The 51,047-nt window shown below is 32.0% G+C and carries 51 protein-coding genes and 2 other annotated features (1 of these 53 only partly in view); of the genes, 8 read left to right on the top strand and 43 right to left on the bottom strand.

Annotation, left to right across the window (positions count from 1 at the left end; translation table 11 throughout):
• The first annotated feature begins 242 nt into the window (after positions 1-242).
• Positions 243-1,571: a replication-associated recombination protein A gene (locus AC5M21_RS03430; protein WP_117598774.1), complete on the top strand. Its 1,329-nt coding sequence runs from the start codon at positions 243-245 to the stop codon at positions 1,569-1,571.
• A 178-nt stretch (positions 1,572-1,749) separates the two neighbouring features.
• On the opposite strand, the gene AC5M21_RS03425 is transcribed toward AC5M21_RS03430, so the two are convergent.
• A complete protein-coding gene (locus AC5M21_RS03425) occupies positions 1,750-2,181 on the bottom strand; it encodes a cupin domain-containing protein (protein ID WP_054325124.1) in 432 nt (143 codons plus the stop codon).
• A 116-nt stretch (positions 2,182-2,297) separates the two neighbouring features.
• Complete coding sequence (locus AC5M21_RS03420; protein WP_008789545.1) at positions 2,298-4,049, bottom strand: 1-deoxy-D-xylulose-5-phosphate synthase; 1,752 nt, start codon at positions 4,047-4,049, stop codon at positions 2,298-2,300.
• A gap of 117 nt (positions 4,050-4,166) precedes the next feature.
• Between AC5M21_RS03420 and AC5M21_RS03415 the strand changes: the two genes are divergently transcribed.
• On the top strand, positions 4,167-4,586 hold the full coding sequence (locus AC5M21_RS03415; RefSeq protein ID WP_008789544.1) for a MerR family transcriptional regulator: 420 nt from the start codon (positions 4,167-4,169) through the stop codon (positions 4,584-4,586).
• A gap of 340 nt (positions 4,587-4,926) precedes the next feature.
• Here AC5M21_RS03415 and AC5M21_RS03410 read toward each other — a convergent pair whose 3' ends face one another.
• The 20 genes from AC5M21_RS03410 to AC5M21_RS03315 form a co-directional block, all read right to left on the bottom strand.
• Positions 4,927-5,190, bottom strand: a complete 264-nt coding sequence (locus AC5M21_RS03410; RefSeq protein WP_054688550.1) for a hypothetical protein — start codon at positions 5,188-5,190, stop codon at positions 4,927-4,929.
• A 9-nt stretch (positions 5,191-5,199) separates the two neighbouring features.
• Positions 5,200-5,580: an SHOCT-like domain-containing protein gene (locus AC5M21_RS03405; protein ID WP_054325123.1), complete on the bottom strand. Its 381-nt coding sequence runs from the start codon at positions 5,578-5,580 to the stop codon at positions 5,200-5,202.
• A 17-nt stretch (positions 5,581-5,597) separates the two neighbouring features.
• Entirely contained in the window at positions 5,598-5,960 is a 363-nt protein-coding gene (locus tag AC5M21_RS03400; RefSeq protein ID WP_054325122.1) for a DUF2089 domain-containing protein, read from the bottom strand.
• A gap of 184 nt (positions 5,961-6,144) precedes the next feature.
• On the bottom strand, positions 6,145-6,615 hold the full coding sequence (locus tag AC5M21_RS03395; RefSeq protein ID WP_117598773.1) for a cupin domain-containing protein: 471 nt from the start codon (positions 6,613-6,615) through the stop codon (positions 6,145-6,147).
• Positions 6,608-6,913, bottom strand: coding sequence for a hypothetical protein (locus tag AC5M21_RS03390; RefSeq protein ID WP_054325121.1), 306 nt, complete (start codon positions 6,911-6,913; stop codon positions 6,608-6,610). The genes AC5M21_RS03395 and AC5M21_RS03390 overlap by 8 nt, the downstream gene beginning before the upstream one ends.
• 24 nt (positions 6,914-6,937) lie before the next feature.
• Positions 6,938-7,189: a VOC family protein gene (locus tag AC5M21_RS03385; protein ID WP_054689151.1), complete on the bottom strand. Its 252-nt coding sequence runs from the start codon at positions 7,187-7,189 to the stop codon at positions 6,938-6,940.
• Positions 7,190-7,321: 132 nt separating this feature from the next.
• Positions 7,322-7,903, bottom strand: a complete 582-nt coding sequence (locus AC5M21_RS03380) for a DJ-1/PfpI family protein (protein WP_117598772.1) — start codon at positions 7,901-7,903, stop codon at positions 7,322-7,324.
• Between the two features lie 703 nt (positions 7,904-8,606).
• Entirely contained in the window at positions 8,607-8,975 is a 369-nt protein-coding gene (locus tag AC5M21_RS03375) for a VOC family protein (RefSeq protein ID WP_008789535.1), read from the bottom strand.
• Between the two features lie 147 nt (positions 8,976-9,122).
• Complete coding sequence (locus AC5M21_RS03370) at positions 9,123-9,233, bottom strand: hypothetical protein (protein ID WP_367400814.1); 111 nt, start codon at positions 9,231-9,233, stop codon at positions 9,123-9,125.
• A 434-nt stretch (positions 9,234-9,667) separates the two neighbouring features.
• Complete coding sequence (locus AC5M21_RS03365) at positions 9,668-10,102, bottom strand: DUF3788 family protein (RefSeq protein ID WP_117598770.1); 435 nt, start codon at positions 10,100-10,102, stop codon at positions 9,668-9,670.
• A 200-nt stretch (positions 10,103-10,302) separates the two neighbouring features.
• Positions 10,303-11,661, bottom strand: coding sequence for a 23S rRNA (uracil(1939)-C(5))-methyltransferase RlmD (gene rlmD, locus AC5M21_RS03360; protein ID WP_117598769.1), 1,359 nt, complete (start codon positions 11,659-11,661; stop codon positions 10,303-10,305).
• A gap of 32 nt (positions 11,662-11,693) precedes the next feature.
• A complete protein-coding gene (locus tag AC5M21_RS03355) occupies positions 11,694-12,431 on the bottom strand; it encodes a hypothetical protein (protein WP_008789532.1) in 738 nt (245 codons plus the stop codon).
• A gap of 54 nt (positions 12,432-12,485) precedes the next feature.
• The gene (gene gatB, locus AC5M21_RS03350) at positions 12,486-13,919 is read right to left on the bottom strand and encodes an Asp-tRNA(Asn)/Glu-tRNA(Gln) amidotransferase subunit GatB (RefSeq protein ID WP_008789531.1); all 1,434 of its coding nucleotides are present in this window, start codon (positions 13,917-13,919) and stop codon (positions 12,486-12,488) included.
• A gap of 2 nt (positions 13,920-13,921) precedes the next feature.
• Complete coding sequence (gene gatA, locus AC5M21_RS03345) at positions 13,922-15,364, bottom strand: Asp-tRNA(Asn)/Glu-tRNA(Gln) amidotransferase subunit GatA (RefSeq protein WP_008789530.1); 1,443 nt, start codon at positions 15,362-15,364, stop codon at positions 13,922-13,924.
• A complete protein-coding gene (gene gatC / locus AC5M21_RS03340) occupies positions 15,365-15,655 on the bottom strand; it encodes an Asp-tRNA(Asn)/Glu-tRNA(Gln) amidotransferase subunit GatC (RefSeq protein ID WP_008789529.1) in 291 nt (96 codons plus the stop codon).
• Positions 15,656-15,666: 11 nt separating this feature from the next.
• On the bottom strand, positions 15,667-16,743 hold the full coding sequence (locus AC5M21_RS03335; protein WP_493531471.1) for a CamS family sex pheromone protein: 1,077 nt from the start codon (positions 16,741-16,743) through the stop codon (positions 15,667-15,669).
• The gene (ligA, locus tag AC5M21_RS03330) at positions 16,740-18,728 is read right to left on the bottom strand and encodes an NAD-dependent DNA ligase LigA (RefSeq protein WP_008789527.1); all 1,989 of its coding nucleotides are present in this window, start codon (positions 18,726-18,728) and stop codon (positions 16,740-16,742) included. The genes AC5M21_RS03335 and ligA overlap by 4 nt, the downstream gene beginning before the upstream one ends.
• Positions 18,729-18,970: 242 nt before the next feature.
• Positions 18,971-21,118, bottom strand: a complete 2,148-nt coding sequence (locus AC5M21_RS03325) for an ATP-dependent helicase (protein WP_008789526.1) — start codon at positions 21,116-21,118, stop codon at positions 18,971-18,973.
• A 193-nt stretch (positions 21,119-21,311) separates the two neighbouring features.
• Positions 21,312-22,886: a hypothetical protein gene (locus AC5M21_RS03320; RefSeq protein WP_008789525.1), complete on the bottom strand. Its 1,575-nt coding sequence runs from the start codon at positions 22,884-22,886 to the stop codon at positions 21,312-21,314.
• Positions 22,879-23,583 carry an ABC transporter ATP-binding protein gene (locus tag AC5M21_RS03315; RefSeq protein WP_008789524.1) on the bottom strand — a complete coding sequence of 235 codons (705 nt, stop codon included), beginning with the start codon at positions 23,581-23,583 and terminating at the stop codon, positions 22,879-22,881. Before AC5M21_RS03315 ends, AC5M21_RS03320 begins: the two co-directional genes overlap by 8 nt.
• Before the next feature lie 408 nt (positions 23,584-23,991).
• Between AC5M21_RS03315 and AC5M21_RS03310 the strand changes: the two genes are divergently transcribed.
• On the top strand, positions 23,992-24,879 hold the full coding sequence (locus AC5M21_RS03310) for a Ppx/GppA phosphatase family protein (RefSeq protein WP_117598768.1): 888 nt from the start codon (positions 23,992-23,994) through the stop codon (positions 24,877-24,879).
• Between the two features lie 11 nt (positions 24,880-24,890).
• Here AC5M21_RS03310 and AC5M21_RS03305 read toward each other — a convergent pair whose 3' ends face one another.
• The 9 genes from AC5M21_RS03305 to AC5M21_RS03265 all read right to left on the bottom strand — a co-directional run bounded on the left by AC5M21_RS03305 (position 24,891) and on the right by AC5M21_RS03265 (position 33,663).
• Positions 24,891-25,826 carry a bifunctional riboflavin kinase/FAD synthetase gene (locus AC5M21_RS03305; RefSeq protein ID WP_008789522.1) on the bottom strand — a complete coding sequence of 312 codons (936 nt, stop codon included), beginning with the start codon at positions 25,824-25,826 and terminating at the stop codon, positions 24,891-24,893.
• Entirely contained in the window at positions 25,826-26,662 is an 837-nt protein-coding gene (truB, locus tag AC5M21_RS03300) for a tRNA pseudouridine(55) synthase TruB (protein ID WP_008789521.1), read from the bottom strand. Before truB ends, AC5M21_RS03305 begins: the two co-directional genes overlap by 1 nt.
• Before the next feature lie 57 nt (positions 26,663-26,719).
• Entirely contained in the window at positions 26,720-27,352 is a 633-nt protein-coding gene (locus AC5M21_RS03295) for an FKBP-type peptidyl-prolyl cis-trans isomerase (protein ID WP_008789520.1), read from the bottom strand.
• Between the two features lie 9 nt (positions 27,353-27,361).
• Positions 27,362-28,588: a tyrosine--tRNA ligase gene (gene tyrS / locus AC5M21_RS03290; RefSeq protein ID WP_008789519.1), complete on the bottom strand. Its 1,227-nt coding sequence runs from the start codon at positions 28,586-28,588 to the stop codon at positions 27,362-27,364.
• A 34-nt stretch (positions 28,589-28,622) separates the two neighbouring features.
• Positions 28,623-28,820: a binding site (T-box leader), on the bottom strand.
• 48 nt (positions 28,821-28,868) lie between these two features.
• Complete coding sequence (locus AC5M21_RS03285; protein ID WP_008789518.1) at positions 28,869-30,428, bottom strand: ClC family H(+)/Cl(-) exchange transporter; 1,560 nt, start codon at positions 30,426-30,428, stop codon at positions 28,869-28,871.
• Positions 30,429-30,474: 46 nt separating this feature from the next.
• Positions 30,475-31,482: a LacI family DNA-binding transcriptional regulator gene (locus AC5M21_RS03280; RefSeq protein WP_008789517.1), complete on the bottom strand. Its 1,008-nt coding sequence runs from the start codon at positions 31,480-31,482 to the stop codon at positions 30,475-30,477.
• Positions 31,483-31,484: 2 nt separating this feature from the next.
• Positions 31,485-31,967, bottom strand: coding sequence for a YtxH domain-containing protein (locus AC5M21_RS03275; protein WP_008789516.1), 483 nt, complete (start codon positions 31,965-31,967; stop codon positions 31,485-31,487).
• Positions 31,968-31,986: 19 nt separating this feature from the next.
• The gene (locus AC5M21_RS03270; RefSeq protein WP_008789515.1) at positions 31,987-32,289 is read right to left on the bottom strand and encodes a DUF948 domain-containing protein; all 303 of its coding nucleotides are present in this window, start codon (positions 32,287-32,289) and stop codon (positions 31,987-31,989) included.
• Between the two features lie 63 nt (positions 32,290-32,352).
• Positions 32,353-33,663 (bottom strand): UDP-N-acetylmuramate--L-alanine ligase, encoded by a 1,311-nt coding sequence (locus AC5M21_RS03265; RefSeq protein WP_008789514.1) that lies wholly within the window; start codon positions 33,661-33,663, stop codon positions 32,353-32,355.
• A gap of 126 nt (positions 33,664-33,789) precedes the next feature.
• On the opposite strand from AC5M21_RS03265, the gene AC5M21_RS03260 reads away from it, so the two are divergent.
• Entirely contained in the window at positions 33,790-33,924 is a 135-nt protein-coding gene (locus tag AC5M21_RS03260; protein WP_017143715.1) for a hypothetical protein, read from the top strand.
• A 127-nt stretch (positions 33,925-34,051) separates the two neighbouring features.
• On the opposite strand, the gene AC5M21_RS03255 is transcribed toward AC5M21_RS03260, so the two are convergent.
• From AC5M21_RS03255 to gmk, 4 genes are all read right to left on the bottom strand, one after another.
• Positions 34,052-35,134 carry a M24 family metallopeptidase gene (locus AC5M21_RS03255; RefSeq protein WP_008789513.1) on the bottom strand — a complete coding sequence of 361 codons (1,083 nt, stop codon included), beginning with the start codon at positions 35,132-35,134 and terminating at the stop codon, positions 34,052-34,054.
• Entirely contained in the window at positions 35,112-36,878 is a 1,767-nt protein-coding gene (aspS, locus tag AC5M21_RS03250; protein WP_008789512.1) for an aspartate--tRNA ligase, read from the bottom strand. Before aspS ends, AC5M21_RS03255 begins: the two co-directional genes overlap by 23 nt.
• Positions 36,871-38,151, bottom strand: coding sequence for a histidine--tRNA ligase (gene hisS, locus AC5M21_RS03245; protein ID WP_008789511.1), 1,281 nt, complete (start codon positions 38,149-38,151; stop codon positions 36,871-36,873). The genes aspS and hisS overlap by 8 nt, the downstream gene beginning before the upstream one ends.
• Before the next feature lie 38 nt (positions 38,152-38,189).
• Positions 38,190-38,374, bottom strand: a binding site (T-box leader).
• Positions 38,375-38,478: 104 nt separating this feature from the next.
• A complete protein-coding gene (gene gmk, locus AC5M21_RS03240; RefSeq protein ID WP_017143714.1) occupies positions 38,479-39,039 on the bottom strand; it encodes a guanylate kinase in 561 nt (186 codons plus the stop codon).
• A 93-nt stretch (positions 39,040-39,132) separates the two neighbouring features.
• Between gmk and AC5M21_RS03235 the strand changes: the two genes are divergently transcribed.
• Positions 39,133-40,776, top strand: coding sequence for an Rqc2 family fibronectin-binding protein (locus tag AC5M21_RS03235; protein WP_008789509.1), 1,644 nt, complete (start codon positions 39,133-39,135; stop codon positions 40,774-40,776).
• Here the strand turns inward: AC5M21_RS03235 and AC5M21_RS03230 are convergent.
• Complete coding sequence (locus tag AC5M21_RS03230) at positions 40,760-41,155, bottom strand: hypothetical protein (RefSeq protein WP_008789508.1); 396 nt, start codon at positions 41,153-41,155, stop codon at positions 40,760-40,762. The genes AC5M21_RS03235 and AC5M21_RS03230 overlap by 17 nt on opposite strands.
• Before the next feature lie 70 nt (positions 41,156-41,225).
• On the opposite strand from AC5M21_RS03230, the gene pgeF reads away from it, so the two are divergent.
• Positions 41,226-41,984, top strand: coding sequence for a peptidoglycan editing factor PgeF (gene pgeF, locus AC5M21_RS03225; protein WP_008789507.1), 759 nt, complete (start codon positions 41,226-41,228; stop codon positions 41,982-41,984).
• Here the strand turns inward: pgeF and AC5M21_RS03220 are convergent.
• Together AC5M21_RS03220 and AC5M21_RS03215 are read right to left on the bottom strand one after the other, a co-directional pair.
• Positions 41,968-43,467, bottom strand: a complete 1,500-nt coding sequence (locus tag AC5M21_RS03220) for an NAD(P)H-hydrate dehydratase (RefSeq protein WP_117598767.1) — start codon at positions 43,465-43,467, stop codon at positions 41,968-41,970. The genes pgeF and AC5M21_RS03220 overlap by 17 nt on opposite strands.
• Positions 43,468-43,537: 70 nt before the next feature.
• Positions 43,538-44,998: a C40 family peptidase gene (locus tag AC5M21_RS03215; RefSeq protein ID WP_008789505.1), complete on the bottom strand. Its 1,461-nt coding sequence runs from the start codon at positions 44,996-44,998 to the stop codon at positions 43,538-43,540.
• 266 nt (positions 44,999-45,264) lie between these two features.
• Between AC5M21_RS03215 and AC5M21_RS03210 the strand changes: the two genes are divergently transcribed.
• Complete coding sequence (locus AC5M21_RS03210; protein WP_008789504.1) at positions 45,265-45,768, top strand: putative ABC transporter permease; 504 nt, start codon at positions 45,265-45,267, stop codon at positions 45,766-45,768.
• A gap of 95 nt (positions 45,769-45,863) precedes the next feature.
• On the opposite strand, the gene AC5M21_RS03205 is transcribed toward AC5M21_RS03210, so the two are convergent.
• Genes AC5M21_RS03205 through AC5M21_RS03185 form a run of 5 tightly spaced genes read right to left on the bottom strand, consistent with a single transcriptional unit; the run spans position 45,864 to position 50,380 of the window.
• Entirely contained in the window at positions 45,864-46,565 is a 702-nt protein-coding gene (locus AC5M21_RS03205; RefSeq protein ID WP_008789503.1) for an ABC transporter ATP-binding protein, read from the bottom strand.
• A gap of 11 nt (positions 46,566-46,576) precedes the next feature.
• Positions 46,577-47,341, bottom strand: coding sequence for an ABC transporter ATP-binding protein (locus AC5M21_RS03200; protein WP_054689165.1), 765 nt, complete (start codon positions 47,339-47,341; stop codon positions 46,577-46,579).
• Positions 47,341-48,288, bottom strand: a complete 948-nt coding sequence (locus AC5M21_RS03195) for a branched-chain amino acid ABC transporter permease (RefSeq protein WP_054325117.1) — start codon at positions 48,286-48,288, stop codon at positions 47,341-47,343. The genes AC5M21_RS03200 and AC5M21_RS03195 overlap by 1 nt, the downstream gene beginning before the upstream one ends.
• A gap of 9 nt (positions 48,289-48,297) precedes the next feature.
• Complete coding sequence (locus AC5M21_RS03190; protein WP_008789500.1) at positions 48,298-49,170, bottom strand: branched-chain amino acid ABC transporter permease; 873 nt, start codon at positions 49,168-49,170, stop codon at positions 48,298-48,300.
• A 58-nt stretch (positions 49,171-49,228) separates the two neighbouring features.
• On the bottom strand, positions 49,229-50,380 hold the full coding sequence (locus AC5M21_RS03185) for an ABC transporter substrate-binding protein (RefSeq protein ID WP_008789499.1): 1,152 nt from the start codon (positions 50,378-50,380) through the stop codon (positions 49,229-49,231).
• Between the two features lie 365 nt (positions 50,381-50,745).
• On the opposite strand from AC5M21_RS03185, the gene AC5M21_RS03180 reads away from it, so the two are divergent.
• On the top strand, positions 50,746-51,047 hold the 5' end (the start) of the coding sequence (locus AC5M21_RS03180; RefSeq protein ID WP_008789498.1) for a manganese catalase family protein. It continues 373 nt past the right edge of the window; the window shows 302 of its 675 coding nt (coding positions 1-302); its start codon is at positions 50,746-50,748; the stop codon falls past the right edge of the window.

Here is a 51,047-nt window from a genome sequence, read left to right as displayed (position 1 = left end):
AACTTGCTGGTAAAGCCTCAGCATGATAATAATCATTAACGTATATAAGAAAGACTGTTACCAAGACAACAATTCCACCTGCAATGACAATACATATTTTCTTGATTCTTGATTTCACTTTTTTGCTCCTCTTTTATTGAATTATAAAATAAGTATAGCATAAACATCCTAAAACATCACTTAATCAACTTTACTAATTTTTTGAAAATGATAAAATAGAAACAGAAAGTATAGGTGATTATATGGAACAAACATCGCTTTTTCAAAATCAAAGCCAAGAACCTTTAGCCAGTCGTTTGAGACCACAAACATTATCAGATTATGTGGGACAAAAACATCTTATTGGACAAGGAAAAATATTATGGCAGTTAATAGAGCACGACCAAATTTCCTCTATGATTTTTTGGGGTCCACCCGGAGTGGGAAAAACGACATTAGCAAGAATCATTGCCAATTGTACGCAATCTGAATTCATTGACTTTAGTGCCGTCACAAGTGGCATTAAAGATATCAAGGCAGTTATGAAACAAGCACAAGAAAAACAAATGATGGGCATAAGAACAATTGTTTTCGTAGATGAAATTCATCGTTTCAACAAAGCGCAACAAGATGCCTTTCTTCCTTATGTTGAACGTGGAAGCATTATTCTCATAGGCGCAACCACAGAAAATCCTTCTTTTGAAATCAACTCTGCCCTATTATCGCGATGTAAAGTCTTTGTTTTACATGGTCTTGAAATTGAAGATATCTTAGATTTATTAAAGCATGCCTTATCGAGTGAACAGGGATTCGGTAATGAAAACATTGAAATTGAAGAAAATGGTTTATACATGATTGCATCTTTTTCTAATGGTGATGCTAGAATGGCATTAAACACTTTAGAAATGGCTGTTTTGAATGGAGAACAACAAGAAAATAAAATCGTCATTTCTCAAAAAATCATTGAAGAATGTACCAACCGCAAATCCTTTCTCTATGATAAAAAAGGCGAAGAACATTACAATATCATTTCAGCACTACATAAGTCTATGCGTAATAGCGATGTTGATGCTGCTATATATTGGTTAGCCAGAATGTTAGAGGCAGGCGAAGATCCTTTATATATTGCAAGACGTTTGGTAAGATTTGCAAGTGAAGATATTGGGATGGCAGATAGTCGTGCCCTAGAAATTGCTATTGCTGGTTATCAGGCGTGTCATTTTCTTGGCGTTCCTGAATGCAATGTGCATCTTACACATGTTGTTACATATCTTTCATTATCTGTAAAGTCAAATGCATTATATATGGCTTATGAATCTGCAAAAAAAGATGCTTTAGACACTTTAGGTGAACCTGTTCCTTTACAAATTCGCAACGCTCCAACAAAATTAATGAAAGAGCTTCATTATGGTGAAGGATATCAATATGCTCATGATTATGAAGATAAAATTACATCTATGACATGTCTTCCAGACAAGATTGCTGACCATCATTATTATCATCCTACAATGCAAGGCAGCGAAGCTAAAGTTGCTGCTCGTTTACAAACAATTCAAAATTTACGCAATAAACATAAAAACAGAAATGAATAGAATTATCTCCTCATACTCTTAACTATTCTATTATCTACTACAAAAAAACTCTGAGAAGGGAATAAATGAATCAGTTTTCATCTCTTCAAAGAGTTTTTTTATATACAAAGTTTTTCAAAGTATCTCACTGTACAATCTTTCAAATTTCAAAAAATCCTATCACTTTATTTGAAATTATTTAATCCTCCATAGCTTCCATTTTTGTCTGATGAATGGTTCCATGAGGGTGATGGGGAGGAGCATAAACAGTTGATAATTTAAGTGGGCAATTCCCAATGTTTATAATATTATGCCATATTCCAGCTGGAACAAAAACCGCATCACCAACACATAACTCCCATTGTTCATTTAAACAATCCTTTGAATCTCCCATTTGTGCTAAAGCATATCCTTCTTCAACACGAATAAATTGATCAGTATCCTCATGTCTTTCAATTCCTATATCATCACACAGAGGAATACACATTAAAGTCATTTGTAAATTCTGACCTGTCCAAATTGTTGTACGATAATAACTGTTATATTCAGCTGCCCTTATGACATTCGTTGCAAAAGGATATGGTCCAAAATCTGTTGATGTATGACATTGACAATTTTGATAAGAATCCATTTTTCTTTCATCATTCTCCTTTTATAAGTTTGATATCTTTTTAGATACCTATTCTATCTTATGAAAGAAGATCACTTCACAGTTATATAATTTGTACCTATTCTCAGAACAAGCAATTATTTTATCAATGTAAGAATATCCTCAACAATCAGATTTGCATCTAATCGATTTTCAAGCAATAATTCATATGGATCATAACGATCATAAAACTTCTTTTTTAAACCATAATTTTTAACTTTCATATTTGTTGGACCGTAGTATGAAGCTACTTTTTGTCCATATCCACCCTCAATAATTCCATCCTCTAATGTTATAACAAGAGAATGACTCATCTTTAATTCATCTAATAAGTCAATATCTAATCCGTGAATAAAAACAGGATTAATCAATGTTCCATAAATATCATGCTGTTTTAAAAGATCTATCACCTGTTCACCAATGAAAAAGAAATCTCCAACAGCAATAATAGCAATATCTTGACCTTTTTTAACAACTTTAGATCTCAAAATTTTATAATTGGTTGTATCAGCAACTCCTTTTGAAATGACTTCCATATGAGGAACCTTAATGGCAATAGAATGGTCATTTTGTTCAATAGCATAATCTAACATTGCAAAGTATTCTTCTTTATTTGTGGGAGCTAAATAAGTTAAATTTGGAATGTTAGATAATAATGGAATATCAAAGAAACCTATATGTGTTTCATCATTCATACCAAAAACCGATCCCCAGAAAACAAGCAGAACTGCTGGATTGTTGTTAATACATAAATCTTGAGAAATTTGATCATATGTTCTTTGAATAAATGTACTAAAAACACCATATACTGGCTTTCCTCCATTTTTAGCAATTCCTGAAGCGAAAGCAACAGCATGCTCTTCAGCAATACCAACATCAACAAATTGCTGACCAGCAATCTTTCTGTTATTTTCATTCATTCCAATTGCAACTGGTGTTGCTGATGTAATTGCCACAACTCTTGAATCATCTTTCATTTTTTTGAGGAGATATTTGCCAGTGAGATCATTATAATTTTCTTTAGTTTCATTAGATAAATATTCTCCTGTTTCAATATCAAAAGGTCCACCAGCATGAAATTTTTCTTTATTCTTTTCAGCATAATGATACCCTTTTCCCTTGATTGTATGTACATGAATAACAACTGGATAATGACTATCTTTCACTTGACGAAAAATGTTAACCATTGCCTCTACATTGTGTCCATCCTCAACATAATAATAATCAAATCCTAATGCCTTAAATAAATTGTTTTCACTCTTTCCCTTGCTTCTTCTCAATTCTTGTAAATTCCTATAATATCCACCATAATTCTCAGCAATAGACATTTCATTATCATTAATAACAACTATCATATTACTCCCTTGTTCAACGACATTGTTCAACCCTTCATAAGCTTCTCCTCCACTTAATGAGCCATCACCAATAACTGCAATAATATTTTCATGATCACCTTTGAGATCTCTTGCTTTTGCTAATCCACAAGCCAAAGAAATAGAAGTTGATGTATGTCCTATATTAAAAAAATCATGTTCACTTTCTAACGGATTTGTAAATCCAGATACATCATCATATTGCGCTTTATTTAAAAATGCATCCTTTCGACCAGTTAACATTTTATGAACATAACTTTGATGAGAAACATCAAATACAATTTTATCTTTGGGGGAATCAAAAACATAATGCAAAGCAATTGTCATCTCAACCATTCCTAAATTTGGACCCGAATGCCCTCCATGTTGACTCAATTTATGAAGCAAAGCCTTTCTGACTTCTGCTGATAAAATATTCAATTGTTCTAAAGATAAATATTTCAAATCTTTAGAGTTATTTATAGTTTCTAAATACATATATATCATCCTCCTATGAGTTGTAGTCTATCACTTAAACTTAACTTTAAGTCAATACCTATTGATAAATATTTTTATAAGTGCTATTCTAAAGGAAAGCATAGGAGGTATAAAGTCATGTACTATACAATTGGTGAAGTTGCCAAAATGTTTAATCTCACACCTTCTACAATTCGATATTATGACAAAGAAGGATTATTACCGTTTGTAGAACGTCAATCAGGAATCCGCAAATTTTCACAAGATGATGTCAATATGTTAAAAACAATCGAATGTTTAAAAGAAACAGGTATGCCCATTAAAGACATTAAAATATTTAGTCAATGGTGTTTAGAAGGTGATTGCACTCTTAACGAGCGATTGGAAATGTTTTATCAGCGTCGTGAAATTGTTAAACAACAAATGGCAGATTTGCAGGATATTATGGATCATATCGAGTATAAGTGTAACTACTATGAAAAAGCAGTTGCTGCAAATTCAGAAAGCATCCATAAAAATTCAACAAAAAAAGAAATTAATGAATCTATATCTATTTAAAAGGGAGACTATTATAAACATATGTTTTATAATATCTCCCCTTTTCTTTTATCTATTCCATTCAATCATAAAGATTCAGCTATTTTCATCATTCAGCACTCATGATTTAGAAATATACAATGCATTTAATCTTTTTTTAAAAGCGTACATTGTGATAAATCCTATTTAGAATTTTGACCATATCCTTTCACAATTATCTATACTTGATAAAATAATAGTGAAAGCCTTGATATTTCATCTTTAGTATATGTATTTCACCCTTTCATTTCTCACATCTTACTATAAATCAAATGAAAATAAAATGTAAAAAGATTGTTATCTTACAATAACAACCTCATTTTTATAATCTAATGGATATAAATGTTCCATCAACTGCCTCAACATGCAGCATCTCCAAACCCTTATTTTCTTTTAATATATCAATACATTCATTGAGCAATACACTTATAACGTCTTTTGTAACCAAAACATTATATGGTTCAGGTATATAGTGTTTGATATCATCAAACACTATATCAGGAATAAGTTTCACTACAAAACCAATCATTCTAATCGGTATAGGCATAGAAATTCGAATATCACTTGTTCTGATTTTAACTTTCATGATTAGCCTCTATTTATCAACAAAAACTCTTACAACTGTTCCGTCTGCTCCTTCAACGTTGACAAAATCACCTTCAATTTCTTCATCTAAACATTCAGATACTGCTTCCATAATATTAGAAAGATCCATATCTTTCATACAATCATCAGGTATAGGTAATTTACCAGTTGCCTTTAATAACTTTTTAATTGCTCCTACAGGAAACTGAACATTCACCTTATCTCCAGTTTCACTATCAACAATAACACGAAACATCTTCTTATCATACGTATTTTTTGCAACTGATTGTACACTGACATCCAATTCCATGGCTGACATCAGGTCTACCGCTTGCTCTGCTGTCATAGTTCCTTCTTCAACCATTTTCAAAATCCTTAATTTTTCATCCATACTATCATTCTCCTTTTTTATTTTAACTGTGCAATGGCTTCTTCAGCAGTAATTTCACCATTCTCTAAAGCTTTTAAAATTTCTTCTTTCTTGGCAGAGGACTGCTCATTATTCTTTGATTCATATCCAAGTTTCTTGATAATTGCATCTAATTTTGAACGAACTGTCGGATAAGAAATTCCAAGTTCTTTTTCTACCTCTTTAATATTTCCTCTACACCAAATAAAGGTTTCAGTAAAATACAATTCCTCATCAGAAAGATAATCAAATTTACTCAATCTAAAATTATTTTCTATGACCGTCTCACACGAATCACATTTTAACCTGACAACTGTCAATTCATGATTGCAGACCGGGCATCGACTAATGACCTTTTTCACATTCACACTTCCTCTCACTTCTTATCAGAAATATAATACATAATTTTATATATGTCAATGTAATTATTAATATATTTAATATAATTATTAATATATTTAATATATTAATTCATTTATTGTTTGTGTTTAATCAAAAAAACTGATATCCAAGATAACAGTTTCTTTTTTTATTCAATTTCTTCTTTTATATTTCATCATCATAATAATCAACATAATCATTCAACTTATAAAGTCTATTTATATCTTTACCCCAAACACCAATTTTTTTTGATTCCGGATAAATAGCAATATCTATGTCATGATAAGTATCAAAATCAATATATATCAGCATTTCTGTTAAAGATGTGTTAATTAATTGATGAGCACCTTTTTCATTGGCTGGAAAATATAACAGATCACCTGTCGAAACTTCTCTTGTTCCATCAGGTGTCTTTAAAATACCTTGACCTTTGATAATATAAAAAACTTCTTCATTTTTATGATGATAATGATATGGGTATACAGATTTTTGAGGAGGTATTTCATAGATATTGACAATACATTGCTCAGCATAACCTCTAGGTAAGAAACTTCTTTTATAGTATTCATAGTCTGAAGTTCCTTCTTTATGTTCTAAAGAAAGATCTTCTTTTTTCAAATGCTTCATTTCACTCATTCAAATCACCTTCATTTGAATGTGTTTTATTGACTATCCAATGATCCTCAATACTTTCTCTTGTTGCATAATAACCATAAGGCATATCTTTTAATTCTCCAATTGAAGGATCTATTTCAAATGCTGCCAGAAGTGATATAATCCTAGCTTCATCAGTTTCATGTGTATGACCACATAAAAACTGCCACATCCCATCATCTTCATCATGTGAAGCAAATAAAATAGGTTCATTTTTCTCTAAGACATGACAACATACAATCGTTGCAGTGTTTGGTTCATCTGAAAATGGAAATTTCATATTATGTTTCTCCTTATCACTTATTTATATAGAAAACTCAACAGTTATTCCGTCTGAATCTAATAATCTAAAATAATCAGACTTAGTGGAATGGCAAATAATTTTAGTTGGTGAATATCCTAAATGCAAAGCCCTCTCTCTAAGTGCGTCAAATTTTTCATCTGTTGAATAACTCATGACAATACCACTCATTGACACTTTCTCTGCATCTTTAAATTGAATCAATTCTAACATTGTTTCATTCTTTCCATTTGATAAAAATACAATTTGTCCCATTTCTAAATGCAGATGATTGACTAATTTTAAACCAACTCATTTTTGATAAAACTCTATCGCCTTCTCTATATCTCCTACCATAATCGTTATTAATTTAATTTCATATTTACTCTCCCATATCTCGATGATTACTTATTTATACCCCATAGCTTCTCTTACTTGTTGTGCTTCTTGATAAGATGTTAACATTGTCAGTAATTCAAATGCAACATCTGCTGCTGTTTTCGGACAAGAAGATGTTATAATATTATCATCCACAACCATCCACTCATCACCTAATATAACTCCCAAAGAAGCTAATTCATCACGTCTATAGCCACCTCTTAAATGATAAGTAGTTGCTGTTCTGCCCTTTAAAATGCCGCTTTTGGCAATTGGCAAAGCTGCTACACATACTGATGCGATTGGTTTATGCACCTGGTCAAAAGAACGAATAAGTTGTAATGTTTCATCTTTATAAGCCTCATCATAAAACCCATATTCTTCAAAGCCACCAGGTATAGCTAATGCATCATATTCGTTAACATCAACATCTTTGAGCAACATATCAACTTCTATAGATACACCAAAAGTACTTGTTACATTTTTTTTATACCCACAGGTTATGACTTTGATATCATATCCAAAATCATTACGTGCCCAGCCAAATACATCAATAAACGGACTCACTTCCATCATTTCAAAAGCATTTAAACACAACAATAAAATCTTCAATTAACATCCCTCTTCACCTTTCATATTAATACATTCATTTTAACATACATAGATATGAAATTATAGAAAAACAATCACGATTAATATTTATTTAAATAAATATTTTTATCATTGCAATCAAAAGTGATGAGATTACTTATTCTTACTGCTTTCATACATACATTAATAATTCCTATGCAATTATTTTCTTCTAGAGAATTCAACAAAGGCAAATATAATTGAAATAACAGTGAGAACAGATACAATAAGTTCTGCCATATCATTTGCATAATCAACTTGTGCTGGAACCACAATTCCTAAAACTAAAAAATAACAACACCAAACCAATCCTAAAGAGAGCACTAAAAAAGTAATATATTTTAAAATATTTGCTAATTAATCGATCATCTTTGTTACCAATCCAACTTTCCTTTGAGAATACTCTTTGTTTGGAAAGGCAATCTTAAAACCACCTGCAACAAATCCTATAATAATTCCCAATGTTATTCCCCTACAAATTTGATAAACCAATCCCACTGTCCATTACTCCCTTCATATCTTTTATATATTATATCTTATTTATCATCATACAACAAACAATTCATATCGTTCATCCATTTTATAACAATCGAGTTAAGAAATACTTTCAAAAATTACAAAAGACACTATCTTTTCAATAGTGTCATTTCTAACAAATCATATATTTTAAAATAAGTGTAGGATTTTATTGTTTGACTGTACTTAAACAAAATGGATGACCTTCTGGATCAAACATAACTGTCGAAGTATCAAAATATTGAATTTCAGATTTCGTTGCCCCACATTCTAAAGCATGTAAAACACCTTTTTCTAAATCGTCAACCAAAAAATCGATATGTGCCATTTGCTGTTGTTTATCTTTCTGCCATGGCCATACTGGTGCTACATATTCTTCAATTTCCTGAAACGCAAAAATCCAACCTTGAGGAGAGCGTAACCCTGCCCAGCCATTCCCTGAAAGAATTTTTTCCCAGCCAAGTAACTTTACATAAAAATCTGATAATGCATCAGCATCTTTACAATCATAAGCAAAACCTGCAATACCACTAATCATTTCTTCTTCCTCATCTTTCTTTATTGAATATTTTTAATATATCATATCATTTATATAAAAAAACAAATATTTCTAGAAATCACACTAGAAAGTAAATATATCTTCTTACAGTTTCTGTACACTGTTTTTATGTTGTAACAAATTCTCCTAAACACCATCTGAATCCAATGTGAAGATAATTGACTGTGTCAACAAAGGACACCCTATAAGACATCCAGAATATGATATATACATAGGATTGCGAGACAAACGATAAATACCATTACAATAAACTCATCCTTAGAAGGGATGCCAAAACAAATGATAGAGATTGCATAAAGTATTAATCCTAACAAATAGAAAATAGTTCGAATATAGAATACAATTGGCAAATCTATACTGATTAAAAAACATATGTATATAAATAAGAAAACATTTCAAATTTAATATGTCTAATATGCATACATCTCATTTCCAAACATTCTTGGAAAATGAGCATCACGTTTCATCACATCTTTATTAACACAAATCTAATAAGGAAAAAGGAATCACTGTTCATCATTTTTACCACCTTATATATTTAATTTTAAACATATTTGTCTAGCCTTTATTGTATTCAAAAACTCTTTATTCTTACCTGACATGTACGATTACTAATTCACATCAATAAGTTATTTTTAGTAAACTTCTCATGTTTATCCTTCAATTTCTAATTATTTCTTTTTTGTCTTTGATTTTAATCTGCATTTCACAATTAATAACTTTTTAATATCATCTAAATGCTCAGAATTTATTACACGATATTGTATCCACCCACCATCACCACAAGGATATTTATGATCAATGTAATTCTTCATATAATCCTGAACATTATCATAAATACTCTCATATTGCTGTGTAGAGCAGCGAACCATAACAGTAAATGAACCATTTTCTGCAAAAATATCACAAATGAATTTCTTACCCTTACGATGACAAATACTCCAACCATACTCTTTTCCATATGGAAAACGTATTTCTGAAATTGTATCCAATTCTCCTGACAAAAAAGTATGAAGAGAAGTGAATAATTCTGCATTCTTACCACAGTATGAAGCCAATTCATCATGAGTAGGTCGTTTGTCCTTATTTAATAATCTCTCGTACATGTCTTTACCTCCTATCTCATAAACATCTTATGTCAATTGCACTCCACAAATTATCATTTCATTACCAAAACAATATTTTCAGAAAAAATAACAGCAGCAAACTTCAAATCATTATCTCTCTTTTTTCATATCTATGAAACTAAAACGTAAAACCACTCTCATTATCACCTATATCACAAAAATATAATACTGTTTCCAGTTTAAATCAAAGTTTTCTTTGATAAACGAATTATATTTTCAATATTATGAGTTTGCGGAAACATATCTACAGGTTGACATATATCTACTTGATAATTATGTTCTTGAAGATATGCAATGTCTCGAGCCTGTGTAGCCACATCACAAGAAACATATATAATCTTATCTGGCGACAAAGTCACCAATTGATCTAAAAAGACTTGAGAACACCCTTTTCTTGGTGGATCAACCATGACAACATCAATATGTTTTTGTTGTTTTGCAAATTCAACCATAAATTCACCAGCATCTTGACATGTAAATTCAACATTTGAAACATGATTTCTTTGAGCATTTTCTTTTGCATCAATAATTGCTTGTTCTACAATTTCAACACCATATACCTTTTTAACATACTTAGCCATAGATAAAGAAATTGTGCCAATCCCACAATACGCATCAATAACTTCATCTGTAGGTTTTAAATCAGCAAACTCAATAGCTTTTTGATAGAGATGTTCAACTTGTTTTGGATTAACTTGATAGAACGATTTAACAGAAATACGATATATATTTCCCAGAAGTTCATCTTCTATATACCCTGGACCATCTATTACCTTCACTTTATCACCTAAAATAACATTGTCATGTTTTTTATTTATATTTTGAATGATTGTCTTGAGATCTGGAAACTCATTTTTTAATGTTTTTACAATAGTATTTATATTTTTAATTGAATCTTGATATGTAATAAGAACCAACATAAGCTGTTGTGATGTCAAACCATATTTAACAAGAATATGCCTAATATTTCCTTGATGTGACATCTTGTCATAAGGATTTTCCTGAGCTTCCTGTAAAAGATTTCTTACACGATTGACCAAACGATTTGATTCATTATTTTGAATATAACATATTTCCATTGGAACAATGTCATTACTATGCTGTTTATAAAACCCAGTCACAATTGTATTGCCGTGTAGTCCAACTGGTACCTGAACTTTATTCCTATAATACCATGGTTTTTCCATCATTAAACAAGGCAAAACCTCTACATGACAATGTCCAATCCTTTGTAATGTATCCTTTACTCTTTTTGTCTTAAAGTTTTGCTGACCAGCCATAGAAAGATGTTGAAGATGGCATCCTCCACATTGTTTAAACAAAGGACACCTAGGTTCAACTCGATAAGGACTTTGCTGATAAACTTCTATTAATCGTCCAATTGCATAATTCTTCAAAACTTTAATAATCTTAATTTTACCAACTTCATCAATTAACATATTCTTGACAAAAACAGGAAATCCATCAACTTTAACAATTCCCTGACCATCGTGAGAATAATCTATACATTTAGCTTCTAAATATTCATTCTTTTGCATTTTGTCCTCCAAAAAAAACGAGCATAGCCCGTTTATTCATTTGTATCCTTTAAAGTGCTCTCTGCTTTTTCCTTACTCTCTTTATCTTTAACTGATGCAAGGGTATAAGAGAATTCATCATTTTGTACATGTTTTGTTCCAAAGATAGGGAAATCTTTACTATCTTGAGAAGTTAAGTACAAATTCACTTCATATTGAGATACATTATCAATTTTTCCAAATAAAGTACTATACGTTTTTCCATCTTCTTTTGGTTTTCCAACAAGCTTATCTAATGTTTGCACAACATTTTCAGCTATCTTTTGAGCATCTTTTGTCTTCATTCCTGGCTTATATACAATATCCACTTTTAATTGCTTACAAGTTATTTCCAAAGTTATATCTTGAATTTCAGAATGTTCATTCTTAGCAGTATCAATAGCTGCTTTTCTTAAATCATTAGAAATCTCAACAATACCTTGACAACGATCCCCATAAACTGGACCATTATTACGAGATTCTAAGAAAATATAAATAGAAAATGCTATAAAAAGCACACCAAAGACAATCAAAACATAGTGCCACCATTTCCAAACAAATTTCTTCTTTTTCTTTGCCATAGGTTGAATATCCTCTTCTTCACTACTATACTCATCAGTATATTCATATGTATCAGTTACACTTTCATCATTTTGTGTAGCTTTCATATTCTCTAACTCATCAATATGAGAAGTCTCTTGATAATCTTTTTGATCATCATCTTCATCATCAAATTGAAATTTTCTAGCCATAATCTCACCTACCTTTTCTTATTGTACCAAAAATCGAATGAAATGTATAGGTCATTATTTCGTTCTTTCTTTGAGTAATTGAATCAATATTTGATTAGCAATTTTTGGATTCGCCTGTCCACCTGTATTCTTCATAATCTGTCCAACCAAAAATCCAACAGCACGATCTTTTCCAGCTGCAAAATCCTGAATAGATTGCGCATTATTATCTAAGATTTCATTTATGATTATTTTTAACTGTTCAGGATCTGATATTTGTTTCATTCCTTTTTCTTCAATAATAATCTCTGGATCTTTTCCTTCAGCCATTAAACATTCAAAAACTTTTTTTGCTTGTTTAGAAGAAATCGTTCCATCTTGAATAAAAGTAATCATTTTCCCTAAGTATTGAGGTGTTAGTTTTGTTTCACTAATTGCTAAATTTTCCTTATTTAAATATGCTTGAACTTCACCTAACAACCAATTACATACAAGTTTATATTCCTGGCAAGTTTGAATTGCTGCTTCATAAAAATCAGAAATTGCTTTATTTGAAACAAGAATATGTGCATCTGTCTTAGGTAATCCATATTGGTTAATATAAACTTTCTCTCTCTCATCTGCCATCATAGGCAGGTTGTCTTTAATTTGCATAACCCATTGATGATCGAGACGAATTGGTAAAATATTAGGTTCTGTATAATATTTATAATCAACAGCATCCCCTTTAGCACGCATCATAACTGTTTCTCTGCTATCTTCATCAAAACGACGTGTTTCCTGCAGCACTTCACCACCCTGAATTAAAACTTTTTCTTGTCTCAATGCTTCAAATTCAATTGCTTTTTGAACATTAGAAATCGAATTTAAGTTTTTAATTTCAGTACGAATCCCAAATTTTTCACTACCATATGGGCGAAGAGAAATATTCACATCACAACGCATAGACCCCTCTTCCATCTTTGCATCAGAGACATCTGTATAAAGGAATACTTGTCTCAATTTTTCTAAATAAGCAGCTGCTTGAGCACCATTGCGAATATTTGGTCTTGTAACAATTTCAATTAATGGAATACCCGCACGGTTATAATCTATTAATGAATAATCATCAAAATGGAATTGCTTAGCTGTGTCTTCTTCCATATGCAATCTTTCAATTTCAACACGTGTTACGACACCATCAACCTCTATATCCAAATATCCATTTCTACCAATTGGCCTTTTATCTTGTGTAATTTGAAAACCTTTTGGTAAATCTGAATAATAATAATTTTTACGATCAAAGCATAATAATTCATCAATCTCCATGTGTAATGCATGACAAACACGAATAGCAAATTCAACACCACGTTTATTTAAAACTGGCATTGTTCCTGTCATCCCCATATCAACTTCATTCACTTTTGTATTTGGTTCTTCACCAAATGTCACAGGAGCAGCTGAAAACATCTTTGAATTTGTTTGTAACTCACAGTGAACTTCCAACCCAATAACTTGTTCAAAATTCATGTTTACCCCTCCCTCGAAAATTGATTCTTTAATCCTAACGCATTTTCTAACGCATAAGCACAATTGAAAACGGTTTGTTCTTCAAAGACACGTCCCATAACATTTATCGCAATAGGCATATGATCAACAAAGCCACTTGGTAACGACAAACTTGGTAAACCAGCAAAATTTCCTAATGATAAATGGTTCTCCAAAATCAGATATTCATCACTCAATCGATCATCAGTTGCTTCATCTACTTTTGGTGCAACACTACCACCATTTGGTGTTAAAATAATATCATAATTGTTGTATATCTTGTTTAACTCTGCAACAATTAATCTTCTGACTCTTTGCGCTTTTCTAAACATTCTCTCTTGATTTTCAGTTGCTAAAGCAAGGTTTCCAAGAATAAAGCGACGCTTGATATGATCACCAAATCCATGTGTACGTGAATTGATCATAATATCATCTGTTGATTCACCATCTTGTCTATTACCATATTTAATACCATCTAAGCAAGAATGATTACTTGTTGCTTCTGAATTAGAGATAATTGTATATGTAGGAAGCAATGTTCTCATCAATTCCACAGGCATTGTAACTTCTTCAACAATAGCTCCCAAATCTTTATATGTTTGAATAACCTTCTCAAAATTGGTTTTAATTTCAACATTTCTAATTTCATCACTCACTGATTTAAGAACTGCAATTTTCATTCCACGAATGTCATCAGTTAAATTCTTAATATAACAAGGGACTTCTTTTTGACTTGAAGTCATATCACGATCATCTCGTCCAGCCAATGCTTCAATCACAATTGCCATATCTCTCACATTTCGTGTAAATGCACCTACAGTATCTAAACTTGAAGCATATGGAATAACACCATAACGTGAAATACGTCCCCACGTTGGTTTAAAACCGACAATTCCACAGAATCCAGCTGGTTTACGAATGGAATCACCAGTATCACTTCCTAAAGCAAAAGGAACAACACCACTTCCTACAAGAGCTGCACTTCCACCTGAAGATCCACCCGCGATGCGTGATGAATCCCATGGATTATAGACTGGTCCTGTTAATGCTGACTTGTTGGTTCCACCCATTGCCAGTTCATCCATACTCGCTTTCCCAACTAAACAAACACCTTCTTGACTTAATAAATCAACAACATGAGCATTATAAATAGGTACATAATTTTCTAACATACGACTAGATGCAGTTGTCTGAATTCCTTTTGTATTATAATTATCCTTCAAAACATAAGGGATACCACTTAGTAACTCTTTAAAATCAGCTTGTTCTAAATCTTGATATGCTTTCGTCTTTGTTATTGTTACAAAAGCATTCAATCTATTTTGTTGAATATCAATTTCTTTAAATAATTCATCATAATATGCTTTTGCATCCAATTCTCCAGAAGAGAATAAATGATGAAGTTCTTCTATACTATATTGAATCATTTATCCCACCACCTTTGGTACTTTGATTTGATTTTCTTGCACATCATGTGCATTTTTTAAAGCATCTTCTCTACTTATAATATGATCAGCTACATCTTCTCTTAAGAATGTTGTTTCAATTTCATAAGGAAAAGCAAGCGGTTCAATCCCCTCAGTATCAATAGCTTCAAGAGCCTGAACATGGCTCATAAAAACATTATACTCTTCTAGGAGTGCTGGCATTTCTGCATCACTCACATTAAACATTGTTTTACGTCCTAATTCTTTTAACATTTTCTCTGTATCATTCATACATATTCCTCCTAATACAAGTACGTACTCTTACTGCTTTGCCCTTTATCTTTTACAATAACTGCCTGTAATTGATCTTGTGAATTCACTAAGACGGATATCTGAAAATCATAAGTGAATTTTGTATCTATTGCATCAGCAATAATAGAAGTCAAATACATTAACTCTGTAGATGATTTTATATTTAAATTGGCATTAATAACCATAGATTGAATTTCATTATTCATGTATCGTGCTTCTCCTACAAAACCAACAGCCTCAGTTGCAGCGTTTTTAACAGTTCTTTTAATGGTTTCAAAATCAGCAAATGTTGTTTTATCTAGTTGCTCAGCACGCTCACTTGTAAATAATACATTTTCATGGTTCACTTTATTAATTTCGCCAACGTCTTTTTGACAATAACTTTTTAAAATATAATTTCCATCAACGCTACTCGTTGCAGTGTTAGTCGCTTTATACACTGTAATCAGAATAGGTAAATCTTTAACTTTTTTAAACTCATCTGCTTGTCTAATGACATTATAAAATTTCTGAATACATTCTCTCCCATAACTTTCAATATCATTATTACTCATGGGCTCTGCCAAAACACTATTATCACTATTTCGCGGTTCTATGATTAATGAAAATGAAATTCCTTTGAGTGTATATCCTTTTCCATCTTTAACAAAATAATCCTGTTCCTGAACATTTTGGAGCATAATGGGATCTTTGATACCACCAATTGTTGTCCCTGATGCAGGTTGCAAAGAATAATCACTCTTTCTTTTAACCAGTTCATTTTTCAATGATAATTTCAAATATTGTCCTTCACTCATATAGTGATTTGATGTAGAGAAATAATCAGAAGAGAGAATCTGTAGCCCTCTTCCAATTGTCTTAAAATCACTTGTTGCTCCATAATCAAGATAAAAACCTTCTCTAAGTTCACTGTCACCACTCTCAGTTTTAATAATCTTGTAATATGAATCGTCAAAGGAATCCATCGTTGCAGTATCTGTATTGGTTTGTTCCTGAACAGATTCTTTAGCACGATGACATCCAACCAGTAACGTTAATGCCATACATGCGAGAATTAATTTTTTCATAGATTAACCTCCTTTCTAAATTCTTCCTCAGTTAAGACTGTAACACCTAGTTGATTGGCTTTTTCTAATTTGCTTCCTGCATCACGTCCACAAATTAAGAAATCAGTATTTTTAGAGACACTTCCTGTAACATTAGCTCCAAGCCTTGCTAAATAATCCTTCATCTCTTTACGAGTCATCAATTCAAGTGTTCCAGTAATGCAAACTGTTTGACCATTAAATATACTTTCCTGTAACAAAGTTGTTTCTTTCAAATAGTTCATATTTAATCCTAAAGCCTTTAAATTCATAAGAAGTTCAAGACTGGCTGGGTCATTTCTAAAATGATTAATTGATTGTACAATCGTTTCACCTACATCTTTGATGGATAACAATTTTGCTGTGCTCGCCTCAAGCATTGCATCAATACTTTTAAATTCCTTAGATAAATTATCAGCCATCTTAGCTCCAATCCCTTTGATACCAAGACCAAACAATAATTTTTCCATTGAATTTTCTTTACTTTTTTCAATAGCCGCAACCAAATTATCCATAGATTTCTTTCCAAAACCTTCAATATCCATGATCTCTTGTTCATGTTTATATAAATCATAAATATCTTCAATATTTTTTACAAAGCCTAAATTATAAAATTGCTCAATAATCTTTTCGCCTAATCCTTCAATATTCATTGCATCTCTTGAAGCAAAGTGAATAATACGTTCAATCTTTTTAAAATCACATTGATCGTTTAAACAATAATAAGCAGCTTCATTATCTTTTCTAACCAATCGACTTCCACAATGAGGACAGTATTCAATCATTTTGAATTTCTCTTCACTTCCATCACGACGTTCTTTTAAAGAACGAACAACTTCAGGGATAACATCTCCTGCTTTTCTCACAACAACATAATCACCTATACGAATATCTTTGTTTTTGACATTATCTTCATTATGTAAAGTGGCACGTTGAACTGTACTTCCTGCAACACGAACTGGTTCTAATATAGCATTAGGTGTAATTTGTCCCGTTCTACCAATCGTAAAAATAATATCTTTGAGTTTTGTAACAACTTCCTCTGCAGGAAACTTGTATGCAATTGCCCATTTTGGAACTTTAGCTGTATATCCCAAACGAACTTGTTCTTCAAGATTATTGACCTTTATAACAATTCCATCAATTTCATAAGGCAAAGTATCACGTTTTTCTGTCATCTCTTGGATAAATGCCCAGACATCTTGAATATCAGAAGAAACATGTGTCATAGGATTTGTTTTAAAACCTAATTCTTTAATATAATCTAAAGCTTCTTTATGGGTTGTACACCCCACTTCTGTTGCAGTTGGAACCATATATAGAAAAGCATCTAGCTTTCGCTTAGCAGCTATTGTTGAATCAAGTTGACGAACGCTTCCAGCTGCTGCATTACGAGGATTGGCAAATAATGCCTCTCCTGCTTTCGCTCTTTCTTCATTCAATTCATTAAATGATTTTTTAGGCATAAATATTTCGCCACGCACTTCAAAATCACCATCATAATCAATCGTTAAAGGAATTGACTTGATTGTTTTGACATTATGTGTAATATCTTCTCCAACAGTTCCATCTCCACGTGTAGCTGCATAATCTAGACGTCCATCAGCATAAACAAGTGAGACAGCCAAACCATCTATTTTTAATTCACAAACATATTCAACATTTGGATACGTCTCACGAACTCGTTCATCAAATGCCATCAATTCATCTTCATTAAAGATATTACCAAGTGATAACATCATTCTTTCATGAGTAATCTTTGTAAAACTATCTAAAACCTGTCCTCCAACACGTTGACTTGGAGAATCAGCAGTTAGCCATTCTGGATGTTGATTTTCAATTGCTTGTAGTTCTTGCATTAAGCGATCATACTCCTGATCACTTACTGAAGGATTATCCAAAACATAATACTGATAATTATATTCATTAAGTAATTTTTTAATTTCTATCAATCTTTCAAAAGTCATCTCAGTACACTCCATTTCACTTGCTCATTATAACAAAAATACCTATTGAATAAAACCATAAACATCAAAAAAATATGATTCTCAATATTTCTTTGATTTCTATAGAATATCACAATATTGTTCCCTATTTCTTAAGAAATTATAAATATGAATACACTTCTCAACTTATCTTTTAAAAAATTTGTATTTTTACATAAAAAGATGAAAATAAGTGTAGTTAAACTTATCTTCATCTTGCTCAACTAATTCGATAACTTCTTCAATGCCTTATGATGGGCCATTAATGTTTTGATTCCATAAGGAACAGAGAATGCTATATCTAATGTATTCCCATTAACTTTAACGATAACACCTTTACCAAAAGCTTCATGTTCTACAAAATCTCCCTGTTTCCATTCATCTACCTCATTATCTCCTATCATTTCTTCAACAGTAGGTCCTAAATGTAAATATTCTTTAGGTTTAAACTTCGAAGGATTCCCTGCATGTTCAACCTTATCACTGCCAATTTCATCAATAAATTGAGATGCCATCTTAGGAGAATTTGTAATAAAATTAAAACCTTGGCTATCAGTTAAATAAAGACGTTTTTTAGCACGTGTAAAAGCGACATAAGCCAAACGACGTTCTTCCTCCATGCCATCATCACCACTTTCAGAAACACTTCTAAAACTTGGGAATACATCTTGTGATAATCCAACGACAAAGACATAATTAAATTCTAATCCTTTTGCCATATGTATACTCATTAGTGATACATATTCGTCATCAAAAACATCATCTTGAGAAGTATATAAAGCAATATCCTGTAAATAACTTTCAAATGTTGGTGTATCAGGATGCGTATTCATATAATTTGCAATAGATGCTTTTAATTCCATAAGGTTTTGAATACGATTATCATCTTGATCATTTCTTAACATTTCAAAATAACCAACATCCCCCAATAACTTTTCAAAGACATCTGGCAAAGAGAGACTAGATGCTTTTGCATTCTCAATACATTTCACAAATTCAATCAATTGCTTCTTGGCTTTCCCAGACAAACCTATCTCATCTGAAAAAGTTGTTAAAGCTTCATAATTAGAAATACCATATTCTATTGCAACATTTTGAATTCTTTCTAATGTCTTTGCACCAACGCCACGAGAAGGCACATTGACAATTCTTTCAAAAGAAAGATCATCTTGATTAACCATCAAACGAATATAACTTAAAGCATCTTTGATCTCCTTACGATTGAAGAATTTTAATCCACCAAATATTCTATAATCAATTTGTCTTTGAATTAATTTTTGTTCAAAAGAACGTGATAGGTAGTTCGCACGATAGAGAATCGCAAAATCATGATAGTTAACACCTTCTTCTTTATGAATAATTTCTTCAATGGTATCACATACAAAGTTTGCTTCTGCTTCTTCATCAACCCCTGAATAATGTAAAACCTTAGGTCCATCATCTAATTCAGTGAATAATTCTTTTTCCATTCTATTTTTATTTTTTCTAATAAGATTGTTAGAAATATCTAAAATTGTTTTGGTTGATCGATAATTTTGATCAAGAATAACTGTTTTGGTATCAGGGAAATCTTTATCAAAATTCATAATAAAATGAATATCAGACCCCCTAAATGAATAAATTGTTTGATCTGGATCACCAACCACACATAGTACTGCTTGTCCTGATAAATATTTGATGAGTTTGTAATCAACTTCGCTGACATCCTGGAACTCATCAACATGAATATATTGAAAACGTCTCTGCCATCTTTCTAAAATCTCAGGAAAGTTTTCAAAAAGCTCTACCGTCTTCAGTAAAAGATCATCAAAATCCAACATGAAATGCTCTTCTTTATATTTTTCATAATCATCATAAGCAATCGCCTTTTTTTGTTCACCAATATAGTCTCCCGCAAAAGACATCGCTCTTTCAGGTGAAACACCTGCAATCTTATATGCAGAAATATAATGAATGCAACTTTTCAAGCTAATTGTTTTAGAATCTATTTGACGCTCTTTGAATATTTTCTTTAATAAAGACTTTTGATCCTCTTCATCCATAATAATAAAGTTATTTGGATAATTTAATGCTCTAATATTTTGTCTTAAAATACGTACACATAATGAGTGAATAGTACATAACAGACTTCCCCCAGCATAATCACCTAATAAACCAATAACACGCTCTTTCATTTCATTTGCTGCTTTATTCGTAAATGTAATTGCTAAAATATGACGTGGTTCAATACCAACTTCTTCAATCAAATAAGCAATACGATATGTCAACACTCTTGTCTTTCCACTTCCAGCACCTGCAATTATACGCAAATGTGAATCCAAATATGTAGCTGCTTCTTTCTGTCTAGGGTTTAATAATTCATCTAAATTCATATCATATCACTCCTCATTTTTTCATTATAACAAAGATAAGTGATGAAATCTATCATCACTTATCTAAAGATGAAAAATCCTAAATATTTATGTCAATAAATATGAATTGATTATTTTCTTCATCTCAATTTTTATATCTACAAAATATAAAATTTCATTTATATAAAACAAGCCTATTCTTGACAAGAAATCTTTAATGATGAATTTTAAATGTGTCCCCTGCTTTTTTATAAACAAGAATACATGCAATAATACAATAACAAACACAAAAAACAATACAAATGATTCCAAATGAAAAAATCGGTAATGATAATTTTGTAAATGCAAAACAAATAACATATGTTAACGAAACAATAATTGAATAAACTGGATTTTTCATTTCTGTATATGCATTATAGGGCTGTAAAAGGTAATATAAAATTAAATAATGTGTTGAAAAGAAAACGCTCATAGAAATAAGCGATACAAACGCAATCAGTGCATATGGCAATTGATGAAATCCACCACCTATGATTAAGGCAATCCCATAACCACCACCTAATATAACCGTTGGTAATAGATTAATCTTAATCATCTCTCTTAAGCGAATTTGAAAGAGTTTCAATATATTTTTAGGAATACGATAAAATGTATAAGTCAGCATAGAATGATCACAATTAATAAACATGGCTTGTGTCACACTCTTCGTTGTATTCATTAAATACATAAAAAATACAAAATATGGTAAATAGGTTGTCAGAACTTTATATATATTAACTTTTAAAGATATATCTGCATGAAGCATAACGACAATCAATAAAACAGTTGCAGCCAAAACAATATAAGCCTGACGTTTTGCAGCACGCCATAATATTTTTTTATGTCTTTTCATAAAGAGTTCATTAAAGTATTCAAACCCTGTTTTATGACTCATTATCTGTGTATCCATCGTCATCATCTTACGATAAGAATCATTAACAAGATCTTGGGTATTCATATTGATGAGTGTGCTCACTCCTTTTAATAATTGATAACTAAAAGTATGATAACATGGATATTTAAAGATATAAATCATTCCCCATATACTCAAACATGCACTTGCGATGAATACCCCCATGAGTATACTTATAGGCATAACAATATTTAAAAATATCAATCCATACCCCAATAATAAACATATAATACAAAAAGCAATAACACATGGAGAATTATTATTTTCAGTACGAACTCTATGATTCTTTTTGAAATCATTTAACCGATAAACAGCAACAATAAGTTTTAAACCAACAATAGCAACTGTCAAAACACCAACAAACCAGATGGGATATTGTAACTCTATAGAAAGATAAAAAAGACAGGGAAGTAATCCAGCACAATGTCTTAAGAGTGTATATAAATATTGTGATAAAACAAATTGTCTACCATCCATTTTCATGAGAATCACAGCGTAATATTTATCCTTGGTTGGTTCAAATATACCTGTATTTAAAAAGGCTCCAATGATGCTCAAGAAAAATAATAATTGTAAAAATGATGATGTATTCATATGCCCAAACCATTCTAATGGCAGCATAAACATAAGAGTAAAATAAAGTATTTTTCCTAAAAAGATAGAAACCATTTCCCAAAGCACACTAACAATATTAGCAAACACTTTTAACCCATAATGTTTATATAAGGAATTTGGAAGGAGATGTTTCACAACCGGAATATGTTTCAAAGCATAAATAATGGTATTCACTCGATATGTACCTTTTAAACGATAAGAAATCCTAAATGTCTTAAACATGATCTCCATCCTTTAAAACACGAATAATCTTTTCCTGGAATGCAGCATCATCTAAATCCTCTTGTGTTATCAAAGATAGCTTGCCATTATTTAAAATAACGATTTCATCACACAAATCAACTGCCAATTCCATAATATGTGTTGAAAAAATAAGAATATGATTTTGTTTAATCCCTTTTAAAAGCTTCTTCATTTCATCAGCCACAACAACATCTAAAGATGTTAATGGTTCATCTAATAATAAAATATCTGGTTCAGCAATCAATTGAACTAACATCTGCATTTTATTCTTCATCCCATGAGAAAAATCTTTCAATAAACGATCCCTATCCTCTTCAATAATATTAACAATATCAAAATACTCATCAATACTTTTCAAATGATGAATATCCTTTTGATTAATTTCAATAAAGAATTTCAAAAATTCTCGAGCGGTCAAGAATTCAGGAACAGTTGGAGTCGATAGAACATAACCAATATCACTCATCGTCACTGGTCTTCTTCCTTCATCTTCAATATAAAATCTTCCCCCATCAATTTCAATATCTTGATTTATACAATTAAATAATGTTGTTTTCCCAGCACCATTTCTTCCTAAAAGCCCATATATTTTCCCTTGTTCAAAACGAAAATGAATATCCCTTAAGACCAACTTCCCTTCAAAATGTTTTTGAAGGTGCTCTATCACTAATTCCATAATATTCCTCCTCATGATTTTTAGTATATCATTGATAAACTTTTCTTACAACTTTAAAAAGTTATATTAATAGATAGTTCTTCAAGCAATGACATTATTTCCTTCCAAATGAAACATAACATCAAAATAGAAGAAGAGAAACTATATATTCCTGCCAAAATTAAAAGTGATGCCAGTGCAAAGTTACTTTACAAAATATTTATAATACTATGAGATATTTTCTTTCATTAACTTCATTCATAAAAAACTTCTATGATATGAAGAAATAGATATTGTATTTATTATGAATAAAACAATGATATATCAGTTGTTCTCAAATGATCTATGAGTATTTTTAACACAAATTTTACAAGAAATAGACTTCAACTTTATATCTAGTTGATATACTACAAATACTGGAGGTACATTATGAAAAAAGCAATTATAGATATTGGTTCTAATACTGTAAGATTAGTTATTTATCAACTTATGAACAATCAATACAAACAGATTATCACACAAAAAAAGACGGTAGGATTAGTTCATTATATAGAAGATAATCAACTTATGCCTGACGGATTAAAATGTCTTACTGAAACTTTATGCGAATTCAAGATATTGCTTGAAAATTTAAAGGTTCAAAAATCATATTATTTTGCAACAGAAGCCTTAAGAAGTATTCTCAATCAAAAGGATATTATAAATCATCTATCACAAGAACTTAATATTCAAATAGATATTCTTTCATGTCAAGAAGAAGGTCTCTTTGATTATTATGGAATGAAACAATCCATTGATTTTAAAGCTGGTGTTTTGATTGATATTGGTGGAGGAAGCAGTGAGGTTGTTCACTTTAATCAAAATGGTATTATCCAAAATCAATCTTTTCCACTTGGTTCTTTAAGCCTTTATAAAGAACATGTAAAGGGGATTGTTCCTACAACAAAAGAATTAAATCAAATTCATGATCATGTTAAAAAAGAGTTAAAAGATATAGATGTCTCGCATTATTCAAAACACGCTATTGGAATAGGTGGAACCTTGAGAGCTTGTATACTTGTAGCTCGCACTGTATTAAAGAAAAACAATATACAAGATACATTAACAAAAGAGGAAATAGATTATCTCATAAATCAATTAACTCAAAACTCAAGAAAGACAACTCAAATTATCTTAAGGATAAAACCAGATCGTATACATACGCTTATTCCTGGACTTATTATTTTAAAAGAATTGATCCAGAATTTATCAATCCAAGACTTAACAATAGCTTATACTGGATTAAGAGAGGGATATTTTATTAAAAAAACAGAATAATAAAAAGTATTTCAAACCATAGGACATTTGTCTTGTGGTTTAAAATACTCTCTCACTTTTTGCTTATCTTCATATAATTGTGCAATTAATTCTTCCTTTGAGGCAAATGGCTTTTCTTTACGAATTAAACAATAAAATTCTACAATCATATATTGATGATAAATATCACCATCAAAATCCAAAATATTAACTTCTAAAGATGGTTTATCCAAAGCAGTAAATGTTGGGTTATATCCAATGTTACACATTCCCATATATCCTTGTCCATGAACATACACCTTGACTATATAAACACCATGACATGGTAAAAAATATGATTGATAATCTACATTTGCAGTTGGGAACCCTATTGCATGTCCAATTCTGCGCCCTTTGATAACTTCACCTGATACACAATATTTTCTGCCTAATAATTCATTCATTTCTTCAATATTACCTTGTTCTAAAACATGACGAATACGAGTTGAAGAAATCTTCTCACCTTTATAAAGAACTTCTGGTATCACGCTGACATTAAATTGCTGACAAGCTTGTAAAGTCATAGTATTTCCAGCATTGTATTTTCCAAAACGGAAATCAAACCCACAAACAATATGCTTTACATGAAGGTCAATGAGATATTGATTGATAAAATCTTCAGGACTTAAAGCCGCCACTTCTTTAGTAAATTTTACGATAAATAAATAATCTAATCCCTCTTTCTCTAAAAGTGAAATACGATCATTCATTGATGTTAAATATTTTTCTTCTTTGATTTTTCCTAATACATAAAGTGGGTAATGATCAAAAGTCATCAAAGCTTTTTTATATCCTTTTTGCTCACTCACTCTTTTGACTTCATTCACCAAAGCCATATGTCCAATATGCAAACCATCAAAAAAACCAATAGCACTACAAATAGGTTCCACTATATTCACTTTTTGTCCATCCAAATAAACTATTTCCATCAAAACAACCCTCTTATACTTTTTAAATATCCCTGACCATTAGGTCCATATACAGCCAATACCTTGCCCTGCTTATTCACAATAACAACTTGATGATCAATATCACTTTTAATCATTTTCCCATGAATAACAATATTCTCATCCTCAATAACATATTTATCAAAATGTTCAAATGCATCTTCTATAGATAGCATATGAAAATGCCCTGCTTCAATATCCTCTAAAGTTGAGCAGTCTTCTAAGCGAAAATGTCCAGATTGACTTCTTATTAATTTTGACATATGACCAGGATAACCTAATTTTTTAGCTATATCCACACACAAAGAACGAATATATGTTCCTTTAGAACAACGTACTCTCAAAGTGATTTCATTTTCATCTTGTTGAAGCAATTCGATTTCATGTATGATAATATCTCTTGGTTCAATTTTAACCTCTTCGTGATTACGTGCATATTCATAAAGTTTTTTGCCCTTCACTTTAATAGCCGAATAAATAGGAGGTATTTGCTTTTGATTTCCAACAAAAGATTGTAAAACTTCTACAACATTTTCAACACCATCATATTCCCGACTTTCAATAACAGTGCCACTTGCATCATATGTATCCGTTGCAGTTCCTAAAGAAAGTGTTGTTATGTATTCCTTTTCTTCGCTCATTAAAAACTGCAAAGCTTTTGTTGCTTTGCCAATGCATAAAACCAGCACACCTGTTGCATCTGGATCTAATGTCCCACAATGCCCCACTTTCTTTGTATGTAAAATCCTTCTTATTCTATTCACAACATCATGGCTTGTCATGCCTGAAGGTTTATGTATTAATAATATTCCATTCATTCTATCACCAATTCATAGTATACCATAAAATAAAAACAAATGGGTAAAAATACCCATTTATTTCACAACTCTAAAAATATGATTGATAGCAACATCAAATGTCACTTCTTTGCCAGCTAATTCACTTGAACCATAATTGGCTGGAAACGTCACTTTTATCGTTTTTGATTCACCAGTTTTCATACCTACTAACTGTTCTTCAAAACCTTCAATATAAGTTCCTGATCCTAATTCGAGTAAGGCTCCATTTGCAGTTCCACCTTGAAATGCTGTTCCGTTTAACTTACCAACATAATCAATTTTTACAATATCACTATTTTGACTTGCAGCGTCATCAGCAGGCTGATAAATAGCATGAAGATCAATATCAAATGTCGTTTCTTTTCCAGCCAACTCACTTGAACCATAGTTCGCTGGAAATGTCACTTTAATTGATTTAGAACTGTCTACAGCCATATCAACCAATTGTTCTTCAAAACCATCAATAAAAGTTCCTGATCCTAATTCTAATAAAGCTCCATTTGCAGTTCCACCTTGAAATGCTGTACCATCCAACTTACCAACATAATCAATCTTCACAATATCACCATTTTTTGCTTTTGGTGAATTGGTATTATTCTTTGACGAATTCTCAGATCCACATCCAAATAAAAAACCCAAACATAAAACCAATGTCAATATTTTCTTCATATACTTCTCCTATTTATGATTAATAACATAGTAATTTTTCTTACCACGTCTTATAACAGTTGCTTCTTTCCCAAAAGCATTCTCCTTCTTAATAACAAACTCTACATCTGTCACCTTTTCACCATTAATAAGTACAGAACCACCTGTAACAAACTGACGTGCTTCGCGGTTTGATGATGCAGCACCAACTTGAACCAAAGCATTTAAAATTTTTGTATCCTCTTCCATTTCAATGCTAGGAACACCATTAAAGCATGATTGAACCTGTGCAAGTGTTAATGTTTGAATTTTTCCAGAGAACAACATCTGACTAATTTCTAAGGCTTCTTCATATGCAGCCTCATCGTGGACAAAAGTAATCACTTCTTTAGCTAACGCTTTATGAGCTTCTCTTAAATGAGGTTGCGTTTTATTTTTCTCCTCTAATTCCTCAATCTCTTCTTTTGATAAGAATGTCAAAAACTTTAAGTAATCAATAACTTTTTCATCTTCTGAGTTAATAAAGAACTGATACATTTCATATGGAGATGTCTTTTCTCTATCTAACCAGATTGCATGACCATTGGTTTTCCCAAACTTAGTTCCATCAGACTTTGTTAATAAAGGCATTGTAAAACCATATGCTTCTTTTCCTGATTTTTTTCTGATCAATTCAATTCCAGCAGTAATATTTCCCCACTGATCCTGTCCTGCGACCTGCATATGGCAATCTTTATTTTCATATAACCAATAAAAATCCATAGCCTGCATTATCATATAAGAAAATTCTGTATAAGTAATTCCTAAATCCAATCTTCTTTTGACAATATCTTTATTTAACATGTAATTCACATTAAAATATTTACCATAATCTCTTAGAAAATCAATAAAGTTTAAATCTTTAGACCAATCATAATTATTAACAACTTCAAAACCAAACAAATCTTGTGCCTGCTTTTTCAAACAATCAAAATTATGTTGAACTTGTTCTCTAGTAATCATGGGCCTCTCTGTATCAGGTTTAGGATCTCCAATCAAACCAGTTGCACCACCAACCAGTAAAATAGGATTGTGCCCTGCATCTTTCAATCTTTTACTTATTAAAAAAGATGAAAAATGACCAATGTGTAGACTATCACCAGTAGGATCAGTTCCAATATAAAAAGTCATTCCACCATTATTTAACTTTTCCTCCACTTCTGGAGAACTCACATCCTTAATAAGTCCTCGCCATACCAATTCATCATAAATTTTCATAATATCCTCCTTCAAATAAAAAAGAGAATTCCTCCCAAAGGACGAATTCTCGCGGTACCACCTTTATTTATGCATCAGCATACTCTCTCAATTGATAACGATGTTGCCACCGTCTAAGCTTTGCACTTAGATGCTCCAGAGTGTATTCATTATATTTATTGTCTTGTTTTCACCAACCACAAGTTCTCTATACCAAATCAATATAACTACTTGTCTCTTTCAACGCTTATTCATATAATATGCGATTTTACAAATGAAGTCAATAAAGAAAAGCATTTCATCATGAAAAAGTAAATATTTCTGCTAATTTTTCTTTAGCTTCATCTATTCTATATCGATCGACAATCATAACAACCTGATCACCAACATAGAACTGTGTATCACCATGAGGAATGATTTCATTTTTCCCACGCATTATAGAAACCAACAAACATCTTGGAGGTAATGTCAACGAAGCAACTGTTTGATTGACAGCTATACTTCCCAAACTCACTACAAATGAAACAAGTTCCTTATTTTCAATAGATTGAACAGAATTTTTATTTTTTGTCAAACGATGTAACAAACTTTCATATATAGGTTCGTTTCCAAGACTGTTCGCTACAATATAAGCAATAAATGATACAATAGCAATTGGTAGCAGGAGCTTTAAAGTTCCACACATTTCAGCAATCAAAACAATACCAGTAATTGGTGCTCTTACAATTCCAGCAAAAAAACCTGCCATTGCAAAAATAACAAAATTAACAAAATAGACATCTGCAATTCCAAATATCATAGCTATTTGACCAAATATAGCCCCAATAAGACTTCCCAGTATTAATAAAGGAAAGAATATTCCTCCTGGAGCACCAGAACCAAAACTCAAAAGAGAAAATACAAACTTAACAATTAACAAAACAACCAGAGTACTTAAAACCAATTGTTCACTATTGAGATAGTTAACCAAAACATGTCCACCACCAATAACTTGTGGCAGCCATAACCCCAATACTCCAGAAACGAATAAAGGAATAATTATTTTCTGATATGATTTTAAAACAGGAATACGATCATATAACTTTAATGATGCTATTGTCATTTTATTATAAAATACTCCTAGTAATCCAGTGACAACTCCTAGAACCAGTAACCATGCATATTGATTAAGAGGCAAGGATATTTCTAAAGTAAAATGCAGTGATGGTGATAATCCAAAAATTTGACGGCTTAGAAAATCACCTGTTAATGAAGCACACATAACTGAAACAAGTGCACTTGTTGAAAAATTTTTATGAACCTCTTCTAAAGCAAACATAATTCCAGCAAGTGGTGCATTAAATGCTGCAGATAATCCTGCAGCAGCGCCACAAGTTAACAAAAAACGTTCTTCTGTTTTGATCCGTTTAAAGAATTTTGAAACTGCCTTCCCAATCATAGCACCTAATTGAATACTAGGGCCTTCACGGCCTAATGAAAGACCACCAACAATACACAATGTCCCTGCAATTATTTTTGCAAATAAGACCTTATACCAGCATTGATCAATCTGTCCCTGGACTTCAGCTTCAACTTGCGGAATACCAGATCCTGAAATGTATGGCTCATACTTTAAAAACGCCGCAATAACAAGCCCTAAAATCACCAATCCCATAAACCACAGTATAGTTAATATAAAATTTCCTTTAACAAATGAAACAATTGTAAAATAGATATCTTCAGCATTGGTTAATAATAAGCGATAAATAATTGCGATTAAGCCCGCTAATGCTCCAACAATTAACCCTTCAAAAAACAAACGACGACTCAGATGACCCCTCTCTTTTAACATATGCAGAGTCTCAGAATTACTTCTTTCCACTTTTTCCCCTTCTCTCGCAAAAAAACTTCTAATTCAATAGAAGTTTTTATTTTGTTGTTCCTCTTGGCATCATTAAATGTTGCACTGGAACCTCTTTTGTATCAATTTCTTCTTCATTTAAAATTTTTGTTAATAAACGAACTGCTAAAGCTCCCATATCATAGACAGGCACATGAATAGAAGTTAAGGCTGGTCGACAAATTAAAGCATAACTTGTATTCATCATTCCAATGACTTCCATATCTTCAGGAATTTGAATACCATTATCAATGGCAGCATTGACAACTGCAACAGCTTCTTTATCATATCCAGTGAAGACAACATCATGTTTATGAGTTTTAAAATATTCTAAGAATTGCGGATAACTTTTTTCATAATGCGTAGATGTATGAATAATTTGTTTATCAGTATCAAAAGTTAGATTGTGTTCTTGGTAAGCTTGAACAATACCAGAAATCATATCATCAGTTTTAATCAGATTTTGTTTTGGGCTAACAAAAGCAATATCACTTTGACCTCTATTTAAATATTCATTGACGATATCATAAGCAATTTTTTTAGAATCCACAAAGATAGATCCCATATATTGACTTGATACACAAGCTCCAATGACAACTGATGGAATTTTATATTTGTTTACCAATTCAATTTCCTGCTCAATTTCCTCATTATTAAATAGGATAACTCCATCAGCTCGTGATTTTACAACCTTTTCAATCACTGTTTCAATGGGATTACCATCTCCAATTTCATCAGTTGTATAAATACTTACATTGTAATCTAAGCGACGGCTTGTATCTCCTATACCACCAATCATATCTTTAACATGTGCAAATAATGACTGTGGAAAAACAATCGCAATTGTTGTTGTTTTACTTGTTGCAAGACCTCTTGCAATTTGATTTGGTTTGAAATCTAAACGTTGAATAGCGTCCATAACGCGATCACGTGTACCTGGTTTCACAACATTAGAACCATTAATTACACGTGAAACTGTTGCCAGAGAGACACCAGCCTCTCTAGCAACATCGTAAATTGTTACATTCTTTCCCATGTTTAATCTTTGATTTCTTCAATCATTTCTTCTAATTTATCTTCAACATCATCGATTTCGTTTTCTAACTTTTCTAAATCTTCATCACTTAAAGTTGCATCTAAAACCTTTGTTTTCACTTCATCAATTTTAGAATTCACTTTATCACTTAAATCATATACACTTTCTTTAACCTGCATATATTGATCAGTCTCTTTCACTCTGTTAGCAAATTCTTCTAATTTTGTTTCCAAATCAGATAATTTTTCCTTTGTTGTTTCTTTAAATACATCCAAATCAAATTCATCAACAGATTTTTTAACTGTTTCAATTGTTTGCCCAAGCATTGCTTCAACATCTTCTTTAGTCATATTTTTCAATTGATCATATGCCTTTAAAGATTCTCTCTTAATATCTTCTCTTAATTCACTACCTTTTTTTGGTGCTAATAATAATCCAGCAGCAGCACCAATTCCTAAACCTAAAATAAACTTACCAATTTTCATCTTTTCTTCACCTTTCTTATTATTTTTTTCTTCTAAACATAGAAGTTAATAACCCTAATCCAGAAAGCAATGTTGCCTTCAAACCACCTTTTGAAAAGAAGCCACTAAACAATTCAACAGGCGCATTCAACATCTCCATTTTATTATTGATATCATCTAAAATATGATTCACTTTTGTTAATGTTGTTTCTACCATTGTCATTAAAACAGTTGCTTCCTTCACAGCACCAGACATCCTAATTAACAAGAGTCCTAAACTTATTAAAGCAAAAGCCCCAGACAAGATCAAAATACACATAGATACTAATTGTGCGTTTTCCATAAATTCTCCTTTCTTTGACTTTAGTATATTATACCATAAATTTCCATTATGAGGAAGTCATTGCTAATGTGTTGATTTATAATCAATCAGCATATCTTCAAACTTATAAATATCCTTGCTACTCATAAACAAGAAAACCACATCATCATGTTCTGCCAATAATTTGACAGCATCTTCATCTTCATGAATCACAATTGCACGTGGAAGATATTGACCAATCTCATGAATATCGATATCTATTCCAGCTTCTTTTTTAGCATTCTCTGGAAAATGTACGAGGAATGGATAATCCGCTAAATTCATTGACTCAGCAAATTCTTTTGCAAATCGCAGCCCTCTAGAAAAACGATCAGGTTGGAAAATAGCAACAATTTCTTTACCAGGATATCGAGAACGCGTTGCCTCAATGACATATTTGATTGCTGTTGGATGATGTGCATAATCATCCACATATACATTATTCCCAACTTCCTGAACTGTATAACGGCGTTTCACTCCATCAAATGTAGATAAACGTTTTTGGATGTAATCAGCATCCATATTTTCTAAATATCCTAATGTAATGACTGCTAAAGAATCATACAACATATGCATTCCATAGAAAGGAAGTGCAAAATGACCAAATAAATCGCCATGAATATAAACATCAAAATACAATCCATGATTATTATTAATAATATTTTTAGCAATCACATCATTTTTATCACTTATTCCAAATTTTAAAACTCTTTTAGTATAATTCAAGTGTGGCAAATGCGGGTCATCACCCCAGACAACAACCGTATCTTTCACTTGATTAGCAAATTGCTCAAATGACTGAACATATTGCTCGATTGATTGAAAATAATCAACATGATCCATTTCGATATTGTTAATTACTGCATATGTTGGCTGATAATGTAGAAAATGATCTTGATATTCGCAAGTTTCTGCAATAAAATAATGACTATCTTTCACCGCATGACCAGTTCCATCACCAATCAAAACTGAAGTCTTATTATAGTCTTTAAAGAGATGGTAAGCCATCCCAGTCGTTGTTGTTTTACCATGTGTTCCAGCAATTCCAATTGAAACATATTTATCTAATAATTGAGCTAAAAAATCATAATAGGTATGTGTTTTTACATTTGGATTTGCTAGTGCTTCTTTGACTTCTTCATTTGATTCATCAAAGGCATTTCCAATAATGACATCATACCCATCTTTAATATTATTTTTGTTAAAAGAATAAATAGGAATATCTCTTTTTTTCAATTCATCCTCTATAAATATATATTTATCAATATCACTTCCAGCAACTTTATGACCCAAATCGTATAGTATTGTTGCTAAAGAAGCCATACCTGAACCTTTAATTCCAATAAAATAATACATTCCTTATCACCTCTCAACTATTCTAGCACAATTTAAGTAAAAAGTATCATTTCTCATTATATTTTTTATAATTTTTTTTAAATTTCACATACTAATAATGTCAATAGAAATAAAGGAGAAACGAATATGAGTCACAAGAAAGCAAAAAACAAACAAAAGCAAAATCAAAACAAAGGGTATAACCAAAATCAACAAGCAAATGATAGTTTTGAAATGCAAGACAACTTCAAATTTGAAGATAACTCAAATGCAAGAGCATAAACACGGGCAACCGTGTTTTTGTTTATATTCTTATTATAGTTCTCCCAACTGACATTTAATCATAAAAATAACAAAACTGTTATGAATAAAGATATCATTCTTTTATACATAACAGTTTTTTAGACATTTAACCAATAATTAGCAAATCTTTAGAATATGAATTCAAAACTTCACAACCATCTTCAGTCACCAAAACAAGATCTTCAATTCGCACTCCAAAATCTCCTTGAATATAGATACCTGGTTCGATTGAGAAAATCATACCTGCTTCAACAGGCATATCAAAAACAGCTGAAACATCACCATATTCATGAACATCTCTTCCAATAAAATGACCTAAACGATGATTAAAATTCTTACCATAACCAGCCTCTGTAATAATATCTCTAGCAACTTTGTCAATATCACACAATCTGACACCTGGTTTAATTATAGCTTCAGCAGCTTCATTAGCTTGGCGTACAAGATTATAAACTTTCCTTTGTTCATCAGAAACTTCTTTATAGAAAACAGTTCTTGTCATATCACTACAATACCCATGATATTGTCCACCCATGTCAATAACAATACTATCTCCAGGTTTTAGCAAAGAATTATCACCTTCATGGTGTCCATCAGCTCCATTGGCACCATATGCAACAATTGGTGCAAAGGAATTTCCTGAGCATCCTAACTTTTGAAAAATGCCTTCAACTTCTTGAGAGACTTCTTTTTCAGTTAAATTCCCTTTAGCACAAAGTTGGATAACTTGATCAATAGCCAAATCATTGAAACGACTTGATTCACGCATCAAGGCTTTTTCCTCTTCCTCTTTAATCATTCTCACATAATCAACACAAATAGATCCTAATTCAAAGCAGCATTCATCATTCGCCAACTCCATAACACGCATTAAAAATCTTGCTTCCCAATTTTTATCAACACCTACAACATTTGCATCTTTCAAATACTGTGCAACCAATGCTGGCCCATCTTGAGTATCATCATACCAGATAATATTCATTTCTAATTCTTGATCTAAATAGAAAAGATTATTTAAGAAAATGACATGATTACCTTCTATTGACAACAATAAAACAAACATTCTTTCACCTGGATGATTACTGTATCCAATTAAATAATCAATTGAACTAGGATCACTTATAATCAAATGATCTATTCCTCTTGTTTGCATTTCTTCTAAAACTTTATTTACTCTCTGTTGATTCATTCTTATTGACTCCTATTCCTAATTCATCTAACTGAGCCTTAGCAACTGGTGTAGGTGCTTTTGACATTGGACAAGTTGCACTGGTGTTCTTAGGAAATGCTATTACATCTCTAAGTGAATCACATCCACAAAGCAACATTGCGACTCTATCTAAGCCTAAAGCAAATCCACCATGTGGAGGTGTCCCATATTGTAATCCTTCAACAAACCACCCAAATTGAGAATCAATTTGTTCTTGTGTAAATCCTAAAGCTTTAAAAGCTCTTTCCTGAAGATTTTGTTCATAAATTCTCTGTGAACCACCACCCAATTCAAAACCATTGAGAACAATATCATAAGCATCTGCCAAACAGTTTTCTGGATCAGTTTCTAGTTTATCAATATCTTCATCTTTCGGTCTTGTAAATGGATGATGTTTGGCATAATATCTTTGTGTCTCATCATCATATTCAAACATTGGAAAATCTACAACCCATAAGAAATCAAATGTTGAAGGATCATATAATTTTAATTCTTTTCCTAAATAATTACGAATAGCTGCCAATGAATCACAAACCACTTCATATTTTGGGTCTCCTACAAATAATAACAAATCATTTTCTTTTGCATTCATAGCCGTTAATAATGTATTCATTTGTTCTTCTGTAAAGAATTTAGCAATTGGTCCTTGCACACCAGCTTCACTTACTTTTAACCAAGCCAATCCTTTCGCCTTATATGTTTTGGCAATTTCAGTCAAGTTATCAATCTTCTTACGTGAAAATTCTTGAGCCTGTGCAACGACATTTATACCTTTAACATGGCCATGTGCTTCTAATGCATTTTTAAAAACTGCAAAGTCAACATCTGCTACAATGTGATTTAAGTTTACCAATTCTAAACCAAAACGTGTATCAGGTTTATCAATGCCATACTTTTCCATTGCTTCATGCCAAGTTAATCTTCTCAGTGGTAATTCAATATCAATGCCTTTGACATCATGCATGACTTTTGCAATCATACCTTCACCAATTTCTAAAATACGATCAGTAGATAAAAAACTCATTTCAACATCTACTTGCGTAAATTCAATTTGACGATCAGCACGTAAATCTTCATCTCTAAAACAACGAGCAATTTGATAATACTTTTCAAAGCCCGAAACCATTAATAACTGCTTAAATAATTGCGGTGACTGTGGCAAAGCATAAAACTCACCTTTATGAACACGTGATGGTACCAAGAAATCTCTCGCCCCTTCAGGCGTTGATCTATTTAAGTATGGTGTTTCAATATCAATAAAATCCAAGTTATCCAAATATTCTCTGATACTGCGTGTAATCTTATGTCTTGTCATAAGATTTTCTTGCATCATTGGTCTTCTTAAATCTAAATAACGATATTGCATTCTTGTTTCTTCTAAAGCATCAGTTTCATCTGCTACAATCATTGGTGTAAGCTTAGCAGTATTGATAATCTGAAAGTCTTTTGCTTGAACTTCAATATCTCCTGTTGCCATTTTTGGATTCTTTGAAGATCTTTCAATAACACTACCCTTGACTTGTAAAATATATTCATTTTTAACTTCTTTTAATCTTTCCTCAAAAGATTCATCAAAAATGATTTGAGTCACTCCATAACGATCTCTTAAATCAATAAAAACCAAAGCCCCTAAATTTCTTTTCTTAGCAACCCAACCAATTAACTCAACATTATCTCCAACATGAGACATTCTTAATTGACCATTATTATGTGTTCTATTCATGATCATGTCCTCCCTCATAATGTGCTTCAATAAACGCAACAATATTTTCTAAAAGCACTTCATTTTGTTCCTTAGAATGATTGCATTTCATATTCACAACTTCTTTTTTCACTTCTTCTTCACCTATAATCATAGAAAAATGTGCATGGAATCGATCTGCTGACTTAAATTGTCCTTTTAACCCTCTATCACATTGATCCATATCACATGTGAATCCATTGGCACGTAGCATTGTAACAATTTGCATTGCTAGATCTTTTGCTTCATTTCCAAGTGGCATAACATAAACATCTAAGCCATCTTCTTCAGCATCTACATCACTATTAGCAATTAACAACCTTTCCATTCCAAATGCAAAACCAACACCAGGTACGTCAGGACCGCCAAGTTCACTGATAAGAGTATTATATCTTCCTCCACCACCGACAGTGGCTCCAGCTCCTAATTTTGGATCATCAGAAATAACTTCGAATACAGTATGTGAATAGTAGTCTAGACCACGAACAAGATTTGTATCAATAACATATTCGATTTCTAAATCATCAAGTAATTCACAGACTTTATCAAAATGAGCTTTCGCATTCTCACTTAAATAATCTATTGTATGTGGTGCATCATTCATAAAAGGATGCTCTCTATCGACTTTACAATCTAAGATACGTAAAGGGTTCTTTTCATATCTTTGCTGGCAATCATAACATAAATCTTTAATAACAGGTTCAAAATGTTTTTTCAAGGCCTCACGATAAGCATCTCTTGACTCTTCATCACCTAATGAATTGATATGTAAAGTAATATCTTGAAGTCCTAAAGCCTCCACAACAGTCACTGCAAGCACCATGGCTTCAACATCTACATATGGTGATTCCAACCCAATCATTTCAACTCCGAATTGATGGAATTGTCTTTGCCTTCCACTTTGTGGTCTTTCATACCTAAACATTGGTCCCATATAGTAATACTTTTGTAATTTTTCAGGTAATGCATAAAGTTTATTTTCTACATAACTTCTTGCAATCCCAGCTGTTCCTTCAGGCCTTAAGGTCATTGAACGCCCCTTTTTATCTTCAAAGGTATACATCTCTTTTGTCACAACATCAGTTGTATCACCAACTGCTCTTGTAAACAATTCTGTATGTTCAAAGATTGGTGTTCTCATTTCCTTTACATTATAATTCGCACAAATTGTTCTTAATAATTGTTCTAATTGTTGCCATTGACCTGAGTTATCAGATAAAATATCAACCGTTCCTCTTGGTGCACTGTATGCCATTTTCTTTTCCTCCTTTAAAATAAATAAAAACGTCCTTATCTAAGGACGTTTATTCACGCGGTACCACCTTAGTTCATACAACCTGTATGCCCTCTTGTCTTAACGCGACAGACGGTTATTTTCATAACTTCCTCCAAAGTGTCCCATAGTTTCCTCTCATTGTTTTCACCAACCACAATGTCTCTAAAAGATTTCACTATTTAATCTTCTTCATTGGAACTTATATGAATTATAATGTATTATTAACAAAAAATCAACTGTAATTCATGATAATTCGATTTTTTACACAAATAATAAAACACCTTTTCAGGTGTTATGTATCTTTTCTTAAGAATTTTCTTTGATAATTTTTGCAATATGTTCTTTCGCAGCCAAAACATCATCATTTTCAACAACGTATTTATATTCATCTTTTGTTGCGATTTCTTTACTCGCTTTATCTAAACGTTCTCTCACAACATCTTCTGCCTCAGTACGTCTACCTCTAATACGACGTTCCAATTCTTCAAATGATGGCGGTACCAAGAATATTGTTAAAGCATCTGGACATCTTGCCATAACTTGCAATGCACCTTGTACTTCAATTTCCAAAACTACATTTTTTCCCTCATCCAATAATTTTTCTACATAGAACTTTGGTGTTCCATAATAATTTCCAACAAATTGTGCATACTCTAACAGTTCATTATTTTCAATTCTTTGTTTAAATTCTTCCTCACTCACAAAGAAATAATCAACACCATCTGTTTCAGCAGGTCTCGGTTTTCTTGTTGTCATAGAGATAGAATATGCCAAATTTAAACTTTCATCTTTGAATAACTCTTGACGAACTGTCCCTTTTCCTACCCCACTAGGTCCACTCAGTATAATTAACAACCCTTTTTTCACTACATCCACCATCCTTATGAAACAATGTTACATGAATACAACTTTCATGTCAATTCTTTTTCAAATATGTTATACTAAATAACGGTGATAAATATGGCTTATGATGGAATTATGATGTCTCGCGTTGTTGAAAATCTACAATCACAACTAGAAAGAGGCAGAATCAACAAAATATATCAGATATCTCAATATGAATTATTGTTTCATATGCGTTCTCAATCTTCAAATATGAAACTATTGATGTCCATACATCCCATGTATGCAAGATTACAACTGACATCATTATCTTTTCCGACTCCACCATCTCCTAATGCTTTTACAATGTTATTAAGGAAGCATTTAGAAGGTGCATATTTAGAGTCTGTGAAACAAATTCAGCTTGATCGTATCGTTGATATGACTTTTATTGGAACAAATGAATTAAAAGATACAGTGAAATATCATATTTATATTGAAATTATGGGTAAACATTCTAATGTTGTTATTGCTCATGATAACAATAAAATTATTGATTGTTTAAAACGTGTTTCTCCTTCAATGAATTCTCAAAGAATTCTTCAGCCTGGAGCAACTTATCAGTTTCCTCCTATGCTAGATAAAAAAAATCCTTTGACAAGCAGTTATGAAAAGACTGATAATTTCACAAGAACTTATCAAGGCTTTTCTCCAGAACTTTCAAGGGAAGTGCTTTATCGTATTGATCAAGGAGAATCGTTTCAAGATATTATGAAGATGCTAAAAGAATCAAACACACTTTTTATTCATAAATTAATGGATAAAGAATATTTTCATATGATTCCTTTATTACATTTACAATGTCCTTATTATGAATACCCATTATTTGATGGTCTTGATAAACATTATGATTTTATTGATCAAAAAGATCGTATCAAACAACAAACTTCAGATTTAGCAAAATATATTCAAAATGAATATCAAAAGAATCTATCTAAACTTCATAAATTAGAAAAAACCTTGTTTGATTCTCAAAACAGTGATGAATATCGCATTAAGGGTGATTTATTGTTTGCGAATCTTCATCTTATCCAAAGAGGACAAAAAGAAATTACTGTTGATAATTACTATGATGATACAAAAATGACAATAACTCTAGATGAGAGATATGATGGAAAAACGAATGCCAATAGATATTATGCAAAATATCAAAAAGCAAAGAATTCTTTACATCATTTAAATGAACAAATTCATTTAACAAAAGAAGAAATTGATTATTTTGATTCATTGATGACCTTGATGGAAAATGCATCCTATTATGATGCATTAGAAATCAAAGAAGAATTAGAAAATCTTGGATATTTAAAAAAGAAGAAAACAAAACAAGTTTATCGAAAGAAAAATAAGCTTCATATAGAAACTTATTTAACAAAAGAAAATATAACAATATATGTAGGTAAGAATAACCTTCAAAATGATTATCTTACCTTTAAAATGGCTTCAAGAAACGATATGTGGTTTCATGTCAAAGACATGCCTGGAAGCCATGTTGTTGTGCATAGTGAAGAACTGAATGAATATACAATAAGACTGGCAAGCAAGATCGCTGCTTACTTTTCGAAAGGTAAACACAGTTCTTCTGTACCAGTCAATTATACACAGATTAAAACCTTGAAGAAACCGCAGGGAGCAAAACCGGGTCAAGTGATATTAAATCATTATTCAACCATTTATATTGATCCCGACGATTCATTTCTTAATGAGATTAATAAGATTGATTAGATGATTCATTCACAAATGTTTGTTCATATTGAGGATAAAATACTGGGTAATACTGGCAGCGGTTAACGCGGCGGCATTCAATTGGACAAATAACTGGTTGAGGAACACAAGTGACTTGATTTGTAACGCAGACTCTTTTTGGAGCAACTAATGGTTGAGGTCTTGGACAACCGTTGATTGAACATCCACAGTTGTTCATACCCATACCACATCCATTCATTGCATTCATGTTCATACCACAACCACAAGTATTCATGTTCATATTGCAGCCACAGTTAGGTTTAGATGTGTTTTGACATCCACAACCTTGACCAGCAGTATTTCCACATCCACATGGACGAGTATTCATTCCTTGGCAACCACAAGATTGATTATACATATTCTTTCCCTCCTTCAACATATAGTATGATGAAGTTAAAATTGTGTAAGGGCAAATGAAAGGAGTTTTTATGAAATTAATACCATGGGAATGCTTTGATGAAATTGAAGCATATACAACTTGTGCCTATGATGACTTTCATAACATCATGGATATGAGTTTTCATAACGAAAACAATCAAAAAGTTTTAAAAAACAGAGAAACCTTAGCAAAACAATTACATACTGATTTAAATCATATGGTTGCAACATTTCAGCAACATACAACGAACTTTAAAGAAGTGACATATCTTGATGGTGGTAAAGGCATGTATACACGTGATGATGCTTTTATAGGTTATGATGCTATGTATACCAGAGATAAACATCTATGGCTATGGACATTCCATGCTGATTGTTGTCCTGTTTTGCTGTATTGTCGAGATCAGGGAATTGTTGCTGCTATCCATTCAGGCTGGAAAGGAACTGTTGGGGAAATTGTCAAAAAGGTCACCCAGCATCTCATTCAAGAAGAAAAATGTTTACCTAAACATATTTACGCTTATATTGGACCTTCTATTAATCAAGAGAATTTTGAAGCCAAAGATGATATTATTGATTTGGTTAAACAGATGTCTTTTGATACATCATCATTCTATATAAAAAAAGAAGATGGTGCCTATCTTCTCAACAGCAAAGGACTGATTAAACAACAATTATTGAATTTAGGTGTTAAAGAAGAACACATAACAGTTTCTCCTTATTGTACAATAAAAGATGAAGACCTTTTCTTCTCCTATCGTAGAGATAAAAGTCCTCACCGCAATATTACACTTATTCAACGCAAGTAATCTTTTCAAGATTACTTTTTTTTATCTCATTCATTGATTGAGGAATCCGTTCAATCAATACCGAAGGAATAACAGTATAATGTTTCTCAGCAATTCTATCACCTGCATAACCATGGATATAAACACCTAGTACAGCAGCATTCAAAGCTGCATAGCCTTGACCTAACAGACTAGTAATCATACCCGCTAAGACATCTCCCATACCCCCTGTTGCCATGGCCTTATTACCAGCAAAAACACGATAAGCTTCTTGCCCATCAGTAACAATTGTATACGGTCCTTTTAAGACAAGAACAACTTGATGTTTTCTAGCAAATTCTTTAGCAACAAACAACATATCATCATTATTATCCACATCACACAAACGCTTAAACTCACCCATATGTGGCGTTAAAATAATATCTCGCTCCTGATTCTTTAATAAATCTAAATTCGATGAAAGAATCGTCAAAGCATCTGCATCGATGACCAGCGGCTGATGAGAAAGCGAAAAAACATCAATAACATAACGATAACTGTCAATACTAAGTCCTAACCCACAGCCTATTAAAATAGCATTATATTTTTCAAAATCTTCTTTTCTTAAAACAGGTGCTCTTAATTGTGTTGTGACTTCTGGACAATAAACAGTTAAAGAATCCATCACTTCCTGTGTTGTCATAACCGTAGTCACACCACTTCCTGTATAGACAGCACTTTTTGCACTTAACAAAGAAGCTCCCTTATAATCCTGACAACCAGCAATCAAAATAACTCGTCCATAATCACCTTTATGGCCATCAAAGCGACGACTCTTGAGCATTGGCGCAACAACCTTATCATCAGCCAATAGATACAATCCTGCTTCTTCAAAAACATCATTGACATCCAATATTTCTAAAATGACTTCTCCAGTAAAAGAAATACTATCAGGATTTAAAAAGCCATTCTTCATAGCACTTAAAGTAATTGTTTGAGTTGCACAGACGACACTTTGATAAGGTGTGCCCGTATTACAATCTAATCCAGTTGGAATATCAATCGCTATAATGTTTTGATCATACAGTTGATTAATTTCTTCTATAACACTTTGATATAAACCTCTAGGAGAACTATTAAGTCCAAATCCAAACATTGCATCAACAATAATATCACTATGACTTATTTCGTCCATGACTTCATCTAAAATATCATCATTAAGCAAAACAACATGAATACCATATTCATAACACAAATCCAAATAATATCGATTGGCTTGGGATAAGTGATTTTGATCCTCAAAAATATAGACATCCACTTTTTTCCCTAGATTATTTAATTTAATAGCGAGAGACAATCCATCAGCACCATTATTTCCTGGACCACACAACAAACTAAAATATTCCCCATTCATATGTTTTAACAAACATTGACTCGCTTTATCAACCAATTCTAAAATTGTATACCCATTATCCAACAAGCATTGATCATATTTTTTCATCAGACTTTGACTGCCAATATACATAGATATCACCTTCTTAATTTCCATTATAACAGAAAAAAGGATAGAAATAAATTCTATCCTTATGAGTTGACTATTTTCTTCCACCGCTAGCCCAATGTCTAGACCAATAAGAACTATTTAAACTATCTGTTCTTACACCAGTTGAAGATGTTCCAGCATGAACGAAACGTCCTCCACCGATATAAATACCGACATGGCTAATTCCGCTACCACCAGTTGTTCCACGGAAGAACACTAGATCTCCAGCTTTTAAATCAGATTTAGACACTCTCTTTGTTGCACTGTATTGAGCACCAGAAGTTCTTGGAAGTGAAATTCCATTCTTCTTATAAGCCCATTGAGTTAACCCAGAGCAGTCAAATGCATTTGGTCCACTTCCACCAGTGACATATCTACTTCCCACACGGCTAAGTGCAGTTGCAGCAGCTCCAGCATTACTTGGAATTGGATTTTCTACTTTGACACTTAATGTCTTAGTTGCAGTATTACCAGCAGCATCAGTGACGGTATATTTAACTGAATACTTACCAGCTCTATCTGTATTCACAGATCCGCTAATTTTTACCTTTGAAGTCATATTTCCATCTTTGTTATCAATAGCACTTCTCAAATATTTCTTCGCATTGAAGCTCTTACCTTTTGTCACTGTTACAGAAGACTTAGATAAACTAATATTTGGAGCACTAATATCTTTAACATCAACTTTTAATTTTCCTTCAGACTTATTTCCTGCTGAATCGATTGCTGTGATATTTAATGTCGTAGAACCGATTTCTTTTGTCTTCACAGTTCCATCCACTTTTACAGAAGTCACCTTCTTATCAAAGTTATCAGTTATATTGATATAATCAGTATAATCAAATTGAGAACCGTAATTTACTGTAACTGATTCACCTTTCTTGTATTCAATAGTAGGTGCTGTTGTATCAGAAACATAGAATTCATATGTTTGACTTGTTGTATTACCAGCATTGTCAGACACGCTAAGCTTGATAGTTTGTGAACCTAATTTAGAAGCATCAAGTTTTTGACTTGCCTCAATAAATGGTGTGACATCTCCATCAACATTATCAGTTGCATTGACATATTTTGTAATGTCATTACTTCCATTAACTTCAACATCAATAACATACCCATTACTCTTACCGACTGGCTTCAATTCAGGAGCTGATTTATCAACAACCTCAACTTGAACAGTCTTTGTAGTTGCATTAGAGAATAAGTCAGTAGCTGTTACTTCTACATTATATATACCCAATTGATAAGGATCATATGACTTATCATCGATATTAACTTCTAAATTATCTAGGGTCTCACGATTATCAGAAATAGCAAACATACTTTTATCAAGTTTTGTTCCATAAAGAACCTCTACTTTATTAGAATTAATAACAGGAGCTTCTTTATCAACAGCAGCATAACCAACCAATCCAAATGTTGAAACACACAACAAAGGAATAAACATGGCTTTACGCTTAAGCACTTGTTCTTGCAAATTTTCTAACAAATTCGTCTTAATATTACTTTCCATTCGTTTCCTCCTTTCAATAATATACCCACTTAGAATTATAAAACAACGTTCACAAAAAGTCCACAACTTTCTTAAGAAATTCTTAAGAAATTCAAATTATATCGATTAAATCAATACAATTTAACTTAATTTATTTTATAATTTTTTAGGAATTTACACTTTTTTATCTAAAAATGCTCTTTTTCAAACATATTATAGACAATTTTTGCCTTATTTAGACATGATTTATTAGGACACTTCATATAGATAACTAAAAGGAGAATTTTATGATCATCTATTTTTCACTTTATTGTTTATTAGGTTATTTTATGGAATCAATATATGTTTCATTATTTCAGAGACATTGGATTTCATCTGGACTTTTAAAAGGTCCTTTTATTCCACTGTATGGCGTTGGTGCATGCCTACTGATATATTTTGCTCCTTATTTGAAATCATCCATTTACTTAACTATTTTTGTTGGTGGTTTCATGATGACAATACTTGAATATTTAGCAAGTTTATTTATTGAAAAGGTTTTTGAAACAAAATGCTGGGATTATTCTCATCATCGTTTTCATATCCAAGGAAGAGTTTGTCTGATTTATTTTATAATGTGGTGTTGTTTAAGCTATCTTTTTATTTTCTATATACATCCATTCTTTATTTCACTTCATTTTATTAATGATACTATGAACATAATAGCCTTAATTTATATGGCTTTTATTCTCAAAGCACTCATTGACCGTTTGCAATTTCACAAACTCAATAATGGATTAGATATTCATTAAAAAGTTTATTTAACAAAAGAGCTATCAATTCATTCAAATTTGATATCTCTTTTTATTTTATACAAAAAACCCAATCCTTATAGAATTGAGTTCGTTTATCCCAAATATGCTTCTCTCACCTTAGGATTATTAGCAACCTCTTTGGCATCCCCTGAAATTGTAATATTCCCTGTCTCAAGCACGTATGCTCGATTTGCAATAGATAAAGCCTTATTCGCATTTTGTTCCACCAGAAGGACTGTAACCCCATCCTCCTTATTAATCTCTTGAATAATCTTAAAAATTTCATTAACAAGAATAGGTGACAACCCCATTGAGGGTTCATCCAACAATAAAAGTTTAGGTTTAGACATCAAAGCCCTTCCCATTGCCAGCATTTGTTGTTCTCCACCAGAAAGAGTGCCTGCCAATTGTCCTTTACGTTCTTTTAAACGCGGAAACCTCTGATATACTTTATCCAAATCCTCCTGAATTTTATTATCCGTTCTTAAATATGCACCCATCTCTAAATTGTCCTGAACTGTTAATTGTGAAAAGATACGACGCCCCTCAGGAACTTGTGCCAATTGACGAGCAATAATCTTATGAGCAGGCATCTTTGTAATATCTTCACTCAAAAAAGAAATTTGTCCCTCTGACGTTTTTAACAAACCACTAATCGCATGCATAATAGATGTTTTCCCTGCTCCATTTGCTCCAATTAAAGCAACAATTTCACCTTCATTCACTTCAAAGGAAACATTTTTAATTGCATGAATAACTCCATAATAAACATTTAAGTGATCAACTTTTAACATACTGTTTCCTCCTATTCATCATTTCCCAAATATGCTGCAACAACATCTGGATTATTTTTAATCTCTTCTGGTGTTCCAAATGCCAATATTGTCCCAAAGTTCAAGACAGCGATTTTTTCACAGATACCCATAACCAATTTCATATCATGCTCAATTAATAAGATTGCTATAGAAAACTTTTCCCTCACAATTTTGATTGTTTCCATAAGTTCAGCAGTTTCAGTAGGATTCATACCAGCAGCTGGTTCATCTAGCAATAAGAGTTTAGGTGAAGTTGCCAAAGCTCTTGCAATCTCCAGTTTTCTCTGCTTCCCATAAGGCAAATTAGAAGCTTTAACATGAGCAAATTGTTCAAGATCAAAAACACGTAATAAACTGAGTGCCATTTCTTCCATTGCCTCTTCACCCTTAAAATATTTTGGCAATCGTAAAACCGTACTGAATAAAGAATAGTTTTGAGAATGATGTAATCCAACTTTAACATTATCTAAAACACTCATATCTTTAAACAAACGAATATTCTGAAACGTTCTTGCAATCCCATATTGAGTAATTTGTGTAGGAGACATTTTTAATAATGATTTACCATCAAAAATAACTTGACCACTTGTTGGTTTATAAACGCCAGTCAATAAGTTAAATACAGTCGTCTTTCCTGCTCCATTAGGTCCAATTAAACCATATAATTGATTTTTATCAATCTCAAAATCAAACTCATCAACTGCCTTTAATCCACCAAATTGAATCCCCAATCCAACAGCTTTCAATAAACTCATTATTCACTCACCTCCACTGGTTCATCAGTTTTCTTACTGAACTTTGCCTTTATACGAGGCATTAAATTCTTTTCCTTAATAATCATTGCCGCAATCAAAATAATTGCATACAACAGCATACGATACTCTGAGAATGCACGTAAATATTCAGGTAAGATTGTCATAACAATAGCTGCTATGACAGAACCTTTCAAATTTCCTAAACCACCCAAAACAACCATAACAAGAATTTCTACTGATTTATTGTAATCAAAAACCTTAGGAATGAGAATTGTAATATAATGTGCATATAATCCACCAGCAAGCCCAGCAAAAAATGCTGAGATTGTAAATGCCAATATTTTATAATATGAAGTCGGAATACCAGCCAACTCACTAGCCGTTTCATCTTCACGGATAGATATAATGGCACGTCCATGACGAGATTTCACAATACAGTAAATGACATAAATCGTCACAACAGCACTTAAAAACACAGCTGTAAAGTCTGTGCTGGGAGGAATTCCCATCAGACCTTTTGCACCATTTGTAATATCTATATTCAACATAATAACTCGAATAATCTCATTGAATGCTAATGTAATAATACAAAGGTAATCACCTTTTAAACGCAATGTCGGAATTCCAATAATCAGCCCAACAACTGCAGCCACCAATGCACCAATTAACAAACTCACGATAAATGGAACCTGCATATATATACTACACAATGCTGAAACATACGCTCCAACTGACATAAAACCAGCATGCCCTAATGTTAATTGCCCTAAATAGCCACTAGCCAAGTTTAGACTTGTTGCTAAGACTATATTAATACAAGCCACAATTAAGATACCAGACCAGTAAGTATTAATAATCCCTGAACTCATAGCAAACATCATGCCACCATAAATGAGTAGAGCACAAACAAAAGAAATGACTAATTGTTGAATCTCTTTTTTCTTCATAATACTCACCTACACTTTCTCTCTTACATTTTGCCCAAACAACCCAGCTGGTTTGACTAGCAAAATGAAAATCAATATACCAAAAACAACTGCATCTGAAAACGTTGAAGAAATATAAGAGACTGTAAATGCTTCTGCCACCCCAATAATCAAACCACCAATCATCGCTCCTTGTATACTTCCAATACCACCAAGAACAGCTGCAATAAATGCTTTAATTCCAAGCATTGCACCTAAATATGGATTAATTAAAGAATAACTCAAGCCATAGATAATTCCAGCCACTGCTCCAAGTCCTGAACCAATTGCAAATGTCATAGAAATTGTATTATTGACATTAATCCCCATCAGTTCAGCAGCCCCTTTATCTTCACTGACTGCACGCATCGCTTTTCCTAACTTTGTTTTATTAATAAATAACAACAATAGAATTGTACATGCAAATGTTAAAATCAAAGATAATAAAGATACATAAGAAATACTTAACCCAAGTAATTCTAACTGACCACTTGGTAAAAAATCAGGAAACGTTATTGCTGCTGAACCAAAAAGAATCAAAAATAAATTTTGTAGTAAATAACTTACACCAATTGCTGTAATTAATACCGACAAACTACTGCTATTCCTCAGTGGTTTATAAGCCACTTTTTCAGTCACCACACCTAATAATGCACAGCCAGCAATAGATGCAATAATCGCAACAACAGGCATCCCTAACACGCTAAAAACAACATACGTTAAATATGCACCAACCATTATAATTTCACCATGTGCAAAATTAATCATTTTCGCAATACCATAAACCATTGTATATCCAATAGCAACTAGTGCATACATCCCACCTGTACTTAAGCCATTAATCATTTGTGTTAAAAGCTCCATAAATTGCCCCTCCTTCTTTTAAAAAAAGAAAGGAGAAAATTCTCCTTTACTTTTCTCATTAATCTAAATATGTGTAAGCTCCATCCTTGATTGTTTTGATAACCAAATCTTTAGTTGGATTGTGCTGTTCATCATATTCGAACTGTCCAGTAATACCACCATAATTTGTCTTCTCCAATGCTTCACATACTTTGTCAGGATCAGTCGTTCCAGCAGCTTCAACTGCTTTCAATAATACCCATGTTGCATCATATGCCATTGTACCAAACATATTTGTATCACTATTATATGCAGCTTTATATGCTTTAATATAATTTTGTACAGCATCTACACGGTCATCAAAAGTATTTGTATAATAAGCACCATTAAAAATACTCTTATCTACACCTTTTACACTCAAAACACCATCCCAACCATCAGTTCCTAAGAAAGTCCCTTCAAAATTTTTATTTTTAAATTGTTTAACCATTTTAGCAATAACTTCATAGTAGTCAGGAATAAATACTGCATCAGCACCTGAGTTTTTCACTTTATCTATATAAGTACCAAAATCAGCTTGTGTTTTTGGATATTTTTCCTCAAGAACAATTTGAACATTATCCTTTTTAGCTTGTTCAATAAATGATTCTGTACATCCAATACTATAATCACTATCACTATTTGTTAAAATAGCAATTTTTTTAGCTTTAATTGTCCCATCTCCAACTTTAGAAGCAATAAATTGTCCACCATGAGAATCATTAGAACAAGTTCTAAAGAAATTAGCTCTTGTTGAACCATCATTATTTAATGTTACAGCATCACCAGAAGCACTAGAAGAAACAATTGGTGTTTTATTCTTAGCAGAAGCATTTCCAACAGCTAGACTTTCTCCTGTTAAAACTGGACCAACAATTCCTACAACACCTTTCCCAACCAAACTGTTATAAGCATTAACTGCCTGTGTTTCATCTCCAGCTGAATCTTCAGCAATTAACTCAACTTTATATTTTGCATTCTCTGATGCGTTGTAATCCTTAATTGCAAGTTCAATAGAATTCGCTACTGGAATCCCATAAGTTGAAGTCTCCCCTGTTTTTGGACCAATAAATCCAATTTTGATAGTATCTCCATCTTTTAAAGTTGTTCCAGATGAAGCACCATCTTGTCCACCACAAGCAACTAGCATACTTGCAACTGCCAATGTCGACAATGCTCTTCTCAATTTCATTTTAATCTCCCCTTTTTTGTGTTTTTATAATATACACTTCATTATACTTAACATTTTATACAAGTCAACATATATTTAATATAATTTTTACATTATTCTAAAATACATAATTATTTTTCGGTTTTAGATAAATTTCAATATCTTTTCACAAAGAATGAATACAATTATTTTAAAATCCAATGTTTTAAAGTCACTTTATTCTTTTGTATATACATAAAAACAAATATAAAGCTTCTCTCCTTAACCTATTTGATTTTGGTTCTCTATATTCAAATCAATAGAGTATTTATTTATACAACAATGAAAATCTGTTATATCGTATAAAATTGATAGAATAAGCAGATAATATTATTGAGGTGAAAAAAATGTTTAAATATGAGAGTCGTTATTTACATCCTGTTAAAGTTGATAAACCAAATCCTAACTACGCAACTTTACTACAAGAACAGCTTGGAGGTCCACAGGGAGAATTGAAAGCTGCAATGCAGTACTTCGCACAAAGTTTTCGAATACGAGACAAAGAAATTCGTGATTTATTCCTCGATATTGCAACTGAGGAACTTTGTCATTTAGAAATGATTGCTGAATTGATTAATCAATTAAATGGGCATGAACCATGTGCCAACAAGGCAACCATTGGAAATGTAGAAGCTCATGTTCTAACTGG

The sequence above is a fragment of the Coprobacillus sp. genome (assembly GCF_984815275.1).
Note: the sequence above shows the minus strand (reverse complement) of the source record. Positions and strands in the feature narration are given on the sequence as shown.

Bases quoted from the DNA above. Each gene is read 5' to 3' on its own strand.
- AC5M21_RS03215 (WP_008789505.1), bottom strand. From the start codon at position 44,998: ATGGAAAGTAATATTAAGACGAATTTGTTAGAAAATTTGCAAGAACAA.
- AC5M21_RS03220 (WP_117598767.1), bottom strand. From the start codon at position 43,467: ATGTATATTGGCAGTCAAAGTCTGATGAAAAAATATGATCAATGCTTG.
- AC5M21_RS03405 (WP_054325123.1), bottom strand. From the start codon at position 5,580: ATGGATGAAAAATTAAGGATTTTGAAAATGGTTGAAGAAGGAACTATG.
- gatC (WP_008789529.1), bottom strand. From the start codon at position 15,655: ATGAATGATACAGAGAAAATGTTAAAAGAATTAGGACGTAAAACAATG.
- AC5M21_RS03210 (WP_008789504.1), top strand. From the start codon at position 45,265: ATGATCATCTATTTTTCACTTTATTGTTTATTAGGTTATTTTATGGAA.
- AC5M21_RS03355 (WP_008789532.1), bottom strand. From the start codon at position 12,431: ATGGCTAGAAAATTTCAATTTGATGATGAAGATGATGATCAAAAAGAT.
- ligA (WP_008789527.1), bottom strand. From the start codon at position 18,728: ATGACTTTTGAAAGATTGATAGAAATTAAAAAATTACTTAATGAATAT.
- AC5M21_RS03200 (WP_054689165.1), bottom strand. From the start codon at position 47,341: ATGAGTTTATTGAAAGCTGTTGGATTGGGGATTCAATTTGGTGGATTA.
- AC5M21_RS03420 (WP_008789545.1), bottom strand. From the start codon at position 4,049: ATGTATTTAGAAACTATAAATAACTCTAAAGATTTGAAATATTTATCT.
- AC5M21_RS03235 (WP_008789509.1), top strand. From the start codon at position 39,133: ATGGCTTATGATGGAATTATGATGTCTCGCGTTGTTGAAAATCTACAA.
- AC5M21_RS03425 (WP_054325124.1), bottom strand. From the start codon at position 2,181: ATGGATTCTTATCAAAATTGTCAATGTCATACATCAACAGATTTTGGA.
- AC5M21_RS03365 (WP_117598770.1), bottom strand. From the start codon at position 10,102: ATGTACGAGAGATTATTAAATAAGGACAAACGACCTACTCATGATGAA.
- AC5M21_RS03230 (WP_008789508.1), bottom strand. From the start codon at position 41,155: ATGTATAATCAATCTTGTGGTTGCCAAGGAATGAATACTCGTCCATGT.
- AC5M21_RS03265 (WP_008789514.1), bottom strand. From the start codon at position 33,663: ATGTATTATTTTATTGGAATTAAAGGTTCAGGTATGGCTTCTTTAGCA.
- AC5M21_RS03255 (WP_008789513.1), bottom strand. From the start codon at position 35,134: ATGAATCAACAGAGAGTAAATAAAGTTTTAGAAGAAATGCAAACAAGA.
- AC5M21_RS03320 (WP_008789525.1), bottom strand. From the start codon at position 22,886: ATGTTTAAGACATTTAGGATTTCTTATCGTTTAAAAGGTACATATCGA.
- AC5M21_RS03195 (WP_054325117.1), bottom strand. From the start codon at position 48,288: ATGAAGAAAAAAGAGATTCAACAATTAGTCATTTCTTTTGTTTGTGCT.
- AC5M21_RS03315 (WP_008789524.1), bottom strand. From the start codon at position 23,583: ATGGAATTAGTGATAGAGCACCTTCAAAAACATTTTGAAGGGAAGTTG.
- hisS (WP_008789511.1), bottom strand. From the start codon at position 38,151: ATGGCATACAGTGCACCAAGAGGAACGGTTGATATTTTATCTGATAAC.
- AC5M21_RS03335 (WP_493531471.1), bottom strand. From the start codon at position 16,743: ATGAAAAAATTAATTCTCGCATGTATGGCATTAACGTTACTGGTTGGA.
- AC5M21_RS03375 (WP_008789535.1), bottom strand. From the start codon at position 8,975: ATGATTAGTGGTATTGCAGGTTTTGCTTATGATTGTAAAGATGCTGAT.
- AC5M21_RS03325 (WP_008789526.1), bottom strand. From the start codon at position 21,118: ATGAATTTAGATGAATTATTAAACCCTAGACAGAAAGAAGCAGCTACA.
- AC5M21_RS03260 (WP_017143715.1), top strand. From the start codon at position 33,790: ATGAGTCACAAGAAAGCAAAAAACAAACAAAAGCAAAATCAAAACAAA.
- AC5M21_RS03430 (WP_117598774.1), top strand. From the start codon at position 243: ATGGAACAAACATCGCTTTTTCAAAATCAAAGCCAAGAACCTTTAGCC.
- AC5M21_RS03205 (WP_008789503.1), bottom strand. From the start codon at position 46,565: ATGTTAAAAGTTGATCACTTAAATGTTTATTATGGAGTTATTCATGCA.
- AC5M21_RS03310 (WP_117598768.1), top strand. From the start codon at position 23,992: ATGAAAAAAGCAATTATAGATATTGGTTCTAATACTGTAAGATTAGTT.
- AC5M21_RS03185 (WP_008789499.1), bottom strand. From the start codon at position 50,380: ATGAAATTGAGAAGAGCATTGTCGACATTGGCAGTTGCAAGTATGCTA.
- pgeF (WP_008789507.1), top strand. From the start codon at position 41,226: ATGAAATTAATACCATGGGAATGCTTTGATGAAATTGAAGCATATACA.
- truB (WP_008789521.1), bottom strand. From the start codon at position 26,662: ATGAATGGAATATTATTAATACATAAACCTTCAGGCATGACAAGCCAT.
- AC5M21_RS03295 (WP_008789520.1), bottom strand. From the start codon at position 27,352: ATGAAGAAAATATTGACATTGGTTTTATGTTTGGGTTTTTTATTTGGA.
- gatB (WP_008789531.1), bottom strand. From the start codon at position 13,919: ATGAATTTTGAACAAGTTATTGGGTTGGAAGTTCACTGTGAGTTACAA.
- AC5M21_RS03390 (WP_054325121.1), bottom strand. From the start codon at position 6,913: ATGAAATTTCCATTTTCAGATGAACCAAACACTGCAACGATTGTATGT.
- AC5M21_RS03410 (WP_054688550.1), bottom strand. From the start codon at position 5,190: ATGAAAGTTAAAATCAGAACAAGTGATATTCGAATTTCTATGCCTATA.
- AC5M21_RS03415 (WP_008789544.1), top strand. From the start codon at position 4,167: ATGTACTATACAATTGGTGAAGTTGCCAAAATGTTTAATCTCACACCT.
- AC5M21_RS03280 (WP_008789517.1), bottom strand. From the start codon at position 31,482: ATGGGAAAGAATGTAACAATTTACGATGTTGCTAGAGAGGCTGGTGTC.
- AC5M21_RS03190 (WP_008789500.1), bottom strand. From the start codon at position 49,170: ATGGAGCTTTTAACACAAATGATTAATGGCTTAAGTACAGGTGGGATG.
- rlmD (WP_117598769.1), bottom strand. From the start codon at position 11,661: ATGCAAAAGAATGAATATTTAGAAGCTAAATGTATAGATTATTCTCAC.
- gatA (WP_008789530.1), bottom strand. From the start codon at position 15,364: ATGATTCAATATAGTATAGAAGAACTTCATCATTTATTCTCTTCTGGA.
- aspS (WP_008789512.1), bottom strand. From the start codon at position 36,878: ATGAATAGAACACATAATAATGGTCAATTAAGAATGTCTCATGTTGGA.
- AC5M21_RS03395 (WP_117598773.1), bottom strand. From the start codon at position 6,615: ATGAGTGAAATGAAGCATTTGAAAAAAGAAGATCTTTCTTTAGAACAT.
- AC5M21_RS03305 (WP_008789522.1), bottom strand. From the start codon at position 25,826: ATGGAAATAGTTTATTTGGATGGACAAAAAGTGAATATAGTGGAACCT.
- AC5M21_RS03275 (WP_008789516.1), bottom strand. From the start codon at position 31,967: ATGAAAATTGGTAAGTTTATTTTAGGTTTAGGAATTGGTGCTGCTGCT.
- AC5M21_RS03385 (WP_054689151.1), bottom strand. From the start codon at position 7,189: ATGGGACAAATTGTATTTTTATCAAATGGAAAGAATGAAACAATGTTA.
- tyrS (WP_008789519.1), bottom strand. From the start codon at position 28,588: ATGAAAATTTATGATGAATTGGTATGGCGAGGACTTATTAAGGATGTG.
- AC5M21_RS03270 (WP_008789515.1), bottom strand. From the start codon at position 32,289: ATGGAAAACGCACAATTAGTATCTATGTGTATTTTGATCTTGTCTGGG.